This is a genomic window from Nocardia sp. NPDC050710 (assembly GCF_040654375.1).
GTDB lineage: Bacteria > Actinomycetota > Actinomycetes > Mycobacteriales > Mycobacteriaceae > Nocardia.
Map to the genome: position 1 here is coordinate 1 of NZ_JBFAHV010000034.1, position 57,671 is coordinate 57,671.

The 57,671-nt window shown below is 67.0% G+C and carries 48 protein-coding genes and 2 pseudogenes; 36 read left to right on the forward strand and 14 right to left on the reverse strand.

The features are described from left to right. Window positions 1–312: 312 nt before the first annotated feature. A complete protein-coding gene (locus AB0H61_RS35745; RefSeq protein ID WP_357312464.1) occupies window positions 313–1,278 on the reverse strand; it encodes a M23 family metallopeptidase in 966 nt (321 codons plus the stop codon). Between the two features lie 140 nt (window positions 1,279–1,418). On the opposite strand from AB0H61_RS35745, the gene AB0H61_RS35750 reads away from it, so the two are divergent. From AB0H61_RS35750 to AB0H61_RS35770, 5 genes are all read left to right on the forward strand, one after another. Continuing rightward, a complete protein-coding gene (locus AB0H61_RS35750) occupies window positions 1,419–2,588 on the forward strand; it encodes a pyridoxal phosphate-dependent aminotransferase (RefSeq protein ID WP_357312466.1) in 1,170 nt (389 codons plus the stop codon). 129 nt (window positions 2,589–2,717) lie between these two features. Next, entirely contained in the window at window positions 2,718–3,356 is a 639-nt protein-coding gene (locus AB0H61_RS35755; protein WP_357312469.1) for a TetR family transcriptional regulator, read from the forward strand. 160 nt (window positions 3,357–3,516) lie between these two features. Continuing rightward, window positions 3,517–4,938 carry an adenylosuccinate lyase gene (gene purB, locus AB0H61_RS35760; RefSeq protein WP_357312471.1) on the forward strand — a complete coding sequence of 474 codons (1,422 nt, stop codon included), beginning with the start codon at window positions 3,517–3,519 and terminating at the stop codon, window positions 4,936–4,938. 64 nt (window positions 4,939–5,002) lie between these two features. Continuing rightward, on the forward strand, window positions 5,003–5,431 hold the full coding sequence (locus tag AB0H61_RS35765; RefSeq protein ID WP_357312474.1) for an HIT domain-containing protein: 429 nt from the start codon (window positions 5,003–5,005) through the stop codon (window positions 5,429–5,431). Window positions 5,432–5,580: 149 nt separating this feature from the next. Continuing rightward, window positions 5,581–6,540, forward strand: coding sequence for an alpha/beta hydrolase family protein (locus AB0H61_RS35770; protein WP_357312476.1), 960 nt, complete (start codon window positions 5,581–5,583; stop codon window positions 6,538–6,540). A gap of 38 nt (window positions 6,541–6,578) precedes the next feature. On the opposite strand, the gene AB0H61_RS35775 is transcribed toward AB0H61_RS35770, so the two are convergent. Then, complete coding sequence (locus AB0H61_RS35775; protein WP_357312479.1) at window positions 6,579–7,637, reverse strand: DUF2330 domain-containing protein; 1,059 nt, start codon at window positions 7,635–7,637, stop codon at window positions 6,579–6,581. A 49-nt stretch (window positions 7,638–7,686) separates the two neighbouring features. On the opposite strand from AB0H61_RS35775, the gene AB0H61_RS35780 reads away from it, so the two are divergent. Further along, window positions 7,687–8,076, forward strand: coding sequence for a MerR family transcriptional regulator (locus AB0H61_RS35780; protein ID WP_357312481.1), 390 nt, complete (start codon window positions 7,687–7,689; stop codon window positions 8,074–8,076). Between the two features lie 10 nt (window positions 8,077–8,086). After that, window positions 8,087–10,228, forward strand: a complete 2,142-nt coding sequence (locus AB0H61_RS35785) for a S9 family peptidase (protein WP_357312483.1) — start codon at window positions 8,087–8,089, stop codon at window positions 10,226–10,228. Between the two features lie 70 nt (window positions 10,229–10,298). On the opposite strand, the gene AB0H61_RS35790 is transcribed toward AB0H61_RS35785, so the two are convergent. Then, on the reverse strand, window positions 10,299–10,592 hold the full coding sequence (locus tag AB0H61_RS35790; protein ID WP_357312486.1) for a hypothetical protein: 294 nt from the start codon (window positions 10,590–10,592) through the stop codon (window positions 10,299–10,301). 159 nt (window positions 10,593–10,751) lie between these two features. Between AB0H61_RS35790 and AB0H61_RS35795 the strand changes: the two genes are divergently transcribed. Beyond that, window positions 10,752–11,453, forward strand: a complete 702-nt coding sequence (locus tag AB0H61_RS35795) for a DUF2334 domain-containing protein (protein WP_357312489.1) — start codon at window positions 10,752–10,754, stop codon at window positions 11,451–11,453. Between the two features lie 152 nt (window positions 11,454–11,605). On the opposite strand, the gene AB0H61_RS35800 is transcribed toward AB0H61_RS35795, so the two are convergent. After that, entirely contained in the window at window positions 11,606–12,982 is a 1,377-nt protein-coding gene (locus tag AB0H61_RS35800; protein WP_357312492.1) for a glutamate decarboxylase, read from the reverse strand. A gap of 545 nt (window positions 12,983–13,527) precedes the next feature. Between AB0H61_RS35800 and AB0H61_RS35805 the strand changes: the two genes are divergently transcribed. The 6 genes from AB0H61_RS35805 to AB0H61_RS35830 all read left to right on the forward strand — a co-directional run bounded on the left by AB0H61_RS35805 (window position 13,528) and on the right by AB0H61_RS35830 (window position 20,096). After that, a complete protein-coding gene (locus AB0H61_RS35805) occupies window positions 13,528–13,707 on the forward strand; it encodes a hypothetical protein (RefSeq protein ID WP_357312494.1) in 180 nt (59 codons plus the stop codon). Then, window positions 13,708–15,078, forward strand: a complete 1,371-nt coding sequence (locus AB0H61_RS35810; RefSeq protein WP_357312497.1) for a dipeptidase — start codon at window positions 13,708–13,710, stop codon at window positions 15,076–15,078. A gap of 234 nt (window positions 15,079–15,312) precedes the next feature. After that, entirely contained in the window at window positions 15,313–16,446 is a 1,134-nt protein-coding gene (locus tag AB0H61_RS35815) for an ARMT1-like domain-containing protein (RefSeq protein ID WP_357312499.1), read from the forward strand. Between the two features lie 15 nt (window positions 16,447–16,461). Next, a complete protein-coding gene (locus AB0H61_RS35820) occupies window positions 16,462–17,226 on the forward strand; it encodes a hypothetical protein (protein ID WP_357312502.1) in 765 nt (254 codons plus the stop codon). Window positions 17,227–17,398: 172 nt separating this feature from the next. Then, window positions 17,399–18,148 carry an HAD hydrolase-like protein gene (locus tag AB0H61_RS35825; RefSeq protein ID WP_357312504.1) on the forward strand — a complete coding sequence of 250 codons (750 nt, stop codon included), beginning with the start codon at window positions 17,399–17,401 and terminating at the stop codon, window positions 18,146–18,148. A gap of 247 nt (window positions 18,149–18,395) precedes the next feature. Beyond that, window positions 18,396–20,096: a hypothetical protein gene (locus AB0H61_RS35830; RefSeq protein ID WP_357312507.1), complete on the forward strand. Its 1,701-nt coding sequence runs from the start codon at window positions 18,396–18,398 to the stop codon at window positions 20,094–20,096. 56 nt (window positions 20,097–20,152) lie between these two features. On the opposite strand, the gene AB0H61_RS35835 is transcribed toward AB0H61_RS35830, so the two are convergent. Continuing rightward, entirely contained in the window at window positions 20,153–20,797 is a 645-nt protein-coding gene (locus tag AB0H61_RS35835; protein ID WP_357312510.1) for an MBL fold metallo-hydrolase, read from the reverse strand. A 112-nt stretch (window positions 20,798–20,909) separates the two neighbouring features. On the opposite strand from AB0H61_RS35835, the gene purS reads away from it, so the two are divergent. After that, window positions 20,910–21,146: a phosphoribosylformylglycinamidine synthase subunit PurS gene (gene purS, locus AB0H61_RS35840; RefSeq protein ID WP_357312513.1), complete on the forward strand. Its 237-nt coding sequence runs from the start codon at window positions 20,910–20,912 to the stop codon at window positions 21,144–21,146. Then, window positions 21,143–21,817: a phosphoribosylformylglycinamidine synthase subunit PurQ gene (gene purQ, locus AB0H61_RS35845; protein ID WP_357312515.1), complete on the forward strand. Its 675-nt coding sequence runs from the start codon at window positions 21,143–21,145 to the stop codon at window positions 21,815–21,817. Before purS ends, purQ begins: the two co-directional genes overlap by 4 nt. Before the next feature lie 224 nt (window positions 21,818–22,041). On the opposite strand, the gene AB0H61_RS35850 is transcribed toward purQ, so the two are convergent. Then, a complete protein-coding gene (locus AB0H61_RS35850) occupies window positions 22,042–23,118 on the reverse strand; it encodes a substrate-binding domain-containing protein (RefSeq protein ID WP_357312518.1) in 1,077 nt (358 codons plus the stop codon). Between the two features lie 48 nt (window positions 23,119–23,166). On the opposite strand from AB0H61_RS35850, the gene AB0H61_RS35855 reads away from it, so the two are divergent. From AB0H61_RS35855 to AB0H61_RS35880, 6 genes are all read left to right on the forward strand, one after another. Continuing rightward, a complete protein-coding gene (locus tag AB0H61_RS35855) occupies window positions 23,167–23,607 on the forward strand; it encodes a MarR family transcriptional regulator (protein WP_357312521.1) in 441 nt (146 codons plus the stop codon). A gap of 147 nt (window positions 23,608–23,754) precedes the next feature. Further along, window positions 23,755–23,973, forward strand: coding sequence for a hypothetical protein (locus AB0H61_RS35860; RefSeq protein WP_357312523.1), 219 nt, complete (start codon window positions 23,755–23,757; stop codon window positions 23,971–23,973). Window positions 23,974–23,983: 10 nt separating this feature from the next. Beyond that, the gene (locus AB0H61_RS35865; RefSeq protein WP_357312525.1) at window positions 23,984–25,273 is read left to right on the forward strand and encodes a M18 family aminopeptidase; all 1,290 of its coding nucleotides are present in this window, start codon (window positions 23,984–23,986) and stop codon (window positions 25,271–25,273) included. Between the two features lie 156 nt (window positions 25,274–25,429). After that, window positions 25,430–27,124 (forward strand): fatty acyl-AMP ligase, encoded by a 1,695-nt coding sequence (locus AB0H61_RS35870; protein ID WP_357312528.1) that lies wholly within the window; start codon window positions 25,430–25,432, stop codon window positions 27,122–27,124. A 49-nt stretch (window positions 27,125–27,173) separates the two neighbouring features. Beyond that, window positions 27,174–27,440, forward strand: a complete 267-nt coding sequence (locus AB0H61_RS35875; RefSeq protein ID WP_357312530.1) for an acyl carrier protein — start codon at window positions 27,174–27,176, stop codon at window positions 27,438–27,440. After that, the gene (locus tag AB0H61_RS35880; protein WP_357312533.1) at window positions 27,437–31,720 is read left to right on the forward strand and encodes an aminotransferase class I/II-fold pyridoxal phosphate-dependent enzyme; all 4,284 of its coding nucleotides are present in this window, start codon (window positions 27,437–27,439) and stop codon (window positions 31,718–31,720) included. Before AB0H61_RS35875 ends, AB0H61_RS35880 begins: the two co-directional genes overlap by 4 nt. On the opposite strand, the gene AB0H61_RS35885 is transcribed toward AB0H61_RS35880, so the two are convergent. After that, window positions 31,707–33,017: a glycosyltransferase 87 family protein gene (locus AB0H61_RS35885; protein ID WP_357312536.1), complete on the reverse strand. Its 1,311-nt coding sequence runs from the start codon at window positions 33,015–33,017 to the stop codon at window positions 31,707–31,709. The genes AB0H61_RS35880 and AB0H61_RS35885 overlap by 14 nt on opposite strands. Window positions 33,018–33,431: 414 nt before the next feature. Between AB0H61_RS35885 and purL the strand changes: the two genes are divergently transcribed. The 4 genes and pseudogenes from purL to AB0H61_RS35905 all read left to right on the forward strand — a co-directional run bounded on the left by purL (window position 33,432) and on the right by AB0H61_RS35905 (window position 37,227). Continuing rightward, window positions 33,432–35,726, forward strand: a complete 2,295-nt coding sequence (gene purL, locus AB0H61_RS35890; protein WP_357312539.1) for a phosphoribosylformylglycinamidine synthase subunit PurL — start codon at window positions 33,432–33,434, stop codon at window positions 35,724–35,726. A gap of 65 nt (window positions 35,727–35,791) precedes the next feature. Next, window positions 35,792–35,900: pseudogene (locus AB0H61_RS35895) on the forward strand (hypothetical protein); the annotation flags it as partial. Further along, a pseudogene (locus AB0H61_RS35900) lies at window positions 35,880–36,218 on the forward strand (alpha/beta-hydrolase N-terminal domain-containing protein); the annotation flags it as partial. The pseudogenes AB0H61_RS35895 and AB0H61_RS35900, both read left to right, overlap by 21 nt. A 103-nt stretch (window positions 36,219–36,321) precedes the next feature. After that, window positions 36,322–37,227, forward strand: coding sequence for an alpha/beta-hydrolase family protein (locus AB0H61_RS35905; protein WP_357312541.1), 906 nt, complete (start codon window positions 36,322–36,324; stop codon window positions 37,225–37,227). An 86-nt stretch (window positions 37,228–37,313) separates the two neighbouring features. On the opposite strand, the gene AB0H61_RS35910 is transcribed toward AB0H61_RS35905, so the two are convergent. Next, window positions 37,314–37,601: a YiaA/YiaB family inner membrane protein gene (locus AB0H61_RS35910; RefSeq protein ID WP_357312544.1), complete on the reverse strand. Its 288-nt coding sequence runs from the start codon at window positions 37,599–37,601 to the stop codon at window positions 37,314–37,316. 198 nt (window positions 37,602–37,799) lie between these two features. Here AB0H61_RS35910 and AB0H61_RS35915 point away from each other — a divergent pair, with 198 nt between their 5' ends. The 3 genes from AB0H61_RS35915 to AB0H61_RS35925 all read left to right on the forward strand — a co-directional run bounded on the left by AB0H61_RS35915 (window position 37,800) and on the right by AB0H61_RS35925 (window position 40,878). Then, window positions 37,800–39,563 (forward strand): alpha/beta hydrolase, encoded by a 1,764-nt coding sequence (locus tag AB0H61_RS35915; protein WP_357312599.1) that lies wholly within the window; start codon window positions 37,800–37,802, stop codon window positions 39,561–39,563. A gap of 99 nt (window positions 39,564–39,662) precedes the next feature. Then, a complete protein-coding gene (locus AB0H61_RS35920) occupies window positions 39,663–40,376 on the forward strand; it encodes a CPBP family intramembrane glutamic endopeptidase (RefSeq protein ID WP_357312545.1) in 714 nt (237 codons plus the stop codon). Between the two features lie 106 nt (window positions 40,377–40,482). Then, entirely contained in the window at window positions 40,483–40,878 is a 396-nt protein-coding gene (locus tag AB0H61_RS35925; protein WP_357312548.1) for a sterol carrier family protein, read from the forward strand. A 130-nt stretch (window positions 40,879–41,008) separates the two neighbouring features. Here the strand turns inward: AB0H61_RS35925 and AB0H61_RS35930 are convergent, their stop codons facing one another. Next, a complete protein-coding gene (locus AB0H61_RS35930; RefSeq protein ID WP_357312550.1) occupies window positions 41,009–42,019 on the reverse strand; it encodes an acyl-CoA dehydrogenase in 1,011 nt (336 codons plus the stop codon). Between the two features lie 91 nt (window positions 42,020–42,110). After that, window positions 42,111–43,451 (reverse strand): ABC transporter permease, encoded by a 1,341-nt coding sequence (locus AB0H61_RS35935; protein WP_357312553.1) that lies wholly within the window; start codon window positions 43,449–43,451, stop codon window positions 42,111–42,113. A 144-nt stretch (window positions 43,452–43,595) separates the two neighbouring features. On the opposite strand from AB0H61_RS35935, the gene purF reads away from it, so the two are divergent. The 6 genes from purF (at window position 43,596) to purM (ending at window position 52,799) form a co-directional block, all read left to right on the forward strand. Continuing rightward, window positions 43,596–45,191: an amidophosphoribosyltransferase gene (gene purF, locus AB0H61_RS35940; protein ID WP_357312556.1), complete on the forward strand. Its 1,596-nt coding sequence runs from the start codon at window positions 43,596–43,598 to the stop codon at window positions 45,189–45,191. Between the two features lie 484 nt (window positions 45,192–45,675). Beyond that, window positions 45,676–47,292: an ABC transporter substrate-binding protein gene (locus tag AB0H61_RS35945; RefSeq protein WP_357312601.1), complete on the forward strand. Its 1,617-nt coding sequence runs from the start codon at window positions 45,676–45,678 to the stop codon at window positions 47,290–47,292. A gap of 173 nt (window positions 47,293–47,465) precedes the next feature. Next, window positions 47,466–48,476 (forward strand): ABC transporter permease, encoded by a 1,011-nt coding sequence (locus AB0H61_RS35950; RefSeq protein ID WP_357312603.1) that lies wholly within the window; start codon window positions 47,466–47,468, stop codon window positions 48,474–48,476. A gap of 95 nt (window positions 48,477–48,571) precedes the next feature. After that, complete coding sequence (locus AB0H61_RS35955) at window positions 48,572–49,594, forward strand: ABC transporter permease (protein WP_357312606.1); 1,023 nt, start codon at window positions 48,572–48,574, stop codon at window positions 49,592–49,594. Further along, window positions 49,587–51,434 carry an ABC transporter ATP-binding protein gene (locus AB0H61_RS35960; protein WP_357312557.1) on the forward strand — a complete coding sequence of 616 codons (1,848 nt, stop codon included), beginning with the start codon at window positions 49,587–49,589 and terminating at the stop codon, window positions 51,432–51,434. The genes AB0H61_RS35955 and AB0H61_RS35960 overlap by 8 nt, the downstream gene beginning before the upstream one ends. Window positions 51,435–51,719: 285 nt before the next feature. After that, complete coding sequence (gene purM, locus AB0H61_RS35965; protein WP_357312560.1) at window positions 51,720–52,799, forward strand: phosphoribosylformylglycinamidine cyclo-ligase; 1,080 nt, start codon at window positions 51,720–51,722, stop codon at window positions 52,797–52,799. A 232-nt stretch (window positions 52,800–53,031) separates the two neighbouring features. On the opposite strand, the gene AB0H61_RS35970 is transcribed toward purM, so the two are convergent. From AB0H61_RS35970 to AB0H61_RS35985, 4 genes are all read right to left on the reverse strand, one after another. Further along, window positions 53,032–53,244: a DUF3073 domain-containing protein gene (locus AB0H61_RS35970; RefSeq protein ID WP_357312561.1), complete on the reverse strand. Its 213-nt coding sequence runs from the start codon at window positions 53,242–53,244 to the stop codon at window positions 53,032–53,034. Window positions 53,245–53,419: 175 nt separating this feature from the next. Further along, entirely contained in the window at window positions 53,420–54,367 is a 948-nt protein-coding gene (locus AB0H61_RS35975; RefSeq protein ID WP_357312564.1) for an asparaginase, read from the reverse strand. Further along, window positions 54,364–55,065, reverse strand: coding sequence for an MOSC domain-containing protein (locus AB0H61_RS35980; protein WP_357312567.1), 702 nt, complete (start codon window positions 55,063–55,065; stop codon window positions 54,364–54,366). The genes AB0H61_RS35975 and AB0H61_RS35980 overlap by 4 nt, the downstream gene beginning before the upstream one ends. A 157-nt stretch (window positions 55,066–55,222) precedes the next feature. Further along, window positions 55,223–56,338 (reverse strand): folate-binding protein, encoded by a 1,116-nt coding sequence (locus tag AB0H61_RS35985; RefSeq protein WP_357312569.1) that lies wholly within the window; start codon window positions 56,336–56,338, stop codon window positions 55,223–55,225. A 274-nt stretch (window positions 56,339–56,612) separates the two neighbouring features. Between AB0H61_RS35985 and AB0H61_RS35990 the strand changes: the two genes are divergently transcribed. Continuing rightward, a complete protein-coding gene (locus tag AB0H61_RS35990) occupies window positions 56,613–57,533 on the forward strand; it encodes an aminodeoxychorismate lyase (RefSeq protein WP_357312572.1) in 921 nt (306 codons plus the stop codon). The last annotated feature ends 138 nt before the right edge of the window (window positions 57,534–57,671 follow it).

The window sequence follows — 57,671 nt, forward strand, 5'->3', positions numbered from 1 at the left end:
GCCGAGACTTGCGACTGCGTCGCGTGCGCTTCGGCCACTCGGCAGCGAGACGGCCGCGAACGGGTCGCTCGCAAGACTCGCTCCGTGCGGGGCTGGGTTGGGGACGGACGGTTGAGCAGCGGGTTCAGAGCCCGTATGTCTTGCGTCGGGCGGCCGAGACTTGCGACTGCGTCGCGTGCGCTTCGGCCACTCGGCAGCGAGACGGCCGCGAACGGGTCGCTCGCAAGACTCGCTCCGTGCGGGGCTGAGTAAGTGCGGATGGTGGGTGGTTTTCGGCCGTGCGGGTCGCGAACGGGTCGCTCGGCCGAATTACTACCCAAAGCCCAGGCCGCGCTGGGCGAGCCAGGCGGCGGGGTCTACGTGCTGGCCGTTCTGGATCACTTCGAAGTGCAGGTGGGGGCCGGTGGAGTCGCCGCGGTTGCCCATGCGGGCGATTTGCATGCCCGCGGGGACGCGTTCGCCGACCGAGACGAAGAAGTCGTACATGTGGCCGTAGACGGTGATGGAGCCGTCGTCGTGGCGGATGCGCACCCAGAGGCCGAAGCCCTGGGCGGGGCCCGCGTCGATGACGGTTCCATTGGCTACGGCGTAGATCGGGGTGCCGATCGGGCCCGCGATATCTATGCCGTTGTGGAAAGTGCCCCAGCGCGAACCGAATCCGGAGGTGAAGATGCCGCGGGCGGGTAGGACGAAGCCGCCCGCGCCGGGCAGGATCGAACCCGGCGGCAGCGGCGTGGTGCCCGATGACATCCACGGTTGCCATTCGCCCGCCACCGCGGCGGCGGCCTCGGCGCGGGCGCGTTCCAGGGTGGCGCGGGCGGCGGCCGCGACCACGGCCTGCTCGCGGATGCGCTCACCGTTGGCGACGGCGTTGAGGTAGCGGCGCACCGACGGCGGAGTCGACTGGAGTTCCTGCGGGTAGGCGAAGGTGACGCGCAGCGCCTCCTGCGGTCCCGGGGTCCGGTCGGTGACGCCCCAGGCGAAGGAGGAGTCGGCCGCGGCGAGCACGGCGGCCGCGGTGAGCCCAGCCAGTAGCGCCCGGTGCTTGCGCAGCAGCGCGCGATAATCGCGATTCCTCTGTTCGTCCCACAGCGCGCGCAGATCGGGGCGCGGTCGTTGCCGCAGCGCGTGCAGTTCTCGCCGCGTTCGCCGTACCAACGGACGCGGGTCGTATGTCGGGCGTTTCCGTGACGCGGCACGCCAATTGGGCGGAATGACCCCGATCCCGCCCACTCCACGTACTCGTTCCAGCCCAGCGCGGCGAGCCTTTTCAAGCATTACGCGAACCTTAGCGTGGACCGACGGGTCGGCCCACGTCGACCGAGCGGGCGCGCCGCCCGCGTTCGGGCACCGGCCGAGCGCGGCGAAAGCCGAGCATTGTCGAATGCCGTCGTGCGTGACCGTCTACCGTCTCCTTGGTGTCCAGAGAATCTCGCCGGTCGACCATTCCACCTTTCTACGTGATGGATGTCTGGAAAGCCGCCGCGGAGCGCGCCCGAACACATGGTGATGTGCTTGTGCTGGCGGCCGGACAGCCCTCGACACCAGCGCCGACCCCGGTACTGCGCGCGACCAAGGCCGCCATCGACGCCGAATTGCTCGGTTACACAGAGACTTTCGGTATTCTACCGCTGCGCGAGGCGATCGCCGAACATCACCGTGACACCTACGGCTACCCGGTCGACGCGGATGAGGTGGTGGTGACGACCGGATCCTCGGGCGCCTTCACCCTGATATTCCTCGCCGCCTTCGATCCCGGCGACACAGTGGTGGTGGCCCGGCCCGGCTATCCCGCCTATCGCAATACCCTGACCGCACTGGGCTGCCGGGTCATCGAGCTGGACTGCGGCGCGGAGACCCGGTTCCAGCCGACGGTCGAGATGCTCGATGCCCTGCCGGAACCGCCCGCGGGCCTGGTGGTCGCCAGTCCGGCCAATCCGACCGGGACCATGATCGCCCCGGCGGAGCTGGCCGCGCTGGCGCGCTGGTGCGAGGCACACGACACCCTGCTCATCTCCGACGAGATCTACCACGGCATCACCTACGAGAGCGCGGGTGCGGACAGCCGCACCTCCTCGGCCTGGGAGACCTCCCGGGAATCGGTGGTCATCGGCTCGGTCTCGAAGTATTTCTCGATGACCGGCTGGCGGCTGGGCTGGATGCTGGCGCCCGCGGGCCTGCGGCCCGCACTACAACGGCTCGCCTCGAATATGACGGTATGCCCGCCGGCCATCTCGCAATTCGCGGCGCTGTATGCCTTCGGTGCGGAGGCGAAAACCGAACTGGACGGCCATGTTCGGCGCTATGCGGCGAACCGGCGGCTACTATTGGAGGGCTTGCCGAAGCTCGGCATCACCGACCTCGCCCCAGCCGACGGCGCCTTCTACGCCTACGCCGATATCGGTCATCTCACCGACGACTCGCGCGAGTGGTGCGCGCAGGTGCTCGACCACACCGGGGTGGCGCTGGCGCCGGGTATCGACTTCGACACCGCCTCCGGTCATCGGACGGTGCGCTTCTCGTTTGCCGGAGCTACCGCGGACATCGAGGAGGCACTGACTCGATTGGGTAACTATCTGGGTGGCTGAACCTCATGTCCGGCAACAAGTTTCCACAGTTCGTCCCACGGAACGCGCAGATGGGGTAGAAAAACGATGGCTGGGTTTCCTCTTTCGATTTCGCACGGATGAACTGATGACGACTGGCACGATGGCACGGTGATAACCGCGACGACCCCGAAAGGCGAACGGCGTCGCCAGGCTCTGGTAGCGGCCGCCGCCGAGTTGTTACTCGAAGGTGGATTCGATGCGGTGCGGCATCGCTCGGTCGCCACGCGCGCGGACCTTCCGCTCGCGTCGACCACTTACTACTTCGAGTCGCTGGAGGATCTGATCGCTCGCGCGGTCGAATTCAGCGGCAACGCGGAGCTGGATGCGATGCGCCGCCGGGTCGGGGAGGTGAGCCACCGTCGCCGTGGAGCGGAGGCGACCGTCGACCTGGTGCTCGATCTGCTGATCGGCGCCGACGGCACCGACGAGGAAGCCCGCGGCCAGTTGATCGCCCGCTACGAGCGTTCGGTGGCCTCGGCCCGGCATCCGGAGCTACGGGACGTTCAGCTACGACTGCGAGCCCAGCTCGACGAGTTACTCGCCGACGTGCTGCGCCGCTCCGATCGAGCGGTCCGGTCCGAGCAGTTGCGCAGACTGGTCGCCGTGGTCGACGGAGCGGTGGTCGCGGCGCTGAGCGAAATAGATCCGGAACCGCGGCGGATGGCCCGCGGCGCGCTGCTCGAGGTGATCGATATCGTCGCTCCGGCGACGCCCCAGCAAGTCGAGCGGTTTCGGGCACTAGACTGATCAAACGTGAGCGAGCGCAGCGAGGGAACCAAGGCCACAGCGCCCAGGGGCACGACGGAGCCGAGCGTCAGCGAGGCGCAGTCGTGAACGAGCGCAGCGAGGGAACCAAAGCGACAGCGCCCAGGGGCACGACGGAGCCGAGCGTCAGCGAGGCGCAGTCGTGAGCCTCGTTCCCAACGTTCTTGCCACCCGGTATGCCAGCCCGCAACTGGTCCACCTCTGGTCGCCCGAGAACAAGATCGTGCTCGAGCGGCGGCTGTGGCTGGAGGTGTTGCGGGCGCAGTCCGAACTCGGCGTCGACATCCCGGCGGACGTGGTCGTCGACTACGAGCGCGTCATCGATCGGGTCGACCTGGCCTCGATCGCCGAGCGCGAGCGGGTCACCCGCCACGATGTGAAGGCTCGCATCGAGGAATTCAACGCGCTGGCCGGGCATGAGCACGTGCACAAAGGCATGACCAGCCGCGACCTCACCGAAAATGTGGAGCAGCTGCAGATCCGGCTCTCGCTGGAGCATGTGTACGCGCACGGCGTCGCAATCGCGGCCCGGTTGGCCGAGCGGGCCGCCGAATCCCAGGCCCTGGTCATGGCGGGTCGCTCGCACAATGTCGCCGCCCAGGCCACCACGTTGGGCAAGCGGTTCGCCTCGGCCGCCGACGAACTGCTGATCGCGCTGACCCGGCTGCGCGAACTCATCGACCGCTACCCGTTGCGCGGTATCAAGGGCCCGATGGGCACCGCACAGGACATGCTCGACCTGCTCGGCGGCGATCCGGCCAAACTCGCCACGCTGGAGCAGCAGGTGGCCGGACATCTCGGCTTCGCGAATGTGCTGACCAGCGTCGGCCAGGTGTACCCGCGTTCGCTGGATCACGATGTGCTCTCCGCGCTGGTGCAGGTCGGTGCGGGGCCGTCCTCGTTCGCCCACACCATTCGCCTGATGGCGGGCCACGAGCTGGTGACCGAGGGCTTCCAGCCCGGCCAGGTGGGCAGCTCGGCGATGCCGCACAAGATGAACACCCGCTCCTGCGAGCGCGTCAACGGTCTGCAGGTGGTGCTGCGCGGCTACGCCTCGATGGCCGCCGAACTGTCGGGCGCCCAGTGGAATGAGGGCGACGTCTTCTGCTCGGTGGTGCGCCGCGTCGCGCTGCCGGACGCCTTCTTCGCCATCGACGGCATGATGGAGACCTTCCTGACGGTGCTCGCCGAATTCGGCGCGTACCCGGCCGTCATCGCCCGCGAGTTGGATCGCTACCTGCCGTTCCTGGCCACCACCCGAATGCTGATCGCCGCGGTCCGGGCGGGCGTCGGACGCGAAACCGCGCACGAGGTCATCAAGGAGCACGCCGTCGCGGTCGCCCTCGCCATGCGTGAGCAGGGCCGCGAACCCGATCTGCTGGACCGCCTCGCCGCCGACCCGCGCTTCCCGCTGGACCGCGCCGCCCTCGACGCCGCACTGGCCGATAAGTCGGCCTTCATCGGCGCCGCGGAGGCCCAGGTCGCCGACGTGGTCGCCGCGGTCCAGAAGTTGGTCGACCAAAACCCCGACGCCGCCCGCTATACGCCGTCCCCGATCCTGTAGCGATCGCCCGCCGTCGTCGCGCGGTCCGTATTCGGCGCGCGGCCGGGCGGGTTAGGGTGCGGGCGTGAATCCGTACACGATCTTCGCCGATATTGTTGCCGGGCGGGCGCCCGCGTCCAAGGTGTACGAGGACGATGATGTGCTGGCGTTCATGGATGTTCGGCCGATGACGCCGGGGCATCTGCTTGTGGTGCCGAAGGTGGCTGCCCGAAGCCTGGCGGAGTTGGATCCGGAGGTCGGGGGAAAGCTGTTCCGCGTGGGACAGCTGCTGGCGGGGGCGTTGCGGGACAGCGAGGTGGGGTGCGATGGAGTCAACTTCTTCCTGGCCGATGGCGTGACGGCCGGGCAGGAGGTGTTCCATGTGCACCTGCATGTGATCCCGCGGACGCCGGGTGACGGATTCGGTCTGCGCGGGCGCCCCACCAGTCCGCACCGTGCTGACCTGGACTATCTCGCCGGTTCGATCCGTGGTGCATTGGAACGCCTCGGGTGATCTCGGGCGCCGTTTCGGCGGTGCGCGCGTGAAATCGGTTACCTACCGGGCAGTTTGCCGTGGAAGCGCCCGGTACTCGATTCTCCTCCGGAACCCTCCTGCGTGAGTTACGTTGGAGGCCATTGTCATGCGGTGAGGGAGGTGAGGCTGTGCGGCGAACAAAAGTTGCCGTTGCGGTGCTGGCCTTTGCAATTGCGGTAATAGGCCCGGTGGTCGCCGAGCCCGCGACGGCATCCGCCGCGCGACTCATCGGGATCGACGATGTGAGCCCGACGCGCTCGTCGGTCTTCATCGAGTCGTCGGCGATGGGCCGGACCATTCAGGTCGATGTACTGCATCCGGCCGGTGACGGCGCGCGTCCGTCGTACTACCTGCTCGACGGGCTCGACCCCGGTGTCGGCCAGAGCACCTGGACCAACGCCACCGACGCGGAGGCGTTCTTCGCGGGTAAGAACCTCAATGTGGTGTTGCCCGTCGGCGGCCAGGCCAGCTACTACACCGACTGGCAGCGGGACGATCCGCGCTTCGGCCGCTACCAGTGGGAGACGTTCCTGACCAGGGAACTGCCGCCGATCATCGACGGGGAATTCCACGGCAACGGAGTCAACGCCATCGGCGGCCTGTCCATGGGCGGCAATGCGGCGTTCATCATCACCACCCGCAATCCGTGGCTGTACCACGCGGTCGCGGGCTACAGCGCCTGCCCCGATACCACTCTCGCGTCGGGTGCGGTGATGTTCTCCATCGCCAACCGCGGCGGCAATCCGGCCAATATGTGGGGCGCGCCCGGCAGCCCGGCCTGGGCCGAACACGACCCGGCCCTGATGGCGGATCGCCTGCGCGGCAAGACCATCTACCTCTCCACCGGTACCGGTGTGCCCGGTCCGCACGAGTCCGAGATGAAACCACAGCTGGCCGAGAACATCTTCCTCGGCGGCCCGGTCGAGGTCGGGGTCAATACCTGCACCGCCGCCTTCGAACAGCGTCTGCGCGCGCTAGGTATTCCGGCCCGGATCGACTTCAGCCCCAGCGGAACCCACTCCTGGTCGTACTGGCAGGACACATTGCACGCGTCCTGGCCGACCATCGGGTCCGCGATCGGAGCCTGAGCGACGGAATCCGGCCGGGTCGCGGGCCGGTGCGCCGTTCACCGTTGGTTCGCGCCCGGGCCCCTGCGAACGACACGGATCACCGCGACCAGTACCACCGCGGCGGCGAGCGTCGCGGTGCCGAGAATCACTGTGCCCGCGGGGAATCCGAAGAGTTCGACGTACTCGGTGTAGGTGATGCGCTCGCGGTGAGCGGTATCGGTGTCGGCCGCCGCGAAGGTGAAATCCGTGGTGATGGTGGCGGGTTGATGGATGGCGATGGCCAGCTCGGTCAGATAGTCGTGGCCGTCGGTGGTGAGCGCGCGCAGGTCCGGGTCGGTGATGTCGCCGATGCGTCCGGCGAATTCGACACTGGTGTACTGCTTTCCCGCATCGCCGTCGGTGCGTTGCAGGCGATGATCACCGAGGAGGTAGAGCCGCACGGACTGGGCGTGCTGCGCCGCGCCGGACATGCGCATGGGGTAGACGAACCGATCCGAGTCGAATGTCAGCTTGATCGGATCGAGTGCGCCGATGAGCGGTTGGCTGCCGGTGAGGCGGATCGCCACGAACGACCAACCTTCGCGCAGATATGGTTCCAGCGTGCCGGTTACCTCGGGCCGCATGTCGTATCCGTTGGTGCTCAGCCAGTTTCGGAGGCCGTCCAGATCGCCGCCCGCCAGCGTGGTCGCCTCGAGCGGTCCGAGCCGGACCTGGCCGAGGACCGTCGGCCCGCCGCCCGGTGCGGCACCGCCCGCGGTGTCGCGATCGTCGGGCCGGGAGAACCAGCGACGCTCGGTGACGATTTCCGGTGCGGTGAGGCGCGCCAGTTCGGTGAAGGTCGCGACCGCGCCCGCCGACACCTGCGCGGGCTTCGGCGTCGGTACGACCAGGGCCGCCTTGTCGGGGCCGGATTGCAGTGCGAGCCGCATCAGTATCGTTTCGCGCCGCCCGTCCCACGCGGCCAGCGCCATCTCGTCGGACACGCTGGCCGTATTCCCGGGACTGACCACGCCGCCGCAGGCGCATGCGACCGCGGGCGCCGGCGTGCCGATTCCGGCGGCGGCCGCCAGCATTGCGGCGGCCGCCATGAGGCGGACGGCAAGAGTGGTGCGCATGTCGCGAGCCTACTGTCGGGGTGACCGCGCCGGGGGTGCCCGACCACGGTTGTCGGCAGGACAATTCCCGCTCCGCCCGGGTCGGATAGTCGCGGTAGCCGCGCGCGTCGCGCCCGTACGGCTCGCCTCGGAGCGCACTCCGGGAGGGCAGCGGGGGTACGCCGACGCGGCCGTCGTGCGGGTCCGGTGCATCCAGGAGATGTTCGCGGCGGGTCTGCCCGGCGAACTGCTCCCGTGCATCCACGATGTCGACGGCATGCCCGATGCGGGGACCACACCCTTCCTGGTGGACAAGCTCACCGAGGAGCGCGCACGTATCGACCGGGCAGTGCGCGACCTGCTCCGCACCCGCGAGGTGCTCGACGGCGTGCCGGCCGCGGCGGGCGGCGAGACGCCCCCGCCCGCTCGCCGTCCCCGGGCCGCTGTCCAGGAACAGTAGGGTGGACCGTATGTCTGTCGAGAGTGTGGTGGCGGCGCCGATCGCCAAGACGGTGCCAACCGAGCGGGTGCATCACGGCGACGTCTTCATCGATGAGTACGAGTGGCTGCGGGATAAGGAAAACCCCGAGGTCATCGCCCACCTGGAGGCGGAGAACGCCTACACCGAGGCGCGGACCGCGCACCTGGGCGGGCTGCGGGACACGATCTTCGACGAGATCAAGTCGCGCACCCAGGAGACCGACCTGTCCGTGCCGACCCGGATGGGTGAGTTCTGGTACTACTCGCGCAGCTTCGAGGGCAAGCAGTACGGCGCGCACTGCCGGTGCCCGATCGACGCCGACGCGGCGGGTATCGACGCCTGGACCCCGCCGCAGCTGGAGGCCGGGATCGAGGTGCCGGGTGAGCAGGTGCTGCTGGACAGCAATGTGCTCGCCGAAGGCAACGATTTCTTCTCACTCGGCGCGTTCTCCGTCAGCCACGACGGCAACCTGCTCGCCTACTCGGTGGATACCGTCGGTGACGAGCGCTACACGCTGCGGTTCAAGGATCTGCGCACCGGTGAGTTGCTCGCCGACGAGATCGCCGGTGCCGCAGCCGGCGCGACCTGGTCGCTGGACGGCACGCACGTCTTCTATCAGACGGTCGACGAATCGTGGCGGCCCGATACCGTGTGGCGGCACCGGCTCGGCGCGACCGAGGCCGACGTCAAGGTGTTCCACGAGCCCGACGAGCGCTACTGGGTGAGCATCGGCGCGACCCGCTCGGAGAAGTACCTGATGATCTGGGTCGGCTCCAAGATCACCACCGAGGGCTGGGTGCTCGAATCGGATGATCCCGAGGGCGAATTCCGGGTGATCCTGCCGCGGCGCGAAGGCGTCGAATACTCGGCCGAACATGCGGTGATCGGCGGTGCGGACCGCTTCCTGATCCTGCACAACGACGTGGTGGACGGGGTGAAGGCGGAGAATTTCGTGCTCGCCGACGCACCCATGGCCGACCCGTCGAATATGACGATCCTGATCGGTCACCGCGACGACGTGCGGCTGGAGGATGTCGACCCGTTCGCCGACCACCTGGTGCTCAGCTACCGGCGCGAGGCGCTGACCAGGGTGGCGGTCTGGCCGCTGACCGAAAGCGGTTACGGCGAACTGCGGGAGCTGGAGTTCGATCTCGAACTCTTCGCCGTCGGCTCGGGCGCCAACCCCGAATGGGAGCAGCCGACGCTGCGGATCGGGCTCACCTCGTTCATCACGCCGATGCAGGTCTTCGACTACGTACCCGCCACCGGTGAGCTGCTGCTGCGCAAGGAACAGCCGGTGCTCGGCGGCTACGACGCGAACGACTATGAACAGCATCGGGATTGGGCGGTCGCCGCGGACGGCACCCGTGTCCCGATTTCGCTGGTGTGGAAGAAAGGTCTTCCCGAAGGCCCGAAGCCGCTGCTGCTCTACGGTTACGGCTCCTACGAGGCCAGTATGGATCCGTCGTTCTCGGTGTCGCGGCTGTCGCTGCTGGACCGCGGCATGATTTTCGCGGTCGCGCATGTGCGCGGCGGCGGTGAGATGGGCCGACTCTGGTACGAGAACGGCAAGACGCTCACCAAGAGGAACACCTTCACCGATTTCGTCTCCTGCGCACGGCATCTCGTCGACACCGCCGTCACCGCCCCGGACCGCATGGTCGCCGACGGTGGCAGCGCGGGCGGGCTACTGGTGGGGGCGGTGGCCAACCTGGCGCCGGAGCTGTTCGCGGGCATCCTGGCCAATGTCCCGTTCGTGGATCCGCTCACCTCGATCCTGGATCCGTCGCTGCCGCTGACCGTCATCGAATGGGACGAGTGGGGTAACCCGTTGGCGGACAAGGACGTCTACGAATACATGAAGTCCTACGCCCCCTACGAGAACGTCGAGGCCAAGGACTATCCGGCGATTCTGGCGATCACCAGCCTCAACGACACCCGCGTCCTCTACGTCGAACCGGCCAAGTGGATCGCCAAACTGCGGGCCACCAAGACCGGTGATTCCCCGCTCCTGCTCAAAACGGAAATGAGCGCGGGGCACGGCGGCGTCAGCGGCCGCTACGAGAAGTGGAAGGAAGTCGCCTTCGAGTACGCCTGGGTGCTCGACACCCTCGGCCTGGCCTCGGTCTGAGTCCGCCGATGGCTCCGTAGTTCCGTCGTTCCGGCCGGGACTACGGAGCCGTCGGCGGTTCGCGACGGGCTCAGAGCCCGCAGGTCTGGATATTCTCCAGCATCTGTTGCCGATCGCTTTCCCGAATATGTTCGATCCCCCGGTAGGCGCCGCGCGAATCCAGGACCCGGATGTACACGTCGGCGATCTGCTCCGGCGTCGCCTCCGGATTCTGTCCGCGCACCTGATCGACGAATCCCTTTGTGGCCGCGCACTTCTCCTCTTGGTTGAAGATTTGCGGCGGATCGCCCGGATCGGCTGGCGCCGTACCCGGTGCGATCAGCAGGAGCGGAACCGTCAGTGCGCCGAGGATTGCTGCTTTCACAGATCGAATCCTATGGGCCGCGGCGGCCGGACCCGAGAATACGATTCGGGCGCAGTCTGTCGGCACCGGAAAAGAGCTCTCCGCGCGCGTGGCGGGGAGTTCGCCACCTGGTCATGTGGTCTGCACGCGGCGGTCATATGCGGCTGGCACCGTGGATTCATGAACGCCGAGCTGCTCGTGTCCGTGTCAGGGATCCGGGACACCACCCGAGACGCCGCGATCGAATTCGCCGCCGAGATGGATCGCCGTGATGTCCGGCTCTCACTACTGGTCGCGCCGCGGCTGAAGGGGAAGTACCGGCTGCTCGAGGATCCGGCGACGCAGTCCTGGCTGCGCGGGCGCCGGGCTCGCGGCGATGCCATCGTGCTGCACGGTTACGACCAGGCGGCCACCAAGCGCAGGCGGGCCGAATTCGCCACGCTGCCCCAGCACGAGGCCAGGCTCCGGCTCACCGCGGCGGACCGGGTGATGGAGCAAGTGGAGCTGCGCACGCGTCTGTTCGCGGCTCCGCGCTGGGATGCCTCGTCCGGCGCCATCGCGGCGCTGCCCACCGTCGGCTTCCGGCTCGCGCTCGGACTCACCTCGATCCACGATCTGGAACGCAATATCGCGCAGAAGTCACGGGTCTACGGCATCGGCGAGGGGTTCCGCGCCGAACCGTGGTGGTGTCGCGCCCTGGTCCTCGGCGCGGCCCGCACCGCCCGCCGCGGCGGTGTGCTGCGGCTGGCCGTCTCGGCCGCGCAGTTGCAGCGTTCCGGACCGCGCCAGGCCATGCTCGACGCAATCGATCTGGCCTTGTTCCACGGTGCCACCAGCGAGGTCTATCGCTGGGAGCCCTACGCCGCCGTCCGGGCGGCGTAGTAAGACGCCGCCACGTGCGGTGTGGTCGGTGACGTCGCGGGTGGACCTGGTTGGAGGCCACTGTCGCGGACGCATCGGTTGGCGCCGCCGCCCGGATATGGCGTACACGGGCGGCGGCGCGCGGCGGATCATGCCTGGGTCTCGGATACGGCTTACGTCGTCGGCACGGCGGCGGTGGCGGTGTGGGTGAAGCCGCCCGCCTCCTCCTTGGTGAGCCCCATCGGGTGCTTCTCGAGTTGTGCGACGCAGCGGACCACATCGGCTATCAGCAGATCCGCCATATCGACGGAGAAGCCGTGCCGTAGCACCGCGCGCATGATGGTTTCGTCACCCCGGTCCGCGGGCAGCGGGTAGGCGGCGATCAGCCAGCCGCGCGTGCGCAGCCGGTCGGACAGGTCATAGAGGTTGAAGCTCTGCGGCCCGCTCATTCGCCACGACACGGCCGTGATGCCCTTGGCCGGGTCGCCGTCGTGGAGCATCTCGAAGATCCCGAGGTGGACCAGTCCCTTGGCCAAATGCTTTGCTACCCGGTAGATCTCGGACTGTACGCGGGTGTAACCGATGCGGCCGAGGCGGATGAAGTCGTAGTACTGGGTGATGGTCTGGCTGCCGGGCCGGGAGAAATTGAGATTGAAGGTGGCCATACTGCCGCCCAGGTAGTCGACATTGAAGATCAGCTCGGCGGGCAGGTCCGAGGCCTCGCGCCAGATCGCCCAGCCCGCGCCCAGAGGGGCGAGGCCGGTCTTGTGGCCGGAGGCATTGATCGATTTCACCCGCGGCAGCCGGAAGTCCCACACAATGTCCGGCGCGCAGAACGGGGCCAGGAACCCGCCGCTGGCGGCGTCCACGTGGATGGGGATGTCCAGACCGGTCGCCGCCTGAAGATCGTCGAGCGCCTTGCTGATCCCGGTGACATCCTCGAACAGGCCGGTGAAGGTCTGGCCGAACGTCGGCACCACCATGATGGTGTTCTCGTCGCAGTGGGCGGCGATATCGTCGGGGTGCATGGTCAGCCGGTCGCGACGCAGCGGGATCTGGCGGATTTCGACGTCGAAGTAGCGGGCGAACTTCTCCCAGCACACCTGCACCGGTCCGCAGACGAAATTGGGGGTCCCGGTGCCGCCGCGCTGTCGCCAGCGGAATTTGGCCGCCAGCCCGCCGAGCATGGCGGCCTCGCTGGATCCGGTGGTGGAGGTGCCGAGCGTGGTCGCGGCGTCGGGGGCGTTCCACAGGTCGGCGACCATACGTACGCAGCGCTTTTCGAGTTCGGCGGTCTGCGGGTATTCGTCCTTGTCGACGATGTTCTTATCCAGCGATTCCGCCATCAGCCTGCGGGACTGATCGTCCACCCACGTGGTGCAGAACGTCGCGAGATTCATGCGGGACACGCCGTCCAGCATCAGCTCGTCGTGTATTACCTCGTAGGCGACCTGGGGAATCATCTCCTGCGTCGGAAACCCCTTCTTGGGGGCGGCGCGCCGCAGGCCGATTGCGGTGAACAGGTCCTCAGATCCAGAATTATCGGGCATCCGCGCCTCCATGGGGCACTCGCAGCTAATGTTTGCCAGGTGGACGGTGTCAGTTCACAATGGTTCGAAACTGGCTGACTTACACGAGCATTCGTACATTCTCTATGGATGCTGAGTATTTACACTTCGAATCGCGGACCATCAGCATGTCATAGAGCAAGTGATGTCCGAAACGAAATCGCGGATCGGATCGCGCACGGAATCCGATCGCGTGCGTCCCTCTTTGCCCCGCATGAGCGGCCGATTGCGCTTCCGCCGCGTGATTCGGGCAAATGTTCAGTTGCCGTTCGGGGGTCGGACTCGATACCGGGGGTGGCAGTTGTTGTCGCGGTCGCGGGCCTCGAGGTGATTGTCGCTACCGCTGAATTCCCCGTGCTCCAGGCCCTGTGCCGGATTCCTGGCGATGGCGACACGGACCGCTCGGTCGGTTGAATTCGTCGGGTGGGGCGCGCGGTTCATGTCAGAGTTTGCGTAGCGGCATCTTTGCTGCCGCCTCCGCGGTGTGCTGGATCGGATCGAACCGAAGCGGGCAGGAGGAAGCGGTTATGACGTCGACGGCGATCAGGGGCTCGGTCACCACCTGGGTGACATCGGCGTTGCTGACGACCAGTTCGGTCGCCGGTCTGTGTGCCTCGCCGATCGCCACCTACTGCCCGGACCGGCTGGAGGACTACTTACAGCGGGTCGAGAATATGACGTTCGACGATGACGAAGTGAGGCGCTGAATGAGTTCCGATGATCCCGACGCCGCCGAGCTGCGCAGCCGCGTCGCCGCGCTGATGGGTCAAGCGAAACAGGATCTGGCCCAGCTGGTTTCGTTCAAATCGGTCGCCGATTCGCGGCTGTTCCCGCCGGAGGAGTGCGAGAAGACCGCGCAGTGGATGGCCGACGCCTTCGCCGCGGTCGGTCTCACCGATGTGGGCCTGCACGAAACCTCGGACGGCAGTAAGGCCGTCGTCGCGCGCAGGTCCGCGCCGCCCGGAGCGCCGACGGTGTTGCTCTACTGCCACTACGACGTACAGCCGCCGCTGGACGACGCCGCGTGGCGCACGCCGGTGTGGCAGCTGACCGAGAAGGACGGCCGCTGGTACGGCCGCGGCAGCGCCGACTGTAAGGGCAATATCGTCATGCACCTCACCGCATTGCGTGCGCTGCGGCAGATCGGCGGCGAGGATTTCCCGGTCGGTATCACCCTGGTCGCCGAGGGTTCCGAGGAGCAGGGTACCGGTGGGCTGGAGGCGTTCGTGCCCGAGCACGTCGAACTGCTGCGTGCCGACACCCTATTGATCTGCGACAGCGGCAATTTCGCCGCCGGTGTACCGACCTTCACCGAAACCCTGCGCGGCAATGTCAATGTCGTGGTCTCCGTCGAAACCCTCGCGGGCCCCGTGCATTCCGGCATGTTCGGCGGCCCCGCGCCCGACGCGCTCGCCGCACTGATCCACCTGCTCGCCACATTGCGCGACGAATACGGCAATACGACCGTCGCCGGCCTGACCAACGATCAGACCTGGGGCGGCGTGCGGTACCCGGACGAGCAGTTCCGTATCGACGCCGGTGTGCTCGGCGGGGTCGACCTCACCGGTGATGGGACCGTCGCCGATATGCTCTGGGCCCGACCGGCTTTGACGATTCTCGGTATCGATGCGCCCAAGGTCGTCGGATCCTCCGCGGCGATCCAGCCGTCCGCGCGCGCCCGGCTGAACCTGCGCATCCCGCCCTGCACCGATCCGGATCAGGCATTGAAGGCGCTCACCGCGCATCTGGAGGCGAATACCCCTTGGCACGCCAAGCTTTCGGTGGAAACCGAGTCGATCGGCTCGCCATTCCGTTCGGGTACCGGTGGTCCGGCCCGCACCGCCATGGCGGCGGCGCTGGCCGCGTCCTACGGCCGCGCCACCACCACCCAGGGCCAGGGCGGATCCATCCCGCTCTGCAACGTCTTCGCCGACACCTATCCGGACGCCGAGATCATGCTGCTCGGTGTCGAGGAACCCAAATGCCTGATCCACGCGCCCAATGAAAGTGTGGATCCCAGCGAAATCGAGCATATAGCCCTGGCGGAGGCCTTGTTCTTGACCCGCTACGCCCGCTGAGCGAAGTTCGGACCGGTTGGTCTTCTGATATTCGCGCGATGCGGCACCGTCCGCTGTGATCTGTACGGTACGCAGTATTCACACAATTGGACATTTGGCTGTATCCGGGCGCTCGGGTCGGCTGTACGATTGGAACTCCCAGCATGATTCGCATCGGAGCCGCGACAACCTCAATGGAGGATGACGAGTGACCAGCTATATGGGATCCCGATCTTCCGGCGGCCGGTGATGACAGTGGCTGAATTCGAGACGTTGTCGACGGCGCCGGATCACGTATTTGCCAACGGTATGATGAAACGGGTCTTTCCGCAGGTCATCGGCCAGATCCTGGATTCGCTGAACCAGGACGATCGGGCCGGCGAGAGCCTGGCCAACCTGCGTGACAGCTTTGTTCTGGATAATCCCATTCCGAAACCCTCGTCCACCCAGGCGATGGTGCCCGAACATGCCTGGCGGGATGCCTTGCAGCTGGTCGGAAAGTCGTGGTTCGATTTGCCGAGTTATGTCGGCGAGTCATTGTTCTATTATCTGCTGCTGGACGCGTTCGGATACTTCGACTATTTGTCGAGCAATTATGAACGCGATCCATTTCTACCCAGGAAGACAAGTGATCTCTTCGCGATCATCGGAACGATGACCGTCGCGGCGACGCGTGTTCCGTCGTTGCGGCACGGCCTGCTGGCCTCGCTCTGGGGAAATCTGGGGGATGCGGCCCATGCGCAATTCCAGGAGCGGGGCGTGCCCGCCATCGATTCCGGTCGCCTGCTGGTGGACGATCTGAGCCGGGCCTGTGCGCGACTCGAGCATGCGGAATCGGTCGGCGTGATCGCCGATAATGCCGGACCGGAGCTGCTGGCCGACCTGATTCTGGCCGCTTGCATACTCCGGAACGGGCAGACATCGACGGTCACCGTGTATGTGAAACAGCGGCCGTACTTCATCTCGGATGCCACCGCCAATGATTTCGAGACCACGCTGTCGGCGTTGATCAGCGTCGACGAAGAGCTGTCGATTCTGCGCACATATGTGCGCGATGGCCGGTTGCGGGTCGCGACCCACTGGTTCTTCCAATCACCGCTGCACTATCGGCAGCTGCCGCCGGATCTGGCACATGACATCGGCAATCACGACATCACGATCGTCAAGGGCGATCTGAACTACCGCCGCCTGCTCGCGGATCGGGTCACGCCGGCCACGTATCCGCTCGAAGAACTCCTGCCCGATCTGCGCACCGACCTCTTGATTCTGCGGACCATGAAATCGGATATCTGTGCCGGCTTGCCGCCGAAAACGGTTGCGGAATTGGATGCCACGGCGCATGATTGGCGGTTCTCGGGCCGCTACGCGGTAGCTCACTACGTCCAATGAACAAGGTACTCGGTGGTGCGCAGAATATCCTCGATCATTGTCCTCGTTCTCTCTCTCACAACGATATTGGCGGGCGGTGCGCTGACCGTACTGTCCGTCATCGGGTCACTCTCGGTGAAGGATCAGCTGAGCGCCGTCCTCGGCATGCTCGCGGTTCTGGTGGTCGGCTACGTGTCGGACCGACTGCTCGTGCTGCTGGACATGCGGCGCGAACTGCGTGAGATCAGCGGACAACTCGCGCACCCCGCGGTACTACAGCGGTGGTCCGAGGTCTGGTCGTTCGATGCGTTCGTGCGCAATGCTTCCGAGGTCTACATCATCGGACTGACGAAGGCGGGCTCGCTGACCGAAGGCCCGGAACGGCTGGCGAATCTGGTCCGTGCCGGTTGCCGGGTTCGCATCGCGGTCCTCGACTTCCGGGATGACGAGCTGGCCGCGTCGACCGCGGCGGCGACCACGCACACCACCGAACGCGTGGTGGCCGATTTCAACGTATTCGTCTCGACGATGCGATCGGTCAGGGGACTGCTCTCCGTGCGGGAGAATCAACGCCTCGAGGTGCGGACCTATCGCTCTGTTCCGACGATGGCTGGGGTGTTCGTCAGACGTGGCAACGAACGGTCCGCGATCGTCTATTTCTACCCGTACAAGACCGATCCCGGCGACCGGCCCGCCATCGTGCTCGAGGAGGAAACCGGCAAGGAATGGCTGGACTTCTTCTTCGAACGTTCCGACCGATTGTGGAAGGACGTCCAGTCTCTCGACGACCCCTCGAAGTGATTTGGGTAAAGGCGGATCCGCACAGTACGATCCTCGCCGTGACACGGCGGGAGTTGCACTCCCCGACAGGTTCTCGGTCACGGCACGTCATGTGAAACACACCGGATGCACAGACATTCGACCTGCTTCGTCTTTCTGACAGCTGTACCGTGAACATGAAGGGGTGAGAGCCGTGAACCGAGTCCGGGCGCCACATATGAAGCTGGTGGCGGAGATTCCCGAAACGCTACTGCTCTGGGATATCGACAAAACGCTCTTGAGCACGGCCGGTGTGAGCAGGGAAGTGTATTCGCTTGCCTTCGAGACGTTGACCGGACGGTCCTCGCGGGTCGTCGCGGATACCGCGGGCCGCACCGAGTTCGAGATCATGAAGGACCTCTTCCACAAGAACTTCATCTGCGCAGATCACGTGGGGACACCAACGGAGATCGAGGAAGTGCTGGTGAAGACGTTGGCGCAGAAGCGGATAGACCTCTCCCGGCGCGGTGCCGCCTTGCCGGGCGCCCGGCGGGCGTTGTGCGCACTCGCGGATTTCCCCACGATTGTCCAGTCCGTGTTGACCGGGAATGTGCGACGAAATGCCACCACCAAGCTCGCGGCATTCGGACTGGACGCCTGGCTGGATCTGTCCGTCGGCGCGTACGGTTCCGAGGGCATGGCCCGGTGGGAGCTGGTCGAGGTGGCCCGACAACGGGTGGATAGCAAGTACGGCAAGACATTCGACGCGCGTTCGACCATTCTGGTCGGCGATACCCCGAAGGATGTGGAGGCCGCTCGGGTCGGCGGGGCCAAGATCATCGCGGTCGCCTCGGGCGCCAGCAGTGTCGAAACCCTGCTCCGCGCGGGGGCCGATTGCGCGATCGAAAGTCTGGACGACACCGAGGGTTTCATTCTGATGCTGCGCGATCTTCGCCACAGGTGATGGGATGAGGTTGCGGGGCAATCACTTTCGTATGCGGCGGGTTCTCCTATCGTAGTGTGCGATCGGCTGTCCGGGTTAGAATGAATCCGCTCACTCCGAAGCCGTATTGCCGAGCCGTCGTCCAGCAACTGTCGAAGAGGCTGCAAGGTAGGGAATTTCACCGGAGCGGGGGAACGACCTCGGTTGTAGGCGACCGATCGGTACGGCACCATCGTGCTGCGGCGCCGAATACTCAGTTCGGAGCGACATGCGTGACAGTGGGGATTTACGGCATCGCGTCGACGAGATTCGCTCGATCGCCTCGGAACACGGCTCCCCCGTGCGTATCGCCTGTGCGGGGACCCTGGTATCACTCGCTCCGGAATTGGTGAAAGCGTGTGCCGCGGATCCGCGGATTCCCTCGGTGCGTGTGTTGTGTCCGGACCCCGAAGCTTCCGCCTTCCTGCGGTGGATCGATGCGGTGGGCGGCGAGTCGTGGAACGCGTGGATCGCACGGCGCCGAATCCTCCGTACGGTGGCCGGTATTCGTGCCCAGGTTCCGGACTACGAGCATCGGATATCGGTCGGTTTGCATCGTCTCGAAATACTGGCGGACTTCGTCATGATAGGGACGGATGCGGCATTGGTATTGGCGCCGGACGCCGACCCGGCGGCCACCACCGTCGAATTCTCGAAATCGGCATTCTTGACGTTCGAGGAACATCGGCCCGTGCTCGGCGCCTTCGCCGGACTGTGGCGGGTCATCGAAACACATGGCGATACAGCCTGGTTGACATCGCCGGTCGAATCGGATCGGCTGCCGCGGTGGCCGAGTCTGTACAAGGGCAATGCGGTGCTGGAAGCAGGGCGCGATGGGCACGAGGACGCCGCAGCGGTGGCATCGGGGAGCAAGGTCTTCAGCAAATGGTGCGCCGGCGACGGTGAAAACGCGGCGGAGTTGGTGTGGGTCACCGCCGCCCCCGATATCCGTACGCGGACACATCATTTTCGTCCGGTCGGCGGGGCGAACGCACGCTATTCGGGTACGGCCGCGCTGGTATCGCATCTAGCACCGGTGTCTATGGAGGCAGCGGCCGGCGTCTCGCTGTTCGAACTGGCCTATACGCTGAACTATCTCGGGCAGAACGACGGCATGGCCCCGGCCGCTTCACGAATTCTCGGTGAGATCGTCGACGATTCCGTCAAGAGCCTGTCGGAATTTCGCGCCGTCGCGGATTCGGTATCCGCCGACCTGTCCCGGACCAGATATCCCTATGCCGATCAGGGCGATGTCGCGTTGCGCGGCTTGACGGGCGGCCCGGTATCGGGTTCGGATATCTCGAACGCGGTCGACGACTACCGGGAACTCGGGGTGCTGCTGGAATCGAGCTGCACGGTGTCGTTCCGGGACGCGCATCTGAAGAACCGCATCTGGGTGACGGACGAATCGGCGGCGGAACTCGGCCACCGGCTGGTCCGACTCGAAACCGGCGCGCTGCGTTCGGAAATCATGCGCTGTGTGGTCGATATCGATTTCGAATCCGCGGGCCGGTACGTCACACCGTGGGACGATGTGGCGCATATCTTGTTCTTCGAGATGAGTGGGCTGGGTCCGCTGGCTCCGGATGCCGACGGAATGCGGGCATATGAAACCTGGTGGGGTCCCGTCGAAGACGCGGAGGGATTGTTGCGGACGGTCCTCGCGCGCAGTGCCAGGGAGGCCTGCCGGCGCTGGTGGTACGCGCGCCATATGCCGCAGACCTACATTCGGAGGTATTCGTTGGAGAGCACCGACGCCTTCCTCGAACTCGCCCTGTGGGCGGCCGCGCGACTGAACGGATTCGATCGGCTCGCGAAGGTACTGGCCGTATTGCGGGAGACGGGTGGGCCGGTGTCCGATATGCCGCGGCGAAGTCATCCGCATATACCGGCCGTCTACCCCGCCGACCGCACAGTTATCGCGCGGTAACACCGCCCGCCCGGCCGAAATGTTCCGGCCGGGCGAGCGGCGTCGCGGATCGCAGGTCAGAAGTCGCGGTAGTCCTCGGGCGTGAGGACGGTGAATTCGGTTCCGGCGGGGCCCATTTCGGAGAGGCGCCCGAAGTAGATACCCCGCGCTTCCGGCTGGATGATGCCGAAGTGGATGGGGAAGGCGGTGCGCGGATTCACCGCCCGGAGGTAGTCGACGGCCTCGCTGATGCGCATCCAGGGCGCCGCGGCCGGGATGGCGAGCACGCCGACGGGTACCGGCGGCACCCACAGGGAGTCGCCGGGGTGGACCAGCTGGGCCGGATCGTCCGGGGTGCCGAGCTGGAAGACGGTGTTATCGATCACGGGGATTTCCGGGTGGATCACCGCATGTCTGCCGCCGCCACCGGTGATCTGGAGCTCGTCGAACCGGATCACATTTCCCGCGTGTACCGCCTCCCAGGGTTCACCGCGCTGGGCGGCGGTCTGCGGATCGGAGAAGAGCCGGGCGCCGGGGTTGGCGTCGATCAGGGCTTCGATCCGCATCGGATCGATATGGTCGGGGTGCTGGTGGGTCACCGCGATCGCGTCGAGGCCGGTGATGCCCTCGAAGCCGTGCGAGAAACTGCCCGGATCGAACAGCACCTTCTTGCCGTGCAGCTCGACGAGGATGCAGGAGTGGCCGAAATGGGCTATTCGCATGGGTTCATGCTATTGGCGCCATGCCGACTTTCACCCGACCCCGCACGGCACTCGGACAATGCCGGGAACTAGGCTGCCCAGGTAACCCCCGATACCACCTGAGGAGCAACGCGTGGCACGAGTCGTGGTCGAGGTGATGCCGAAGGCCGAGATCCTGGATCCGCAGGGTCAGGCCATTGTCGGCGCGCTCCCGCGTCTGGGATTCGCCGGAATTTCGGATGTGCGGCAAGGCAAGCGATTCGAACTCGACGTGGATGACAGCGTCAGCGACGCCGAGCTCGAGCAGATCGCCGAGGCGCTGCTGGCCAACACCGTCATCGAGGAGTGGAAGGTGGTCCGCGTCTCATGACCCGGATCGGAGTCATCACCTTCCCGGGCACGCTCGACGATGTCGACGCGGCCCGCGCGGTGCGCCGGGCCGGCGCCGAGGCGGTGAGCCTGTGGCATGCCGACGCCGATCTCAAGCAGGTCGACGCGGTCGTCGTGCCCGGTGGCTTCTCCTACGGTGACTACCTGCGCGCGGGCGCCATCGCCCGGTTCGCGCCGGTGATGGGCAAGGTCGTCGAGGGCGCCCGCCAGGGTCTGCCGGTACTCGGCATCTGCAATGGTTTCCAGGTGCTGTGCGAGGCGGGCCTGCTGCCCGGCGCGCTGACCCGCAACGAGGGTTTGCACTTCATCTGCCGTGACGAGTGGCTGAAGGTCGAGTCGGTCGATACCGCCTGGACCTCGCGCTACGAGCCCGGCGCCCAGATCCTGATTCCGTTGAAGTCCGGCGAGGGCCGCTACCAGGCCTCGACCGAGGTGCTCGACGAGCTCGAGGGTGAGGGCCGGGTGGTCTTCCGCTATGCGGGGGAGAACCCGAACGGCTCACAGCGCGGTATCGCGGGCATCGCCTCGGCCAACGGCCGGGTCGTCGGTCTGATGCCGCATCCCGAGCACGCCACCGAACCGCTGACCGGTCCGAGTGACGACGGTATGGGCTTGTTCCTCTCGGTCCTGGACACCCTGGTCTCGGCGTAGCAGGTAGGGCAGCCGCGACCTCGGCCGATCTCGATCGGCAGCGAGGCAGCTTCAAGCTTCTCCCCCCACGCAACCCCAACGGAGCGAGTCCTGCGAGCGACCGTTCGCGGCCCGTCTCGCGTCCGACTGGCCGAAGCGCATGTGCCGCAGGCACGAGTCTCGGCCGCTCGGACGCGAGACTTCCCGGGGCCGCGAACACGCAGCGCCGCAGGCGCTGCCAAATATCACAGCATGCGGTCGATGATGTCGAAATCGATGCCGTCGGCGCGGGCGATATAGCCGGGCTGGATCGCCTGGTTGCCGCGGAATCCTCGTTGCCCGCCCGGGGTTTCGAACCGCACGCCGTCCATCAGCGCGCGGTGGATACGCGGCACCTCCAGCGATCCCACGGTCTCGACCAGGCCGCGCAGGGTGTGCAGGCCGTCGTAGGTGGCGTTGCTGAAGCTGGTGAGCGCGGGCGCGAACCTGCCGTGCAGGCGCCGGTAGCGGGCCTTGCGATCGAGCCCGTCGGTGAGCCGCTCGTTCAGGAAGAAACTGGATGGTACATACAGGTTGTGGTTGGCCGCGGGCCCGCCGGCGAGCAGCACGTTCTCATCGGCGGCGGGGCTGATCCGGATCTGGGTGTCCGCGCGCCCGGTCGCGGCGAATTGGCGGTTGAACCGGGATACGTCGGCGCCGACCATCAGGATGATGACGCCGTCCGCCCGATCCAGCGCCGGGTCGGTGAGGAAGGGCGTGAAACTCCTACTGCCCAGCGGCACGAACTGTTCCAGCACAATGGCTTCCGGGTCGGCCAGGCTGCGGCGCACGGCCTTGGCGGTCTCCCGCGGCCAGATGTAGTCGTTGCCGATGACGGCCCAGCGGCGCACGCCGTGTTCGCGTTGCAACCAGTGCACGGCGGGCAGGGTGTGGCCCGCGGGATGTTCACCGAGCATCAGCACGCCGGGCAGTTCGTCGTCGAAGCCTTCGTGTCCGGTGGCGAACAGGTACGGCACCCGGCCGGCATTGGCCCTGGCCACCGCCCTGCGCACCGCGGAGGTATGCCAGCCGGTGATCGCGTGCACCATTCCGGTGGCGAGCAGCGCGGCGACCTCGCGGGCGACCTCCGCGGGCGGCCGTCCGCCATCGATATTCGTCGTGCGTATTTCGTGCCCGAGAATTCCTGTACCGCTGTTGATTTCGTGAACCGCCAGGGCGATCGCGGCATCGCAGGATGGCGCCACAATGCCCCCGGGGCCCTGCCGCGGGACGATGTTGAGGATCTCGAGGGTGCCGTCTGGGCTCTCGCCGAACGCGGGCATTCGGTACTCTTCTTCTCGTTCGAGCGAATTCATGGCGGGCGGGAAATTATGACGACCATTGTAAGCGGATATTCGACGCTGCATGGCGCGCTGCGAGCCGCGGAGCGCCGCTGGCTGCGTCACCTCGACGCCGCATTGTGCGCTAGGCAACTGTCGGCCGACCAGTGGACAATGTTATGCAATTTGTCCACCGAAGTTGGGGTGACCATGAGCGAATTGGCCACCCGATCGCAGTTGCCGCCGTCGTCGGCGACCAGGCATGCCGACTATCTCGCCGAGCGCGGCCTGATATTCCGGGTAGCCGCGGAGGAGGATCGGCGCCGGATCCTGATCGGGCTGAGCAATCTGGGCGCGGACCTCGTCGCGGCGGTCCGAGCCGAAGAAACCCGGGTGGAGCAGGCATTACAGGCGCGGATGGGGGTCCGCAAATATGCCGAGCTGATGCGGCTGCTCGATCTCGTCGCCGCGCCCGCGGAGTACGCGGAGTAGTTGTTCGCCAACGGCGGGTGCCGGGGTAATCACCGGAGATGATCCGTCCGGCGAATCGAGTTGGCGAATTGCCGTGTACGTCCGATTTTCGGCGGCTGGTCTACGTAATACAGCCCTCCGGTTCCATTTCCGAAAGGAATTGACTCGATGGGATCGTCGGTAGCGAAGATCTGCTACCGAGCGGTTGTTTCGAACTCCGGTGCGGTCGACATTGTGGTCGTTGATTACGCAATGTCCGGATTGCGCACTCGCGCCGAAGCGCCGGTGAACCGCAACCGGATCGGACAACTGCCCGGCGGCCGCGCGATGGGCCATCGCGGGATGGATCTCGTGGTGCTGCCGAGGCCTGCCGCCGCGTCTGCCTAGGATCGGCACCATGCCGGTTTCGACTACTGCCGCCACCGCCGCTGGGCTGTGCGCCTTCATCGATGCGTCACCGTCGCCGTTCCACGTGTGCCGCACGGTCGCACAGGAGTTGGACGCGCAGGGCTTCACCCCGCTGTCCGAATCCGAGCCGTGGCCGTCGGACGGACCGGGCAGGCACTATGTGGTCCGCGGCGGTTCGCTGGTGGCCTGGGCGAGCGCGGACGCCGCGGCCTCCGCGCCATTCCGGGTGGTCGGCGCGCATACCGACAGCCCGAATCTGCGGGTCAAACAGCACCCCGACCTCGCCGTCGCGGGCTGGCAGCTCGTCGGACTGGAACCCTATGGCGGCGCATGGCTGAACTCCTGGCTGGACCGGGAACTCGGCATCTCGGGCCGACTCAGTGTGCGCGACGGAAATATGGTGCGGGACAAGCTGGTTCGCATCGACGAGCCGATCCTGCGGGTGCCGCAGCTGGCCATCCACCTTTCCGAGGACCGTCGCGGCGTCACCCTGGACCCGCAGCGGCACGTGAACGGGGTGTGGGGTCTGGGCAGCGAACCGCGCTCCTTCCTGGAGTTCGTCGCCGAGCGGGCGGAGGTGGATCCGCGCGAGGTGCTCGGGTGGGAGTTGATGACCCACGATCTGACCCCGAGCCGGCTGGTCGGCCGGGATCTCGACCTGGTCAGCGCGCCGCGCCTGGACAATCAGGGCACCTGCTACGCCGGGCTGCGCGCCTTCCTCGCCGCCGTCGCCGAACCGGGCGCGGCGATTCCGGTGCTGGCCATGTTCGACCACGAGGAGGTCGGCAGCCAGTCCGACCGCGGCGCGCAATCCGATCTGCTGCCAACGGTTCTCGAACGTATCGTGCTCGCCCGCGGCGGCGGTCGAGCCGAATATCTCGCGGCGCTGTCCGGCTCCGTCTGCGCCTCCGGCGATATGGCCCATGCCACGCACCCCAACTATCCGGACCGGCACGAGCCCGCGCACCGCATCGAGGTCAACGGTGGCCCGGTACTGAAGGTCAACCAGAATCTCCGATACGCCACCGACGCGGCAGGCGCCGGGGCCTTCGCGCTGGCCTGCGCCCAGGCCGGAGTGTCGTTGCAGCGCTATGTGCACCGCGCCGATCTGCCGTGCGGCTCCACCATCGGACCGATGACCGCGGCCCGCACCGGCATGTCCACCGTGGATGTCGGCGCCGCCCAGCTGGCGATGCACTCGGCCCGCGAAATGATGGGCGCCGCGGACGTCCCCGCCTACGCCGCCGCCCTGGCCGCCTTCCTCACCCCGGCCGTATAGGCCCGGCCGGGTCGGTCGAACCACCCTTCGCGGGGCGACGTCCACCACGTCCGGCGTTTCAGGATCGATCGGTCTCTCACCCGAGGGTGCGGGCGCACCACCCCTGAGGTTCCTATTTTCCGGCGCGCGGAGAACGGATCGTCATAGCTGTCCACTATGACGATCTCCTCGCAAAGGAAGTACGAAGTGCAGCCGAGTTACGTTCACCACGTCAGGCGGCAAGTTTCCGAATACGGAGATACCAGGTCATATACCTACCTACGTGAAGTGGGACGCGAACTCGTCGAGGAGATCGTCACCTATCGCGAACTGGACCGCGACGCCAGGGCCATCGCCGCGTGGCTGGCGGACCGACCGGAATCAGCACAGCCCGTCCTGCTTCTCTACCTCGACGGCATGGCCTTCCTGCGGGCGTTTCTGGGGTGCCTGTACGCCGGTGTCGTCGCTGTCCCCGCGCCCGTGCCCCACGACGAGCGCAGCACCGAGCGGGTAGCGGGTGTGATCGCGGATTCCGGCGCCCGATTGGTGCTCACGACCGCCGATTTCCAACCGTTCGTCGCGGCGGCCACCGATGCCGTCGTCATCGCGACCGAAGGTCCGCTCGGCGATCCGGACGCGTGGCGGATGCCCGACATCGACTCGGGGACGATCGCGTTTCTGCAATACACATCGGGATCGACCGGCGCCCCGAAGGGCGTTGTCATCACGCACGGCAATCTCATGCACAACGAGGCCGCCATTTCGGCGGTCGGGGTGGACGATGCCATGACGGGCGTCAGCTGGATCCCGCAATTCCACGACATGGGACTGATCGGCTTGCTGCTCGGTGCGATCTACAACGGAGGGAACCTGGTGTTCATGGCGCCGACGGCCTTCCTCAAGCGCCCGGTGCGCTGGCTACAGGCCATCGACAAGTACCGGGCGACCATCACCGCGGCACCGAATTTCGCCTACGACCTGATCGCGCGGCGGGTGACCGACGAGCAACTGGCCGAACTCGATCTCAGCACCCTCGTGAGCGCCATGACCGGCGCCGAACCGGTACGCGAAGCCACCATCGAGATGGTGCTGGAGCGGTTCGCGCCCGCGGGTTTGCGGCCGACGGTATTCATGCCCGGCTACGGGCTGGCGGAGGCGACGCTGATGGCCAGTGTGGGCGCGATCGGCGCGAAACCCAGCTACCTCGACGCCGGACGCTCCGGCCGGCTGGTCGGCTGCGGACGCCCGGCCCGCGGTATGGATATCCGCATCGTCGACCCGCAGACCGGGCGGCCGATGCCGGAGCGCGCCGTCGGCGAGATCTGGATTCGGGGCGGGAGCGTCGCGGCCGGTTATTGGAATCGGCCGGAGGAGACGCGCGAAACCTTCGACGCGCATATCGGGACCGAGGGGCCGTTCCTGCGCACGGGTGATCTCGGTCTGCTGTCCGACGGCGAGGTGTTCGTCGCGGGCCGACGCAAGGATCTGATGATCGTCAACGGCCGCAACCTCTACCCCCAGGACATCGAGGAACTGGTGCGAGAGCTGCATCCGGCGCTCGGCGGTACAGGTGTCGCCGTATCCGTCGACGCGGGAGGCCGGGAGCGGCTGGTCGTGGTGCAGGGAGTCAAGACGGCGCTGCAAGGTGACACCACCTTCGCCGAACTTGCCTCCGCGATCAAGGTCGCGGTCGCCAGGGGATTCGATGTGCCCGCACCGAATGTCGTTCTGGTAGAGCCCCGTTCGGTGCATCGCACCACCAGCGGCAAGGTACAGCGCAGCTCGATGCGGGCGGCATTCCTCGACCATCGCATCGACGGTGTCCTGCACGAGGATCTCGAACCGGCGCTGAGCCGGTCACTCGCCATCTGACCGACCTGACCCGACCTGACCCGACCCGGCCCGACCGAGGAGTCCGACTATGTTCAACGCGCACACCACCTCCCCGAAGACGATCGAGGGATGGCTCGTGCAGCGCGTCGCCGACTACACCGAGCGCGCACCGCATCAAGTGGATCCGGCGACCCCGCTGTCCGAGCTCGGAATCGATTCCGTATCGGCGGTGAACCTGTGCGGTGAGATCGAGGACCGATGGTCGCTCGATATCGACCCGACCCTGGTCTTCGACTATCCGACTATCGCCCGCATCGCCACCTTCCTCGCCGACGAATTCGCCGCTGCGGCATGACCGACATAGCCATTGTCGGCCTCGACTGCCGATTCCCGCAGGCATCCGATCCCGCCGCACTGTGGCAGCTGCTGATCGACGGGCGAGAGGTGATTTCGGAGGTTCCGGCGAGCCGCTGGAATGCCGACGACTTCCATGACCCGGCCGGTGCGCCCGGCACGATCAATACCCGCAGCGGTGGATTCATCGACGACGCGGACGCGTTCGACCTCGAGTTCTTCGGTATCACGCCGCGTGAGGCGGAGGCGATGGATCCGCAGCAGCGATTGCTGTTGCAGGCCACATGGCGGGCCTTCGAGGATGCCACGCTCGACCCCCGGAGCCAGTCCGGTTCGCGGACCGGGGTTTTCGTCGGGGTGATGGCCAACGAGTGGGCGAATCTCCAGATGAGCGACTACGCCGCGATCACGCCGCAGCACGGTTCCGGCAACGGATACTTCATGACCGCCAACCGGCTGTCCTACCAGTTCGATCTGAAGGGCCCGAGCCTCGCGGTCGATACGGCCTGCTCTTCTTCGCTGGTCGCAATCCATCTCGCTTGTGCCGCACTGGCTTCCGGTGAATGCGACCAGGCGGTTGCCGGTGGGGTGAATCTCGTGCTGACCCCGGCGGTGGGTGTCTTCTACACCCAGGCCGGACTCTCCGCGCCGGATGCGCGCTGTAAACCGTTCAGCGGCAATGCCGATGGCATCGTGCGCGGCGAAGGTGTCGCCGTGCTCGTGCTCCGCCGACTGGCCGACGCACAGGCCGAGGGCCTGCCCATCTATGCGGTGATCAAGGGCAGCGCGGTCAATTCCGACGGGCGCAGCAACGGCATCACCGCGCCGAACCGATTCGCCCAGCAGCAGGTGATCGGAGAGGCGTACGAGCAGGCCGGGGTCCGCGCCGAGGAGCTCGACTTCATCGAGGCGCACGGCACCGGAACGGTGCTCGGCGACATGATCGAGGTCAAGGCGCTCGGCCACTTGCACGCGAAGAACCGGGTGCGACCCTGTGGAATCGGTTCCATCAAGGGCAATCTCGGCCACACCGAGGGTGCGGCGGGCGTCGCGGGCCTCATCAAGGTCGCGCTGAGCCTGCACCACGGTGTCGTTCCGCCGTCGCGGTTCGCCGATCAGGAGAATCCGCGCCTGCGGATGGAGCAGCACGGTCTGCGGCTGCTGGCCGAACCGATGCCGCTCGACGGACCCGCGCACGGTGGCGTCAGCAGCTTCGGCATCGGCGGTACCAACGCCCACATCGTGCTGGCCAGCGCGCCCGCCACCGAGACACCGCCGGCAATCGGGGGCGGTGTGCTCACCGTGTCATCGGATAACGAGGAAGGGCTGCGGCGCAACGCACTTCGGTTGGCGACTGCGCTGGAGTCGATGCCTCGCGATCAGTTCGCGCAGCTCTGCTGGACGAGCAACCGCGTCAAGTCGACGGGGCGCAGCCGATTGGCTCTCGTCGCGGCCGATCGCGACGATGCGATCGCACGCCTGCGGGAAGGCGCCGAATCCGGTGTCGCCGGACCGCTCGGCGTCGGCTGGATCTTTCCCGGCCAGGGTTCCCAATTCGCCGGGATGGCACGGGCTTTGGCCGCGCAGAGCCCGTTGTTCCGGCGAGCCCTCGATGCGGTCGATGACACCATGACGGCGCACCTCGGCCGCTCCGTGCGCGATCTGCTGCTCGATGCGCACACCGATGTCGACCCCACCGGGCTCGCCCAACCGGCGATCTTCGCGATGGAATACGCACTGGCCCGGTCACTCGCCGATGCGGGGGTCCGGCCCGCCTGGCTGATCGGGCACAGCATCGGCGAATTCGCGGCCGCCGCGGTGGCCGGAGTCCTCGACCTGGACGATGTGTGCCGGTTGGTTGTCGCGCGCGGCCGCCTGATGCAGGGTTTGCCCGCGGGCGGCGCGATGCTCGCGGTACGGGCCGCCACGGCACAGGTCGCCGACCTACTCGCCGATGAGCCGACCGTCGCGATCGCCGCCGTCAACGGTCCCGGGGATCTCGTGCTCTCGGGTGCGGGCGACGCGATCGCGCGTATTCGGGCCACCCTCGGCCCGCGCTCCCTCGGCACGCGGTCGCTCACCGTATCCCATGCGTTCCACAGCCCGCTGATGACGCCGATGCTGGCGGAGTTCGAGGCCATCGCCCGCGAATGCACCTACCGTGCACCCGGCCTGCCGATCTACTCCACACTACGCGGCCGGTTGCTCGACGCGGATGAGCCGATGGATGCGGCGTACTGGACCGAACATATCGGTGCCACTGTCCTTTTCGGCGACGCCCTGGCGGCCGCCCTCGGCACCGACCCGACGCACGTCGTCGAGGTCGGCCCCCGTCGGGCGCTCACCGCGATGGTCAGCCGTATGCGGCCCGAACTCGTCACCCGGTGTCTGGCACCGAGTCCCGGCCCCGATGCGACCGGCGGCGAACTCGCCGAGACTCTCGCCGCGCTCTACCGCGACGGGCTCGACCTCGACTGGGATCAACTCTATGAACCGCACCAGCGGATCCGCCGTCGCCTCCCGGTCTATGACTTCTCGACCGAACACCGGTTCTGGGTAGAACCGCCCACGCTCACCACGCCTTCCGCGCCCCACGAGGAAACCACCATGGATCAGTTGATCGCCCTCTTCCGGGAACAGAACGCCGTATTGGCGAATATGATGGCGGCGCCCACCGGGGTGGCCGCGCCGTCGCCGGTCGCCGTGTCGTCGCCGGTCGCTGCGCGGACCACCACGGCCCCGGACGCGGTCGCCGGTGTGGTCCGGGCGGAATTCGCCAGGGTGAGCGGATTCCCGACCGACCGGCTCCGGAACGCCCAAACCCTCGGCGAGGACCTCGGATTCGATTCGCTCATGCTGACCGATCTGTATGCCGGGCTCATCCGTAAGCTCCCGGGCTTGACCATCGACCCGACCCGGCTCACGGCGCAGACGACCATGGGCGACGTCATCGCCTATGCCACCGGCCATTTCAGTGGTACGCCCGGCGTCGGTACACCCGCCGCGCCCGGCATCGACACACCCATCGTGTCCAGCGCCGTCGCACCCGAATCCGAGCCCGCGACCATCGAACCGGAGTACCGGATCTCCGATTTCGCCGAAGTGCGAGCGATCGCCGATCGGCTCTCCGGCGCCGCGGCGCTCGGCCTTTCCAACCCGTACTTCCTCGTCAACGACGGTGTCACCCGGGACACGTCGGTGATCGACGGAACGCCGGTGGTCAACTTCTCCAGCTACAACTATCTGGGCCTGTCCGGCCATCCGGCGGTCGTCGCCGAGGTCCAGGACGCCGTGGCCCGCTACGGCAGTTCGTGCTCGGCCAGCCGCGTACTCTCCGGCGAGAAGCCGGTGCACCGCGAATTGGAGGCCGAACTCGCCGCGCTGCTCGGTACCGAAGACGCGATCGCGCTCGTCGGCGGCCACTCCACCAATGTCACGATCATCGGGCATATCGTCGGACCGCAGGATCTCGTGATCCACGACAGCCTGGCGCACGACAGCATCCTGCAGGGATGCAAGCTGTCGGGTGCGACTCGAAGGCCGTTCCCGCACAACGATCACGCAGCACTCGACGGGCTGCTCGACGAGATCCGGCACCGGTACCGCCGGGTCCTCATCCTCATCGAGGGCGTCTACAGCCAGGACGGTGATATCCCGGATCTGCCCGCGATCATCGAGATCAAGAAGAAGCACAAGGCGCTGTTGATGATCGACGAGGCGCACAGCATCGGCGTGCTCGGCGCGCACGGCGGCGGAATCGGAGAGTACTTCGACGTCGATCGACGCGATGTCGAATTGTGGTCCGGCACGATGTCGAAGGCGCTCGCCGGCTGCGGTGGTTATGTGGCGGGCAGCGCGGAGCTGATCCGTTTCCTGAAGTACACGACGCCCGGATTCGTCTACAGCGTCGGCATGACGCCGATGAATGCCGCCGCTTCGGTGGCCGCGATGCGAGAACTGCGGGAGGACCCGACGCCGCTCGAACGCCTGCGGCACAACTCGCGGCTATTCCTCCAGCTGGCCCGTGATGCCGGAATCGACACCGGTGACAGCCACGACACCCCCGTCATTCCGTGCATCGTCGGCGATTCGCTGAAGACGTTGAAACTGTCCAACGCCCTGCTGAGCCGAGGAATCAACGTCAACCCGATTCTGTACCCGGCGGTTCCGGAAGATCTTGCGCGGCTGAGGTTCTTCGTCACCGCCTGCCACACCGAGGATCAGATTCGCGACACCGTCAAGATCCTCGCCGAGGAACTCGCGATGCTCACCGATCAGTGACGATGGCGTCGTCTTTCCCGGCCTCGGCGATCGCGGGGTGGTATGTCGCGACCGCGGCGACGAGGACCGCGAACGTCGCGATGACGTAGCTGCTGCCGATGAGCTGCTGCCACCACGCCCAGTCCAATTCGAAATCGCGGGAGTGCGGCAGCAGCCACTGGGGCCCGATCAGGAACAGGACGGTGAGTGCGCCGACGGCGCCGAGATACCAGGGATTGCGGCGGCCGCGCACGATCGAGTCGGCGGCGACCACCAGGGCGGGTGCGACCCAGACCCAGTGGTGCGACCACGAAACCGGCGAGACCAGCAGCACCGCCGCGGCATTGACCAGCAACGCCGCCACGGTCGCGCCCGCCTCGATGAGGCGGTGCATCCAGATCGCGGCCAATGTCACCGCGACCAGCGACAGCGTGATCCAGATCAGCGTCGCGAGAGAGTCGGAGACGCCGAGGCGGAAGGCCATGCCCTTGATGGACTGGTTACCCGCGAAGTAGGGCGGGCCGATGCGCCCGGTATCGGCCAGTGTATGGAACCAGTATTCGACCGAATCGCGCGGGAACAGCAGGAAACCGAGGCCGACCGCGCCGATCGCGGAGACCACCAGGGTGCCCGCCGCCTTCCAGTCCTTGCGCAGCAGGAAATAGAGCAGATACCCGGCCGGGATCAGCTTCACCGAGACCGCGATGCCGATCAGCATGCCGCGCGGCCAGAACGGCTTGCGCACCAGACAATCCAGCGAAATGGCCGCCATCAGCACCAGATTGATCTGGCCGAAGCCGAAGGTCTGGCGCACCGGCTCGAGGAAATTGGCGAACCCGAGCGCGGCGATCACCAGGGTCAGGGTGGTGAGCCGGTCCAGCCCGGGGCGGATGCGAGCCAGCACCAGCCAGAGGGTGATGCCGAGGCTCACCACATTGGTCGCGACTACCAGCACCTCGGCCAGATGCAGCGGCATCAGCGCGAGCGGTGCGAAGAACAGCGCGGCCAGCGGGGGATAGGTGAAGGGCAGCCCGATGCCGAGAACCGGCGGCATCGGCCCGTAGAGCTCGCCGCCGTCCAGCCAGACCTGGGCGCCGTTGCGATAGACCAGCAGGTCGATATAGCCGTTCCACCAGTGCACCAGCAGCGCGACGAGCACCGATATCGCGAAGAGCCCGATGGCCGCGAGCAACCAGCGCACCCGGTGCTGTGGGATCGGAGTCCGTGTCGGCGAGTCGGATGTCGCGACGCCGGAGCTCACCTCATCCGTGGGAATCGGCTGCTCCGCCGAGTTCGCAACCCCCGCTCTTTCCGTCACGCGGACAGCGTATCCGGGGCGTGCGAGCGCCCCCGCGTCCGGGCCGGTACCGCAACCGAGTGATCGGTATTCGAATATCGCCTGTTGACAGGCGGATCGGAGCGGCGACGCGGCATGGTCGAGGTGAGAGAGCAACGGCTCAGCGACCGTGCCGGACACCGGTGTCCGGCCCATGGATGATCGCCTGCCGTCATGTCCGGCGCCGCTGGGGCACTCAGGTGCGTGGCGTACACATCCCCCATCTAGACTGACTGCGAGGCATCTCGCCGCAACCCAGTGACAACGCTCGTCGCTTCGCTGAGTTTGCCCACCCCCGCCGGCTCCGCCGGCTTGCCGACCCGTGTTCGCCCCACCCCGCCGGCTCCGCCGGCTTGCCGACCCCCAAAGGCCCGGCCGAAAGGAACCTGGTACTCCGTGACTCCGCAGGTCGACACCGTCAGCGCAGCCGCAGCAACCCCCGATGCCCCGCAACCGTACAAAGAGCTGGGCCTCAAGGACGACGAGTACGCCCGCATCAAGGAAATCCTCGGCCGCAGGCCGACGGATGCCGAGCTGGCCATGTACTCGGTGATGTGGAGTGAGCACTGCTCCTACAAGTCTTCGAAGGTGCACCTGCGCTACTTCGGCCAGACCACCACCGAGGAGATGCGGGCCTCCATGCTCGCGGGTATCGGTGAGAACGCGGGCGTCGTCGACGTCGGCGACGGCTGGGCGGTCACCTTCAAGGTGGAGAGCCACAACCATCCGTCCTACGTCGAGCCCTACCAGGGTGCGGCCACCGGTGTCGGCGGCATCGTGCGCGACATCATGGCCATGGGCGCGCGGCCCATCGCGGTGATGGACCAGCTGCGCTTCGGCGCGGCGGACGCGGCCGACACCCGGCGTGTGGTCGACGGTGTGGTGCGCGGCGTCGGCGGCTACGGCAATTCGCTCGGCCTGCCGAATATCGGCGGCGAAACCGTCTTCGATGCCTCCTACCAGGGCAATCCGCTGGTGAACGCGCTGTGCGCGGGTGTGATGCGGGTGGAGGATCTGCATCTGGCCTTCGCCTCCGGTACCGGCAACAAGATCATCCTGTTCGGCGCTCGCACCGGTCTGGACGGAATCGGCGGCGTCTCGGTACTCGCCTCGGACACCTTCTCCGGCGACGAGTCCGGCTCCGGTCGCAAGAAGCTGCCCAGCGTGCAGGTCGGCGACCCGTTCACCGAGAAGGTGCTCATCGAGTGCTGTCTCGAGCTGTACGCGGCGAAGCTGGTCGTCGGCATCCAGGACCTCGGCGGGGCCGGGCTGTCCTGTGCCACCTCCGAACTCGCGGCGGCCGGCGACGGCGGCATGCGTATCGACCTGACGAAGGTGCCGCTGCGCGCGGCCAATATGACCCCGGCCGAAATCCTCTCCAGCGAATCGCAGGAGCGGATGTGCGCGGTGGTCACGCCGGAGAACGTGGACGCGTTCATGGCGGTCTGCAAGAAGTGGGATGTGCTGGCCACGGTGATCGGCGAGGTCACCGATGGCGAACGCCTGGTGGTGACCTGGCACGGCGAGACCGTGGTGGATGTGCCGCCGCGCACCGTCGCGCATGAGGGCCCGGTCTACGAGCGCCCGGTGCAGCGCCCGGACGAGCAGGACGCGCTCATCGCCGACACCCCGGACAAGCTGTCGCGCCCGAAGACCGCGGACGAACTGCGCGCCACCCTGCTCCAGATGATCTCCAGCCCGCAGCTGTGCAGCCGCAAATGGATCACCGAGCAGTATGACCGCTACGTGCGCGGCAACACCGTGCTCGCCGAGCACGCCGACGCCGGTGTGATCCGCATCGATGAGGAGACCGGCCGCGGTATCGCGCTCGCGACCGACGCTTCGGGCCGCTACACCAAACTCGACCCGTACACCGGCGCGCAGCTGGCGCTGGCCGAGGCCTTCCGCAATGTCGCCACCACCGGCGCGACCCCGAAGGCCGTGACCAACTGCCTCAACTTCGGTTCCCCCGAGGATCCGGGTGTGATGTGGCAGTTCCAGCAGGCCGTGCGCGGCCTGGCGGATGGCTGTGTGGCCCTTGGTATTCCGGTCACCGGCGGTAACGTGAGCTTCTACAACCAGACCGGCCAGGACGCCATCCTGCCGACCCCGGTGGTCGGCGTACTCGGCGTCATCGACGATGTGCACCGGCGCATCCCGACGGGCCTCGGTCTGGAGCCGGGCGAGACGCTGATCCTGCTCGGCGACACCCGGGACGAATTCGGCGGGTCCATCTGGGCGCAGGTCGCCCACGATCACCTCGGCGGAATGCCGCCCGTGGTCGACTTCGCCCGCGAGCAGCTGCTCGCCGAGGTGCTGACCGCGGGTTCGCGCGACGGCATGATCAGCGCCGCCCACGACCTGTCCGAGGGCGGTCTGGCGCAGACCGTGGTGGAGGCCGCGCTGGCGGGCGAAACCGGTTGCCGCATCCTGCTTCCGGAGGGCGCCGACCCGTTCGTCGCGCTGTTCTCCGAGTCGGCGGGCCGCGTGCTCGTCGCGGTGCCGCGCACAGAGGAGACCCGGTTCACCAAGATGTGCGATGCCCGCGGGCTGCCGTGGGTGCGCATCGGCGTGGTCGACCAGGGCTCGGATTCGGTCGAGGTGCAGGGTCAGTTCTCGGTCCCGTTGGACGAGCTGCGTACCGCCTACGAGGGCACGCTGCCGAAGTTGTTCGGGGCCGGTACGGTTTGAGTCCGTCCGGGGCTCGGGAAGTCCTGGACCGCATACGCGGCGGCGCCGGCGACATCGTCGGCGCCGTGGAGCGTTTCTTCCATCCGAACTATGTCGGCCTGATCGTCGCGACGGTCTTCTTCTCCCGGTCGCTGACTCCCTCACTGCTGCCGCGTGATTGGCTGTTCGAAGGGTTGCTCGGCGGTATCAACGCGGCCATCGGATACGGCGTCGGCTGTCTGCTGGAGTGGATGTACCGCCGCTGGCTACGGCCCTACCTGGAGCGTAAGGTCACTGCCCGCCAGGGTCACCGAGGCGCTGGCGAAACGGCCGAGCTGGCTGCCCGCCGCGCTCGAGACCGCGATCGTCGCCATCCTGGCGATCCTGCTCTTCAATGGCGTACTCGCCAAAGCCTTTTTCACCGCGGCGAATTCGGCCTTCAGCGTGCGCAACAGCAATACCTCGCCGAATGCCGTGCAGCCGCAATCGCCCGACCGTTCGGGTAGCCCGGAATCGTTGGCGCCCTGGGACACCCTGGGGTCGGAGGGTCGCTGGTTCGTCTCCTACGGGCCGGATGCCGCCGCGATCAGCGAGACCCGCGCGCGAACCGATTCGGGTGTACAGCGGGCTGGAGTCCGCAGACGGCCCGGACGCGCAGGCCGAGCTGGCCGTCGCCGAACTGGAGCGCACCCATGCGTTCGAGCGCAAGGTGCTCGTCGTCGTCACCACCACCGGCACCGGGTGGGTCGACTCCTCCAGCGCCGAGTCGATCGAGCTGATGTATGGCGGTGACAGCGCGATCGTCGCCACCCAGTACTCATATCTGCCGAGCGTGCTCTCGTTCCTGTCCGACAGGGAGAAGGCGACACAGGCCGGTCGGCTGCTGTTCGACAAGGTTTACGAGCACTGGTCGGTGCGTCCGAAGGAGAACCGGCCCAAACTGCTCGTCTACGGCGAGAGCCTCGGGTCGCAGGGCTCCGAGGGCGCCTTCTCCGGGCTCGCCGACATCCGGGCCAGGACCGACGGGGTGCTGTGGGTCGGCCCGCCCAACTCGAACCGGATCTGGGGCGAATTCGTCACCCGCCGCGATCCCGGCTCACCCGAGATCCTGCCCACCTACGCCGACGGTCTGGCGGTGCGCTTCGCCGACGACCGAGGCGATCTGTGGAAACCCGGAGACACCTGGCTCAACACGCGTGTGGTCTACCTCCAGCACGCCTCGGATCCGGTGGTCTGGTGGTCGCCGGATCTGCTGTTCAGCGAACCGGACTGGCTGTGCGAACCGCGCGGACCCGATGTCTCCTCGCGCATGGCCTGGTACCCGATCGTCACGTTCTGGCAGGTCGCCGCCGACCTCCCGTTCGCACAGAAGGTCAGCGACGGGCACGGGCACAATTACGGCTCGCTGGTGCTCGATGCCTGGGTCGCGATCGCCGAACCGCCGGACTGGTCCGCCGAACTGGCCGAGAAGGCCCGCGCGTACATCACCGAGTCCTTGGCGCGCGAACGCCTGCTCGAGTAGCGAACGCCCACCCGGGTGGGCGTTGCCGATGGGCGCGTCCGGGTGGGTTCGGACCCCTCGTATGCCGAACCCGCCCGGACACGCGGTCAGATGGTCTTGAACGGATCGTGTTCGGCCATCAGTTTTTCCATGCGGGCCTGATCAATGCGGCCGTGGATGGAGGCGGCCTCGTGCCGGTCGCGGACCACCTTCGCCAGAGTGAAGGTACTGGTCACCAGGAATAGCAGGGCCATCGCGAGAAATCCGCGCTGCCACACGTCCAGTGGGAGATAGAAGACTCCGACGCCCGCCCCGAAAAAGCTGACGCCGAACGCGATCGCGGCCTGCGCGACATAGGCCGAGGTGGATCTCGGCTGTGCGTTGGGTGTGCTCATGGATATCGAGTCTGCTGATTCGGTGGCGCTATCGACCGCGTGAAACTACTCGAGGGATCTGGGTAGTTGTCATGCACGGGTAGGTGCCGTCGCGGCCGGTGCGGTCGGCGTAACCGCGGGCCGATCGGCCCGCTGACCGGCCGTGCGCGGTGTGATCTGCCTCGAGGTCACCGCGTGGCAGTCGATGCATCGCGCCCGATGTCTGTAGCCGCGCGCCATACTGTTCGAGTGCTCGAGACCGCCAACACGCTCACGAAGCTGCGTGCACGCAGCATCGTGGCGGTGCGGCGCGTCGAGGATGTCATCGACCTGAACTACGTCGGGTTGGTCCTCGCGACCATATTCTTCGCGCTCTCGGTGACGCCGTCGCTGGTGCCGCGGGACTGGTTGTTCCAGGGGCTGATCAGCGGTGTCAATGCCGCGCTCGGCTACGGTCTCGGCTGCCTGCTGGAATGGGCATTCCGGAGGTGGATCCGGCCGAGGATCAAGCTCGGCGCGCCGCCCATCTGGGTGCGCTACGCCGTGAAATCCGCGATCCTGTTGACCTCCGCGCTGAGTGCCGCCCTGATGTTGGTGCAGTCGGCGCGATGGCAGCGCGAGATCACCGCGCTCATGGGGATGGAGGGCACCGATACGGCCGCCTATCTGCGGACGGGGCTGCTCAGTGTGTCGGTCGGCGCCGCGGTGGTCGCGGTCTACCGCACGGTCCGCGAGATCGTGCTGTTCCTGGCTCGTCAGCTCAATCGCTGGGTGCGGGTGCCGCGGGAACTCGCGCCGATGGCGGGCATCCTGGTACTCGTGGTGCTCACCGTGACGCTGTTCAACGGCGTCGCCTCGCGCGCCTTCTTCGCGGTCGCCAACTCGGCGTTCAGCGCACGCAACGATCACACCTCGCCGAATGCCGTGCAGCCGCAGCAGCCGGAACGTTCGGGCAGCCCGGAGTCGCTGGCGAAATGGGAATCGCTCGGCTTCGAGGGCCGCTGGTTCGTATCGCACGGACCGAGCGCCTCCCGTATCGCGGCGGTCACCGGTAAACCCGCCCGCGAGCCGATTCGGGCCTATGTGGGCCTCGAGTCGGCGACCGACGGCGTCACCTCGGCCGATTTGGCGGTGGCCGAATTGGAGCGCACCCGCGCCTTCGACCGGAAGGTTCTCGTGGTGGTGACCACGACGGGTACCGGCTGGGTGAATTCGATGGCGGCCGGAGCGATCGAGTACATGTTCGGCGGCGACACCGCGATCGTGGCCTCGCAGTATTCCTATCTGCCCAGTGTGCTGTCGTTCCTCGGTGACCGCGGCAAGGTGGCGACCGCGGGGCAGGAGCTGTTCGACGCGGTGTACCAGCGCGTATCGGCGCGGCCGGAGGAGGAGCGGCCGAAACTGTTCGTCTACGGCGAGAGCCTGGGCTCGCAGGGCTCGGAGGCGGCCTTCGACGGGCTTACCGACCTGCGCGCGAAGGTGGACGGCGCGCTGTGGGTCGGCCCGCCGAATTCGAATCGGCTGTGGGAGCAATTCGTTTCACGACGCGATCCGGGATCCCCCGAGATCGAGCCCGTATACGCGGACGGTCTGGTGGTCCGTTTCGCCGCCGACGGCGCCGATTTCGCGGGGCCGGGCCCCGAGTGGTGGGCGCCGCGCATCGCCTACCTGCAGCACGCCTCCGATCCGATCGTCTGGTGGTCGCCCGATCTGATCTTCTCGCAACCGGATTGGCTGTCCGAACCGCGCGGCTCGGACGTCTCCTCGCAGATGCGCTGGTGGCCGTTCGTCACCTTCTGGCAGGTGGCCGCCGATCTCACCAACGCCCAGGGCGTTTCCGATGGACACGGGCATCGCTACGGCAGCCTGGTCCTCGACGGCTGGGCCGCCGTCACACAGCCACCCGGATGGAATCCCGAACTGGCCGAGCGCATTCGGTTCCAACTGGAGGTCGCCGAGGATTTCGAACGGGCCACCAAGTGAGCCGCATGCCGACGGGGTCATCGCGCCGAATTCCGGTGTCGTGATGCGTGAACTGCCGAAAGTCGGTGCTGCCGTCGTCATTCCCTTGATCTGGAGCAATTGGCCGCTGCCCTGCGCGGCCGGACCGCCGCCAATGCCGCTTGCGCGACCGAATGGCGCGGTGGTGTGGTGATGCGTGAACTACCGAAAGTCGGTGCTGCCGTTGCCATTCCCTTGATCTGGAGCAATTGGCTGCTGCCTCGCTCCGGGCGGGGTCTGCGCGGGCGGACCGTCGCCAATGCCGTGTTCGCGACCGGGTACGCGGTGGCGTTGCGCGGGAGGCCGAACTGGTGGTCCTCTCGTGGTCTGACTTGCGGACTCGCCTCGGGTGCGGTCGTACTCTCCGGTTACGGCGCCGCCCTGGCGATTCCGGCGGTGCGGGCGAGGCTGAGTGGATTCGCCGATCGCGGTCCGGGGGTCGCGACGGCCGAATGGGTTGCGGTACATATCCCTGTCGGCACCGTCTACAGCGAGGAACTGATTTTCCGCGCCACCTTGGATCCCTTGCTGGACAACGCTTTCGGCCCTCGGCTCGGATCCGCACTCGGCGCCGCGATCTTCGGCCTGTGGCATATCCGGCCCGCCCGCGCCGCGGGCGACGATATCGCCACAACCGTCATCGCCACCGGCTTCGGCGGCCTGGTCCTCGGCAGGCTCGGCCGCCGCGCCACAAGCGCCACCGCCCCCGCACTGTTCCACTTCGCCCTCAACGCGGGCGGCGCCCTCGCCCCCCGCCTAGCCCGCTCCCTCCCCCGTCCACCCCACTCCGCATGAGCGACCCACAGAGGGTCCCTACCGCTCACAGACCCTGCAACCCCTGTGAGGCGTATCGAATGTCTGTGAGGCACCGCCGTGCACCCGAGTGGGTAGTGTCGGGGGAGTGGGGCGACGTGGGAGTGTGGATCCGGCCGAGGTGCGCGTGGCCGTGGCGGCGGTGAGTGGCTGGCTGCTCGACGACAGTTCGGGCCCGCCCGGACGGACCGAACTGGCCGCGGCGGTCCGCGCGACGGCGCGCACGGTGGCGGCAGCCGCGCCCGGACATTCGGTGGAGGTGCGGGTGCCGCCGTTCGTCGCGGTGCAATGTATCGAGGGGCCGCGGCACACCAGGGGTACACCGCCCAATGTGGTGGAGACCGACCCGCGTACCTGGCTGTTGCTGGCCACCGGGCTGCTGGACTTCGACGCGGCTGTGCACTCCGGCGCGGTATCGGCATCGGGCAGCCGGGCGGGCGAGGTCGCGCACTGGCTGCCGGTGGCACGTCCGACGACCGACTGAACCCAGTCGCGCGGGTGGTCCGGGCGGGGCCGCCGACCACCGTCGCCGATCACTCATGTCCGGCCGGCGCCGGCATCCTCTCCAGCCTCGGATCGGTGCGCACCGCGCTCACCGAGCAATTCGCCGGGGGCTATCGGGCCGGGATCGGGCCCGCGAGGAGGTCCAGCAGGGCGGTGCGGATCGGGGGGCGGGAGCCGAATACCAGGGTGAATCCGGCTTCGCGCAGGGTGCGGTCGGCGATGCCGCCGCGCTGGGCGGCGCCGCTGCCGATGGCCGCGACCAGGGTCGAGGCGGCGCGCACGGCCAGTTCCGAGGCGTGGGCCCGGGCGAGATAGATGTCGGATTGCCCAGACAGCGAGTCGTCGAGTTCGGTTCGGACGCGGGCGGATTCGGCGGCCAGCGCGGTGGCGTCGAGGCCGAGCCGGGTGAGTTCGGTGCGGACCCGGCGCACCACACCCAGCGACAGTGATCCGTTGCGCCAGGCGGCGAGAATGAACGACGCGTGGAAGCTGCGCAGCGAAATGCGGTTGTCCACCGCGGAATCGGGGACGAACAGGCCGTCGAAGGTCAGCTTCACGGTGCGGCTCGCATCGGCGGCGGCGAGCGGCAGCGCGGTGGAACGGACGGCGGGCCCGTCCAATGCGGGAATCATCGCGCTGATCAATGAATGCGGATCGTCGGCATCGCGGGCCATCACGCCGATGACATCGATCAGGCCCCACCCGGTGACGAACGGCGCGCTCCCGTGCAGCAGATAGCCGCCGTTCACCCGGTGCGCGACCAGGCTCGCCCGATCATCGGCGCCCGCGTAGCTCACCCCCGACCGCACCCGTCCGTGTCGTAGATCCTCGGTAAGGCTCTCGCGCAGTTCATGATTCGGTGATGTGGCGATGCGCCGAGCCACACCGAGATGCTGTGCCCACACGAAGGTGGTCGCCAGACATCCGGCCACCAGGATCTCCCCGACCTCGCTGAAGGTGGCGATATCGAGGTCGTCGGACATGGTGGCGCCGTAGAACCCGTTGGCGGCGAGTAGGTCGAAATGCTGGGCGGGGATCACGCCGGTGCGATCGACCGCATCGGCGTGCGGTGCGAATACCTCGTCGGACAACTGCTGCGCGCGCTCGATCCACGAATTCACGACACCATCTTGGGTCATGGACCGGCCTCGCCGCACGCCGCCGAACGATCCGGGAGCGGCGATATCGGACCTGCGCGGCACTATCGCGAGATCAGACCCGCGCGGTACTGCCGCGCTGCAGCCCCTTGTAGTCGTAGTAGCGGGAGATCACCGCGCCGAGCACCAGGCCGATGGTCAGGCCGAGGCCGGTCATCCACACCGCCCGGCCGAGTCCGGCGCTGAACCTCGCCTCGAAGTAGAGGATGGAACGGATGCCGAGGAATACCTGGTGCATCGGTTCGAATCGGGCCAGCCAGCCGAAGTATTGCGGGGTGGCCTCGATCGGCACGGTGCCGCCCGAGGAGGGCAGCCCGAGGATGACGAACAGGATCAGATTCACCAGCAGACCGGCCGAGCCGATCGCCGCCAATATCGACAGCCCGGTGATGCCCACCGCGAGGATCGCGAACGCACCGTAGAGGAAGAGCGCGAGCGGCTGGGTGATCGGCATACCGAGGGCATTGGCGATGATCATGAAGATCCCGGACACGATATTGGCCACCAGCAGCATCACCCCCCACTTGATCAGCAGCGTCTTGAAACGTGAGATCGGGGTCGGCGGGTAATGCACGTACCAGGGGCCGTACTCCGTCGGCACGAATCCGAGCGCGGCGTCGATCATGGTGTGGATGGTCATCGAGCCGATCACGCCGACCAGGAGCAGCAGCAGCGCGTAGAAGAAGGCGGTCAGTCCCTGCCCGGTACCGTCGGGTAGCGGGCGGAACTCCTCGGTGACCAGGTGTAATGGACTCTCCAGCGTCACCAGGGTCGCACCGGTCAGTTCGGGGGCGGGCGCACCGCCGGGCTGCGGTGTCAGCTGGGCGCGCACCTGCTCGGTCAGCTGCTCGCCGATTTTCGCGTTCACCTGTGGATAGATCTGGGTGCCGATCCGATTGACGATCTGGGTGGCGAAGGCGCCGGTGCGCGGGTTGGTCTGCAGCGTGATGATCGGCCGCTCGACATCTCCGGGGACCACGCTGGCCACGCCGAGTATGCCGAGCCGCTTGGAGAAATCGCTGGGGATGATGATCGCGCCGTACACCTTGCCGGACTGCATTTGTAGCTGGGCCTCGTTGATGCCCAGTTCCCGCAGATCGATCCGGTCCGCGGGCACGGCTCGACTGATGCCGTCGGCCACCTGCTTGCCGAAGTTGACCTGCTGTTGCTGACCTGGCGGGCCGAGGGTGTCACCCACATCCTGATCGACCAACGCGATCGGGAAGTCGTGCAGATTGTCTTCCGGGTCGACGACATAGGCCAGATACATGAAGCCGAGCAGGGATGCCAGCAGGATCAGCACACCGACCGGGGACAGCACCGCGCGGACCCAGGAGCGACGCTCGGACCGGTTGTTGTTGCCCCCTGCCGTACTTCCGCTCTCGGTAGCCGTCACGTTTCGGACGGTAACAGCAGATCCGGCCCGTGTTAGGGAGCTTCGCCGGACGATTGCTCCGCAAAGACGGTGGCGGTGATCGTCGGTCGAGTTCCACCCGTAGAATGACTATTGCCCCCAGCCCGCCCGAATAGGGAGCAAACGGTGACCAACGCCGAAATGCCGGTTGACAGCACTCCAGTTACCGCGACTTCCGCTGCCGCGGATGTCGACGAGAACGAGCCACGCGAGGAGTGTGGAGTCTTCGGAGTCTGGGCGCCGAGCGAGGATGTGGCCAAGCTCACGTATTACGGCCTCTATGCGCTACAGCACCGTGGACAGGAGGCGGCGGGCATCGCGGTCTCCGATGGTTCGCAGATTCTGGTCTTCAAGGATCTCGGGCTGGTCAGCCAGGTATTCGACGAGCAGACGCTGGCCGCCATGCCGGGTCATATCGCCGTCGGCCACTGCCGCTACTCCACCACCGGCGGAGTGACGTGGGAAAACGCCCAGCCGATTTTCCGCACCACCGCCGTCGGCTCCGGACTCGCCCTGGGACATAACGGAAATCTGGTCAATACCGCCGAATTGGCTAGTCGGGCACGGGAACTCGGGTTGATCGGTAACTCGGTCTCCGGCGGTCGTCCGCAGCCGGTCGGCGCGACCTCCGACTCCGACGTGATGACCGCGCTGCTGGCGCACGCCGCCGCGGATTCCAGCATCGAGCAGGCGGCCATGCAGCTGCTGCCGACGCTGAAGGGCGCCTTCTGCCTGACCTTCATGGATGAGCACACTCTGTACGCCGCGCGCGACCCGCACGGTGTGCGCCCGCTGTGTCTCGGCCGCCTGGAGCGTGGCTGGGTCGTTGCCAGCGAAACCGCCGCCCTCGACATCGTCGGCGCGGCCTTCGTCCGTGAGATCGAGCCGGGCGAACTGCTGGCGATCGACGCCGATGGCGTCCGGTCCATGCGTTTCGCCAATCCCGAACCCAAGGGCTGCGTCTTCGAGTACGTCTACCTGGCCCGCCCCGACACCACCATCTCCGGCCGTTCGGTGCATGCGACCCGGGTCGAGATCGGTCGTCGCCTGGCCAAGGAGCATCCGGTCGACGCCGATCTGGTGATCCCGGTCCCGGAATCCGGTACCCCGGCCGCGGTCGGCTACGCGCAGGGTTCCGGTGTGCCGTACGGGCAGGGGCTGATGAAGAACGCCTATGTCGGGCGTACCTTCATCCAGCCCAGTCAGACCATTCGCCAGCTCGGTATCCGGCTGAAGCTGAATCCGCTGCGCGAGGTGATCCGCGGTAAGCGGCTGATCGTGGTGGACGACTCCATCGTGCGCGGCAACACCCAGCGCGCGCTGATCCGGATGCTGCGCGAGGCGGGCGCGTTGGAGATCCACGTGCGCATCGCCTCGCCGCCGGTGAAGTGGCCCTGCTTCTACGGCATCGACTTCGCCTCGCGGGCCGAGTTGATCGCCAACGGCGCGGGCGCCGAGGACAGCTACGAAGAAATGGTGGAGGGCGTACGCCGGTCCATCGGCGCCGACACCCTCGGCTACATCTCCACCGAGGGCATGATCGCCGCCACCGAACAGCCGCGCTCGCGGCTGTGCAGCGCCTGCTTCGACGGTGACTACCCGATTCCGCTGCCCGCCGAGGCGGCGATCGGGAAGAACGTGCTCGAGGGTGTGCTCACCGGGCAGTCCGAGGCAATGCTGTTGGGCGAGAACGCGAATGCGAGCGCGCTGAGTCGTCCGTAAACCGAGTCGTCCGTAAACCGAGTCGTCCATAAATCGAGTCGTCCGCAATTCGGCGTCGTCCGCGTTGTAAACCACTCCGCGCGAACTCGGCGCCGCGCCGTGCTGTTGTTCGGCATCCGAACCCCGTTGTGCCACTGAGGCCATCCGGTACCGGGGACTCGTGACGGACCGGGCGAACCAGTGTGTTTGACCCGGGTCGCTTTCGGGTACCGCCCCAATCGTGTCCGGCTCCGTGTCATGGCCTACTCGAGACGCCGTGACCGGGCCTTTCGCGCGTACCTGGACGTTCGACCGGTGAACCGCGTCACCCGTGCATGATTCGCCGTCAGGCGGTCACCGCCCGGTGATTTTTCTTTGAAAACGCAACGTGCCGGAAATGGTTCGTGGGTACGGTCCCCAGCTATATCGGAAGTTCACCGCGTCCGTACCGGGCCTGTGATCCAGGAGAACGCGGTGCGGCGCGCTCGAGAAGTGGGGCTGGATGATGAGGGTTGCATGGACGCCTGGGGAGCGCAGACGAACCAAAGCGATTGCGGCAATCGGACTTGCGGCGCTGGTCGGTTCGGTGGTCGCGGGTTGTGGATCGGGACGCACCGGTGACGGCGGTGACGGAGCGGGTCTGGTCGTCGGCACCACCGACAAGATCTTCTCGCTGGATCCGGCGGCCGCCTACGACAACGGCTCGCTGGTGGCGGAGACCCAGATCTATTCGTATCTGCTGAATTTCAAGCCGGGCGACGCGACGCCCAAACCGGACGCCGCGGAGAAGTGCGAGTTCACCCAGCCGACCATCTATACCTGCAAGCTGCAGTCCGGTCTGAAGTTCGCGAACGGGAACCCGTTGACCGCCACGAGCGTCAAGTTCTCCTTCGATCGCATGCTCGGGATCAACGATCCCAACGGCCCCGCCTCACTGCTCGGCAATCTCGAGAAGACCGACGTGGTCGACCCGCTCACCGTCAATTTCACCTTGAAGGTCGCCAATGACCAGACCTTCCCCGCGATCCTGCCCACCCAGGCCGGGCCGATCGTGGACGAGAAGGTCTACCCGGCCGACAAGGTGATGGCCGACGAGGACGTGGTCGCGGCCAAGGGCTACTCCGGTCCGTACACCATCGCCAGCTACGACAAGAACAAGCTGGTCGAATACCGGGCCAATCCGGACTACAAGGGCATTCTCGGCACCCCGAAGACGTCCAATGTCTCGGCCAAGTACTACGCCACCACCGACAACCTGAAACTCGATCTGCAGAACGGCGCGATCGACGCGGGCTACCGGTCCTTCACCCCGTCGGATATCGAATCGCTGCGCGCGAGCGACAAGGTGAAGGTGCTCGAAGGTCCGGGTGGCGAGCTGCGATACATCGTGTTCAACATGAACACGATGCCGGGCGGCACCCCGGAACAGAAGCTGGCCGTGCGCAAGGCGGTCGCCTCCTCGCTGGACCGGGCGGCATTGGCGCAGGGCGTCTACAAGAACACCTACCTGCCCGCGTATTCCTCGGTGCCGCAGGGTATGCCGGGTGCGGCCGAACCCTTCAAGGAGATCTACGGCGCGGGCCCGAACAAGGATGCCGCCACGAAGTTCCTGGCCGACGCCGGGGTCGCGGCGCCGGTGGAGCTCAACCTGCAATACAACCCGGACCACTACGGCGGCAGTTCGTCGGAAGAGTACGCGGCCATCAAGGCGCAACTGGAGGGTACCGGACTGTTCAAAGTCAACCTGCAGTCCACCGAATGGGTGAGCTACCAGCGGGAACGCGCGCGTGACGCGTATCCGCTCTACCAATTCGGTTGGTTCCCCGACTTCCCGGACCCGGACAACTACCTGACCCCGTTCTTCGCGCCGAACAACTTCCTGCAGAGTCATTTCGAGAATCCCGGCATCACCGCGCAATTGGTCGCCGAGACCACCCAGCCGGATAAGGACAAGCGCCTCGAGCTGATCGAGCAGGTGCAGCGTGACCTCGCGCAGAACTTCCTGCCGATCGTTCCGCTGCTGTCCGGCAAGCAGATCGGTGTGGCGGGCACGGGCGTACAGGGCATGGAGGAGACGCTCGATCCGTCCTTCAAATTCCGATACACGGTGCTGAGCAAGTGAATGAAGCGTCGCACGGCGACTCGATGAGGGGTGGTCACCGGGCGGCGGGTGGGTCATCCGCGGTTGCCGGGTCCGAATCGGCTGTTGAGCCGAATCGGACCCGGCGGTTCGGGCTGCCGCGAATCGGGGTATCGGGACTTCGCAAGGGCGACGGCGACTCTCGCCAACTCGCGCTGGTGCGGTACCTCGGCGTTCGGCTGCTGCTGATCCCGCTCACCGCGTGGATTCTGGTCACGGTCGTCTTCTTCCTGATGCGGGTGATCGGCGATCCGATCAGCGCCGCGATGGGCGGCCGGATGACTCAGGAACAGATCGAAATCCGCAAGGAGGAGGCCGGTCTGAACCGGCCGATCCTGACCCAGTACTGGGAGTACATCTCCGGGCTGCTGCACGGCGATTTCGGGCAGGCGCAGGATCATCGGCAGATCAGCGATGTCATCGCCACCTACGGTGCGGCGACGTTGGAGTTGGTGTTCTGGGCGCTGCTCGTCGCCTTCGCGGTCGGCATTCCCCTGGGCAGATACGCGGCGACACATCGGGATACGGTGGCCGACGCGGGGCTGCGGTTATTCGGGATCCTGGCCTACGCGGCGCCCGTGTTCTTCGTCGGTCTGCTGCTCAAACTGCTGTTCGGGGTGAAGCTGGGCTGGTTGCCGGTGTCCGGGCGGGCCGGCGTGAACGTCGAACTCCAGCTACAGCATGTCTCGCCGAAGACGAACATCCTGTTCATCGACGCAATCCTCTACGGCGACACGGATTATCTGATCGACGTGGTGAAACACGCTGTGCTGCCCGCGATCGCGCTCGGCTTGCTGACCGCGGGGGTATTCCTGCGGCTGGTGCGGATCAATCTGATCCAGACGCTGCGCAGCGACTACGTGGATGCCGCGCGAGCGCGCGGACTGTCGGCACGGGTGGTCACCGGCCGGCATGCGGTGCGCAACGCCATGATTCCCATCGTCACGGTGATGGGCATGTACATCGCGATGATGTTGGGCGGCGCGGTGCTCACCGAGACGACCTTCGAGTGGAAGGGGCTCGGCTTCCAGCTCGCGGAGTACCTGAAGGCTCGCGATTTCATCGCGGTACAGGGGATTGTCGCGTTCATCGCGGTGGTCATCGCGGTGATGAGCTTCTTCGTCGATGCCATTGTGGCCCTGATCGATCCGAGGGTGAGGTTCTGATGACCGCGCCGGAATTGGTGGCCGAACCGGTCCCGGGCGCACCTGTGCCCGCGGTGGTGCGCCGCCGCGGAATACCGGGTCTGCGGCTGATCTCGATGACCTCCGGATTGCAGCGAGCGACCCTGCTGTTCGGACTCGTCCTCATCGTATTATTCGTGGTGGTCGCGGTTTTCGCGCCACTCATCGCACCCTACGGTTCCGCACAGGAGTCCGCGGACGGGGTCAAATTCGTCGCCGACCAGGCGCCGTCCGCGCAGCACTGGTTCGGGACCTCGGTGCGCCAGGAGGATGTGTTCTCCCGGGTGATCTACGGTGCCCGCACCGCGTTGCTGGTGATCGTGCTGTCACTGGTGCTATCGCTGTTCGCCGGGGTTCCGCTCGGACTGATCTCCGGGTATGTGGGGCGCTGGGTGGACAAGGTGCTCGTGGTGTTCATGGACGCCATGTACGCCTTCCCGACGCTGCTGCTGGCCATCGTGGTCTCCATCGTGGTGGCGGGCGGCAAGTCGACCAGCTTCGGCGGCGTGTTCTCTGCGGCCGTCGCGATCACGGTCATCTTTGTGCCGCAATACTTCCGGGTGGTGCGCAATGCCACGGTGGCGGTGAAGAACGAACCATATGTGGACGCCGCCCGGGTGACCGGCGCGTCCACCATGCGCATCATGTTCCGGCACATCCTGGCCAATGTCACCCAGTCGTTGCCGGTGATCATCACCCTCAACGGTGCGGAGGCGATTCTGACGCTGGCCGGTCTCGGCTTCCTCGGTTTCGGCATCGAGCCGACCCAGGCCGCCGAATGGGGATACGACCTGAACAAGGCCATCGGCCCCGTCTCCAACGGGTACTGGTGGGAGGCCGTCTTCCCCGGGATCGCGATCGTACTGGTGGTGCTCGGTATGACGCTGGTCGGCGAGAGCCTCAACGAGGTCCTCAACCCGTTGCTGCGCACCCGCCGTACCGCCGCCCCGGCCGTCGTCGGTACCGATGTGGTCGTCGGGGCGGACGGCACGCCGGAGCCCACGGACAACTCCGTGCCCGTGACCGCATCGTTCGGCGCGGTTCCGGCGCTGGAACAGGCGGAATCGAGCGGTGCGGAAGGGGAGAAGACCGATGAGTGAGCAATCGACAACGGCCGAACCCGCGCTGTCCATCGAGGCGCTGTCGGTCACCTTCGCGACCGACGCCGGGCCGGTGCACGCGGTCAGCAATGTGTCCTATCGGGTGTACCCCGGCGAGGTGCTGGCCATCGTGGGGGAGTCCGGCTCCGGCAAATCGGTGAGCTCCCGCACCGCGATGGGGTTGCTGCCCGGCACCGCGCAGGTGCGCGGGACGGTCACCCTCGGCTCTCGAAATATCACCTCGATGAGCGAGCGGCAGCTCACCGCATTGCGCGGCGGCGCGATCTCGATGGTCTTCCAGGAGCCGGGGCTGGCGCTCGACCCGCTGTTCACCGTCGGCTTCCAGATCTCGGAAGCCCTTCGCGCCCATACAGGTATGAGTAAGAAGGCAGCCAAGGCGCGGTCGGTCGAGCTGCTGCGGATGGTCGGCCTGCCCGATCCGGAGCATCGGGTCGATTACTACCCGCATCAGCTCTCCGGCGGGCAGAAACAGCGCGTGGTGATCGCCATCGCCATCGCCTGCGAGCCCACGGTGATCATCGCCGACGAGCCGACCACCGCGCTCGACGTCACGGTGCAGGCCGAGATCCTGGAGCTGCTGCGCGATCTGCGCGATCGCCTCGGCAGTGCCATCGTGCTGATCACCCACAATATGGGCGTGGTGGCCGACCTGGCCGACCGGGTGGTGGTGATGCGCGACGGGCGGGTGGTCGAAACCGCCCCCGTGGCGGAGCTTTTCGCGAACCCGCGGGCCGAGTACACGCGCACGCTGCTCGCGGCGGTCCCGCACCTGGGCGCGCGGTGCGCGGTGCGCGCCGATCCGGTCCCGGACGACTCGGTGCGGGCCGCCGCGGCGGACGGCATCGCGGTACGGTGTGCCGACCCGGAAGAACCGGCGGCCGAGCCGCGGGCGAGCGCCGCCGGTTCCGGGCCGGATACAGCCGCCGCGCCGAGCCCGGACAGCTCGGGCGCGTCGTCGATTTCGGAAACCTCCGATTCCGTACCGACCCCCGTACTCGAGGTCCGCGATCTCGTGGTCGAGTTCCCCGGTCCGTTCGGCAGGCCGAGATTCCGTGCTGTCGACGAGGTGAACCTGACCATCGGCGCGGGCGAAACCCTCGGCTTGGTGGGCGAATCCGGTTCGGGGAAGTCCACCATCGGCCGATGTGTTGCGGCGTTGCAGCGCCCCAGCTCCGGGGTGGTGCGGATTCGCGGGCGGGATATCGCCGGGCTCTCGCAGCGGCAGCTGCGGCCGATCCGGCGGCGCTTCGGATTCGTCTTCCAGGATCCGGCCAGCTCGCTCAACCCACGGCTCACTGTCGGGGAGTGCGTCGCCGAGCCGCTCATCGTGCACAAGATGGGCAACGCCGCGCAGATTCGCACCCGGGTGCGCGCACTGCTCGATGACGTCGCGCTGCCCGCGGGCGCCGAACGCCGCTACCCGCACGAATTGTCCGGCGGACAACGGCAGCGCGCCAGCCTGGCCCGCGCCCTGATACTTGACCCGGATCTGCTGGTGGCCGACGAGCCCACCAGTGCGCTCGACGTCTCGGTGCAGGCCGCGGTGCTGGAGCTGTTCGCGCAATTGCAGCGCGAATGCGGTTGGGCCTGCCTGTTCATCAGCCACGACCTCGCGGTGGTCGACCAGCTGGCCGACCGCATCGTGGTGCTGCGCGACGGCGCGGTGGTGGAGCAGGGTGATCGGGATCGGATCCTGCGCGCACCCGAGCGGGACTACACGCGACGGCTGGTCGCCGCGGTTCCGGTGCCCGACCCGGTCGAACAGCGCCGCCGCCGCGAGCGGACCGCGGCGCTGTTCGCCACCGAGGTCGCCGACTGAGCGACTCGCGGCCCGGGTGGCGAGCGCGCGGCCCGGGCATTGCGCCGCAGCGCGGTCGGGGTGATCGTTGACCGTGTATCGCGGCCGTGTCGGGGGTACGGTGGTGCTGATCCGAGCGCGACCCAGCGCTCGGCAGCCAGATAACCTGGAGCTTTACAGCTCCCATACGGCGAGGTCCCAGAGATTGTCAATAGGGCGAGCCAACTCCGGTGCAAGCTCGTTATCGGACTCCGGTAGCGTGAGCAGGCATCTATCCGCCGATTCGGTTTGGAGCTTTCCCCGAAAATGACTGAACAGACCCCCAGCGGTTCCGGCGCCTCTTACGCCGCGGCAGGCGTGGACATCGAAGCCGGTGACCGTGCAGTCGAGTTGTTCGGACCATTGGCGAAGAAGGCCAGCCGTCCCGAGGTGCAGGGCGGACTTGGCGGATTCGCCGGACTGTTCGCGCTCAAGGGTGGTTACCGCGAGCCGCTGCTCGCGGCCTCCACCGACGGCGTCGGAACCAAGATCGCGGTCGCGCAGGCCATGGACAAGCACGACACCGTCGGGCTGGACTTGGTCGCCATGGTCGTGGACGATCTGGTGGTCTGCGGCGCCGAACCACTGTTCCTGCAGGACTACATCGCCATCGGCAAGGTCGTCCCGGAGAAGGTGGCCGAGCTGGTCTCCGGCATCGCCGAAGGTTGTGTGAAGGCGGGCTGCGCTCTGCTCGGCGGCGAGACCGCCGAACATCCGGGTCTGATGGATCCGGACGATTACGACCTCTCCGCGACCGGCGTCGGCGTGGTCGAGGCCGACTCGGTGCTCGGCCCCGACCGGGTGCGCCCCGGCGATGTGGTGATCGCCATGGGCTCCTCGGGCCTGCACTCCAACGGCTACAGCCTGGCCCGCAAGGTGCTGCTCGATATCGACCGGATGTCGTTGACCGGGCATGTCGAGGAGTTCGGCCGCACCCTCGGTGAGGAGTTGCTCGAGCCGACCCGGATCTACGCGAAGGACTGCCTGGCGCTGATCGCCGAGACCGATGTGCGCACCTTCGCGCATATCACCGGCGGCGGCCTGGCCGCCAACCTGGCCCGGGTCCTGCCCGCGGGTATGGTGGCCGAGCTGGACCGCGGCACCTGGAATCCGGCTCCGGTCTTCAAGATGATCGCGCAGCGCGGCCGGGTCGACCGGACCGAGATGGAGAAGACCTTCAATATGGGTGTCGGCATGGTTGCCGTCGTCGCCCCGGAGGATGTGGACCGCGCCCTCGCGGTGCTCACCGCCCGCCACATCGAGTGCTGGACGCTCGGCACGGTGAAGAAGGCCAAGGACGCCGACGCCCTGCGCGCGGTCCTGGTCGGCGAGCACCCGCGCTTCTGAACCGCAACGACGAAGAACCCCGTGGGTCCCGGCCCACGGGGTTCTTCGTCGTTCGAGCAAGCCCGGATCCGTTGCCTCCCAAAAGGAGACAGCAAAACCGGCATCAGCGTCCCACATCGTCGATGCGGGACGCTGATGTCGTTATGGCAAGCCTCTATGGCGATGTCCGCAAAACGGTGTCAACGTTTGAAGGGGGAGGCCCGTCGGCCTCCCCCTTCAACGTGAATCCGAGTCAGCGGCGCCAGTCGTCGTAGTCGTCGTCCTCTTCCCAACGGGATGAGGACGCGTCCGCGTCGTGCTCATCGGACAGCACACCACCACTCATCTGGGAGTTGGGGCTACCCGAAAGCTCGCGCTGAAGGCTCGCGAAGTCGGTCGGCGCTGAGCTGTACTTCAGCTCGCGTGCGACCTTGGTCTGCTTTGCCTTAGCCCGGCCACGGCCCATGGCTGACCCCCTCGCGTCACTGCGGGGCGGCCTGGGGTTTGTTGGCGGCCCCGTTCGAATTAATACTCTTCCTGACAGACACTTTAGCGTGTGTCCGGCGGTCGCGCTTCCATGAGTGGCGGAAGAACTCCGGAACCGACGCCGTTTGCCCGGTTGTCGCCATCGATCGGAGCTATCAGAGGACGCCCGGGATTGCCCGGATCACCCCCACCCGGGCGCCGCCGCCGAGTACCGGCAGGGCCGCGAGTTCGGTGTGCGCGTCGGTCCAGTCGATTCCCATTCGATGCAGAATCGCCAGCGTCAGGGGCATTCGCGCGCGGTCGTGTCCATCGTCGATCTTGTAGGCGAAGGCCCGGCCATCCGGGAACGCCCCCGCGTGCACGCCATCCGCGCCCATCTTGCAGAACAGGCTCGGGGTGACCTCCATGGTCAGCAAATCCGGTCCGTTGGTGCCCGAAATCACTCGCGGATTCGCCCGGATCGCCTCCGCCACCCGGCGTTCCGGTGATCCCGGCGCGGCGGTCGCGATGGTCGCGAAGGCGCGGGCCAGATTCATCAGCGACACCGGAATGATCGGCAGCCCGCAGCCGTCGATGCCGAGATCGGATTCGGGTTCACCGGTCAGATCGGTGATGGTCGCGATCACTGCCTGTTGCAGCGGATGCGTCTCATCGAGGTAGCCCTCGGTCGGCCAACCATTGATCGCGCAGGTCGCGAGCATTGCCGCGTGCTTGCCGGAGCAGTTCATGTAGATCCGGCGCGGCTCCTCGGCCAGTACGGCGGCCCTGGCGTGTTCCTCGAACGGATAGTCCGGCGGGCATTCCAGGGCCTTCTCGTCGAAGCCGAATCGGTCCAGCAGCCGCCGCACCAGCGCGATGTGGTCCGGTTCGCCGAAGTGCGAGGCCGTCGCGATCGCCAGCTCCGCCTCGTCGACGGGGTCGAAGCCGTTGCGCAGCAGGGTGATCGCTTGCATCGGCTTATTGGTGGAGCGCGGGAAGATCGGCAGGTGCACCTCGCCGAGCGTGAGCGCTGGCTCGCCGTCCGCGCCCAGGACCACCACCGAGCCGCGGTGCACGCATTCGCGGAATCCGGACCGGACCACTTCGACGAGTTCGACGCTCATGGATTGACTCCCGTCGCCGGTGCCTCGGCGCGCTCACGCGCGGCGCGCTCGGCATTGGCGTGGCGGCGCGCGTGGCGCTCGATCTGCATCCGGACATCATCGGAGATCGTGGGCTCCGCGGCGAGCAGTACGGCGAGCAGATCCATATCGGTTCCGGTGAACAGGTCGCGGACCGTGACGCCGTGGTCCGGGATGTACACCACCTCGACCGGATCGTCGGCGCCGATGCTGCCCTCGGTCAGTACTCGCAGGTAGGCGCCGGTATCACTCTGCAGGGTGAACCGTTTGACCCACTGCGCCTCGCCGGACCAGTGCTGGAACGTCGCGCACGGCACCCGGGGGGCGCTGACCTCGAGCAGGGTCTCGCCGATCGCCCAGCGCGCACCGATCACGGCGTCGCTGACCGCGAGCCCCGCGATGCGCAGATTCTCGCCGAACCAGCCCGCGGGCAGTTCGCGGCCGAGTTCGGCGCCCCAGCGCTGAGCATCGTGTTCGGCGTAGGCGTAAACGGCCTGGTGTATGCCGCCGTGATTCTTGGTATCGCAGACGTGATCGCCCTCCAACCCGAGGGCGGTGACCTGGACCCGCCCCGTTCGTGGTCGCTTGTCGATGGCCGTGCGACCGACGCGGCCGGGCGCATCCAGCTCGGCGTGGACGGTGCACACCGCGAGTACGCGGGCGGACTCATCGGAGGGCATCGGCACGGTCCCTTTCGTCATGTGGTCGCTGGGCGGAGTACTCGACGCTGAGCGGGTTGTGGCAGCGGCCCGCGGCGGGTGCGGGCCGCTCGGCGGGGGTTTCGGCGTGCGGACGCCGGGACGGGCCGTACCCGCCGCGGGCCGCGCGTCGGTCGGTTCAACGCCCGCGCAGCCGGTCGACGGCCAGCCTGCCGGCCTGCGGGGCGTCGTCGTCCGGCATCGAGTCGGGGTCGATGGCCGCGGCGGTGGGGCCCGCGGTCAGCTGGGTGTCGGCCGGGATGGTGCGTTTGATCAGGGCCAGCGCGATCGGACCGAGTTCATAGTGGTCGACGACGGTGCCGAGGCGCCCGACCGTGCGCCCGCCCGCGGTGACGTCCTCGCCCTGCGCCGGGCGCTCGTCGGCCGAGCCGTCCAGGTGCAGCAGTAACAGATGCCGAGGCGGCTTGCCGAGGTTGTGCACCCGGGCCACGGTCTCCTGACCGCGATAGCAGCCTTTGTCCAGATGCACCGCGCCGTGTTCGGCGACCCCGCCGATCCAGCGGGCCTCGTGCGGGATGGTGCGCTCGTCGGTGTCGACGCCGATGCGGGGCCGCACCGCCGCGACCCGCAGCGCCTCGAAGGTCCACATGCCCGCCGGTTCGGCGCCCGCCGCGGTCAGCCGGGACCACCAGTCGACGAGCCGGTCGCGCGGGACGATCAGATCGAAGGAGTCGGCGGTGGGCCACGGCATGCGGCGCAGGAATCCGCCGCCGTCCAGCGGCGCCGCCTCGTACACGCCGGGAAGTTCGGTCAGGCCGAGTGCGTCGGTCAGTGTCGCCACCCGGGGGCCGAGCAGGCTCAGCACCGCGTGGTCGGATGCCTCGCGCGGCGCGGCGTCGGCCCAGAAGACCATCTTGCTCAGAAATGACAGCAGCTCGGGTCCGCGCTCGGCCTCGGTATCGATCCACACCGTGGCATCCAGATCGGTGAGCACGAAATGGTGCAGAACCCGGCCGTTGAGATCGAGGTCGAGGTTCTCCGCCGACTGCCGATCACCCAGGCCGGCGATGTGCTGGCTGGTGATGGTGTGCAGCCAGGTGAGGCGTTCGGCGCCGGTGATGCTCAGAACGAAACGATGCGATCGGTCGACGATCGCCACCCGCTCCGCCGCGGCCTTCTGTTCACCGAACGGGTCACCGTAATGCCAGGCCACAGCGGCATCCGGGGAACCGGGCGCACCCGGGACGGCGCCCGAAACGGAGAGTATGGGGCTGGGTACAACGACCACGGACACGTTGACCACTCTAGGCGTCGCCGGTGCGAGGCGCCGCAAGCACCCTTTTCGGCGTCGCCCGGCGACGGGTCGCCGAGCACGGGACGCGTCGAGCGACCACCCGGCATCCCCGGGTTTTGCCGAGGCGCCAACGGATTTCGTACACCCGTCGGCTACTCGTCGGGCACCGGCCGACTCGCCCGTCACTCACCGTCGGTCGCCGACCCAGAATTTCGCGGAACCAACCTTGGCCTGAAGGCGCGCGGAGGCGGTCCGCTGGCCTAGGCTTCCTCGCATGGTAGATCGGGTTCTTGTCACACTCGACGGCGCGATCCGCGATGCGGACGCGCCATTATTGTTTGCCGACGACATCGGGGTGCTGCGCGGCGATGGCGTTTTCGAAACCGTGCTGGTGCGCGGCGGTACCGCGTGTGCGATCGAATTCCATCTGGGCAGACTGCGTCGCTCGGCGCAGGCGCTCGACCTACCGGAGCCCGAACTGAGCCGTTGGCGCGAGGCGGTGGAGACCGCGGTCAAGGAGTGGGGCGGCGAGCACGAGGGCTTGATGCGCCTGGTGCTCACCCGCGGCCGCGACGCCGAACTGGCGGGCACCCGGTCCAGCGTCACCTCCGGTGATCTCGCTGCCGCGGTGCCGGTGCCGACGTCCTATGTACTGGTGGTGCCCGTGCCGGAACGGGTGGCGCAGGCTCGGACCGAGGGCGTGAAGGTGGTGAGCCTGTCGCGCGGGATCTCGATCGATCTGGCGCAGGCCGCTCCGTGGCAGTTGCTCGGCGCCAAGACCCTGTCCTACGCCACCAATATGGCGGCGCTGCGCTTCGCGCATCGGATGGGCGCCGACGACGTGATCTTCACCAGTACCGAGAACCGGGTGCTGGAGGGTCCGCGATCGTCGGTGGTGATCGCACGGGGTAAGACGTTGATCACGCCGCCCGCCAAGAACGGCGTGCTGCCCGGCGTCACCCAGCGCGCGCTGTTCATCGAGGCGGAGAAGGCCGGCTGGGAGTGCCGCTACGAGCAGCTGTTCACCGCGGATTTGCTCACCTGCGACAGCATTTGGCTGCTATCGAGTATCACCCTCGCCGCGCGGGTGAACTCGCTCGACGGGCTGCGGATGATGGCGCCGGATAATGCGGATGAGATCATCGAGCTGGTGGAGCGGGGCATCGAGCGGGCAGGGGCCATCGGCGACTGGTGAGCCCGCGCGGGTGGATGAGCCCCGGTTCGGCACTGGGAGCGGGGCGTTCACTCGGCAAAGGCCTTCACTCGGCAAAAGGGATGCGCCATAGCTAATTTGTGGCGTGTCGTGTCCTAAAGCACGTTGCCTCGAATATCC

Coding starts and splice junctions, on each gene's coding strand:
- AB0H61_RS35745 (WP_357312464.1), bottom strand. CDS start 1,278: ATGCTTGAAAAGGCTCGCCGCGCTGGGCTGGAACGAGTACGTGGAGTG.
- AB0H61_RS35775 (WP_357312479.1), bottom strand. CDS start 7,637: ATGCGCACCACTCTTGCCGTCCGCCTCATGGCGGCCGCCGCAATGCTG.
- AB0H61_RS35785 (WP_357312483.1), top strand. CDS start 8,087: ATGTCTGTCGAGAGTGTGGTGGCGGCGCCGATCGCCAAGACGGTGCCA.
- AB0H61_RS35795 (WP_357312489.1), top strand. CDS start 10,752: ATGAACGCCGAGCTGCTCGTGTCCGTGTCAGGGATCCGGGACACCACC.
- AB0H61_RS35800 (WP_357312492.1), bottom strand. CDS start 12,982: ATGCCCGATAATTCTGGATCTGAGGACCTGTTCACCGCAATCGGCCTG.
- AB0H61_RS35805 (WP_357312494.1), top strand. CDS start 13,528: ATGACGTCGACGGCGATCAGGGGCTCGGTCACCACCTGGGTGACATCG.
- AB0H61_RS35810 (WP_357312497.1), top strand. CDS start 13,708: ATGAGTTCCGATGATCCCGACGCCGCCGAGCTGCGCAGCCGCGTCGCC.
- AB0H61_RS35830 (WP_357312507.1), top strand. CDS start 18,396: ATGCGTGACAGTGGGGATTTACGGCATCGCGTCGACGAGATTCGCTCG.
- AB0H61_RS35835 (WP_357312510.1), bottom strand. CDS start 20,797: ATGCGAATAGCCCATTTCGGCCACTCCTGCATCCTCGTCGAGCTGCAC.
- purQ (WP_357312515.1), top strand. CDS start 21,143: ATGACCCGGATCGGAGTCATCACCTTCCCGGGCACGCTCGACGATGTC.
- AB0H61_RS35850 (WP_357312518.1), bottom strand. CDS start 23,118: ATGCCCGCGTTCGGCGAGAGCCCAGACGGCACCCTCGAGATCCTCAAC.
- AB0H61_RS35855 (WP_357312521.1), top strand. CDS start 23,167: ATGACGACCATTGTAAGCGGATATTCGACGCTGCATGGCGCGCTGCGA.
- AB0H61_RS35860 (WP_357312523.1), top strand. CDS start 23,755: ATGGGATCGTCGGTAGCGAAGATCTGCTACCGAGCGGTTGTTTCGAAC.
- AB0H61_RS35865 (WP_357312525.1), top strand. CDS start 23,984: ATGCCGGTTTCGACTACTGCCGCCACCGCCGCTGGGCTGTGCGCCTTC.
- AB0H61_RS35870 (WP_357312528.1), top strand. CDS start 25,430: ATGACGATCTCCTCGCAAAGGAAGTACGAAGTGCAGCCGAGTTACGTT.
- AB0H61_RS35875 (WP_357312530.1), top strand. CDS start 27,174: ATGTTCAACGCGCACACCACCTCCCCGAAGACGATCGAGGGATGGCTC.
- AB0H61_RS35880 (WP_357312533.1), top strand. CDS start 27,437: ATGACCGACATAGCCATTGTCGGCCTCGACTGCCGATTCCCGCAGGCA.
- AB0H61_RS35910 (WP_357312544.1), bottom strand. CDS start 37,601: ATGAGCACACCCAACGCACAGCCGAGATCCACCTCGGCCTATGTCGCG.
- AB0H61_RS35915 (WP_357312599.1), top strand. CDS start 37,800: ATGTCTGTAGCCGCGCGCCATACTGTTCGAGTGCTCGAGACCGCCAAC.
- AB0H61_RS35945 (WP_357312601.1), top strand. CDS start 45,676: ATGAGGGTTGCATGGACGCCTGGGGAGCGCAGACGAACCAAAGCGATT.
- AB0H61_RS35955 (WP_357312606.1), top strand. CDS start 48,572: ATGACCTCCGGATTGCAGCGAGCGACCCTGCTGTTCGGACTCGTCCTC.
- AB0H61_RS35960 (WP_357312557.1), top strand. CDS start 49,587: ATGAGTGAGCAATCGACAACGGCCGAACCCGCGCTGTCCATCGAGGCG.
- purM (WP_357312560.1), top strand. CDS start 51,720: ATGACTGAACAGACCCCCAGCGGTTCCGGCGCCTCTTACGCCGCGGCA.
- AB0H61_RS35970 (WP_357312561.1), bottom strand. CDS start 53,244: ATGGGCCGTGGCCGGGCTAAGGCAAAGCAGACCAAGGTCGCACGCGAG.
- AB0H61_RS35975 (WP_357312564.1), bottom strand. CDS start 54,367: ATGAGCGTCGAACTCGTCGAAGTGGTCCGGTCCGGATTCCGCGAATGC.
- AB0H61_RS35980 (WP_357312567.1), bottom strand. CDS start 55,065: ATGCCCTCCGATGAGTCCGCCCGCGTACTCGCGGTGTGCACCGTCCAC.
- AB0H61_RS35990 (WP_357312572.1), top strand. CDS start 56,613: ATGGTAGATCGGGTTCTTGTCACACTCGACGGCGCGATCCGCGATGCG.